Below are 47,696 nucleotides of genomic sequence, written 5' to 3' on the forward strand. Positions count from 1 at the left end.
ATGGTAGCGACCGCATTCCATACGAATGCGAAGAAGTATTACCCTGCTGTCGTAATTGCCCTTCTTCCTTACGTTGCCAACTACATTATGACGCGTTTTCAAGGAGACGCAGCACATGTTATTGATGGTATTTCAACAGGTTTAACACCTCTCGGTGAAGGGGCCATGTTCACAGGAATCGTACTAGGTGCAATTACGGTGTTTATTATTGATCACCGATTTGATCAAGCTGCACTGTACGCGTTCTTCGGTGCTCTCCTTTCGTATTTCGGCTTTACTCATGCTTCAGAACTCGCCTTTAACGCTGCACCACCTTACACATTAGCGTATCTCGTGCTCGTCGTATTGTTCGCATTTTATAGCATTCAAGCAAGACGTAACAAAATTAAACATCTCTAACTCCAAAACCCTCGAAGAATCGAAGCGTATGTTGCGATTCTTCGAGGGTTTTGTGTTAATCTGAAGCTCTACCAACCTAAAAAGGTGTGAATTGTTTGAACTCGAAAATTGATCTGGTTACTTTTCGTCTGTTTGTCTTTTGGTATACCGTCGGCATCTTTTTACTCACGTTTGATCTTGTACCCCCACCATTAGAATGGGCAAACGCCGTTTTTTTAATTTTGTGTGGGATTCTTGGTGGTTTTTACTTTATTCGTACATACGGCCTATTCATTGGTGGCGTTACGGTTGTCGTTATTATGGTGTTTTCGATCACTGCAGAAGTATTTGGTGTTAGTACAGGTCTTCTTTTTGGAGATTATGATTATAATCCAGATTTCGGGCTCGTGTTTTTTAATGTACCGTTTACAATTGGCACTGCTTGGCTTATGGTAATCGCTACAACACACGCCCTCGTTTCACCGTGGTTTAGCCACGTAAAGTCCAGCGTTGTTAAAGGATTCGGATACGTATTAACGGCAAGCCTTTTTGCTGTTGCTATTGACCTCGTGATCGACCCCGTCGCTTTTGAAGTCAAGACGTATTGGGAATGGGGCGGTACCGATGGCTTTTATTACGGTATTCCATTTTCGAATTTTGTTGGTTGGTTTATCGTTGCTTTTGTTCTACACAGCTTTATTTATGTATTCTTTCATCTCGCACGAGTATGGGACAAACAAGTTCACGCGTACTGGTGGCCTCGTACCGTTGCGCTGTTTTATATGATCGTTTTTATGTTTACCTTTTTATGTGCGGTCAACGGTTTATGGTTAGCCGCTATTTCAGGTGTTGTAACGATGGTTGTTGCTCGCTTGATAACAAATCGTTTTAACCGGAGTCATTTATGATCAAAGCGAATAAAAGTCGTCTGTTTCATGCAATTTTTCGCCCGTTTATGTTATGGCAATTCCGTAAAAACTTTTACGGCATACACGTTTTAGATGAGCGTATCAACAAACAACCTACGTCGCTTTTCGTGATGAATCATAGCAGTTGGTGGGATGGGTTGCTCTGTTTATTATTAAACGAAAAGCTGTTTAACAGTGATGCGTACATGATGATGGATGAAGAAGGCTTGCAGAAGTTTCCGTTTTTCCGACGTCTTGGTGCTTTTTCAATCAATTCCAAAGATCGAGGGAAATTGCGAACGAGTTATCGTTACACGCAATCATTGCTACAATCCAAAAAGTCAGTATGGTTGTTTCCACAAGGAGAAGAACGTCATCAAGAACTTCGACCGTTAGCAGTCCAGCGTGGGGTCGTTCATTTTCATAACAAAGCACCACATGGTGATGTTACGTTTATTAGTGCATACTATACGTTTTTAAGGGAACAAAAGCCTGAAGTTTTTATCCACGTACAAACGTGCACCCTGACCCACACAACCATCGAAACATTTGAAGAACAGATGACTAGACAGCTAGATCGTCTACGCAATTCGGTGATTACAGGTAATCTTCAACAATTTGAAACGTTCGTTGCAGGAAGAAGGACGATAAGTGAATGGTTTCAGACGCTATCACGTAGATCGGAGAGAAAGCAATGATTGTCTCACTATGCTTGTTGTTAGTGTTGCTGTTCATATGGACGGTTGTAAATGGCGTATTTATGCCTCGTCTGACGTATTCAGCGAATGAGAAGAATGCGTCGTGCGTGAGTATTCTCGTGCCAATGCGTAATGAAGAGCGTAACGTAAAAACATTATTGTCTAGTTTATACGAAGCAATGCCTGCCAATAGTGAACTAATCATTCTTGACGACCAATCCACCGACAACACACGTTCACTACTAGAATCAGGTTTGCAACGCTTTTCAAATGCATCGGTCATCGATGGCGCTCCCCTTCCATCTGGCTGGATCGGAAAAGTCCACGCTTGTCATCAGCTTTCAAAGAGAGCGAACGGTGACTATTTGTTGTTTTTAGATGCCGATGTAACCATCCGCCCGAAAACGATTGAAGCAAGCATTCAACTGCTACTCAAAAAACGTGCTGGATTTCTATCAGGCTTTCCTAAGTTCATTAAGAAAGGGATTCTCGGATACTTGCTTATTCCGTTGCAACACTTTCTCGTTGGTTTTCACTTGCCACTTTACCTTGCCAATCATTCTTCCATGATAAAAGCAAGTGCTGCTCATGGGAGCTTTATGATGTTTACGAAAACCGCATACGAAAAAGCAGGTGGGCATGAAGGAGTTAGAGGTGAAATTGTAGACGACGTTGCACTCATGCGTGCTGTAAAACGAAGTGGTAACCGAGCGATATTAGCTAACATTACAGATTATGTTGACTGCTATATGTACGACACGAACCGTGAAGTATGGGATGGATTTACGAAAAACGTCTTTACAGGTATTGGTCGCTCTTATGTTCTTGCACTTGTACTTACTCTTTTTTACACGATAACGTTCATTGCTCCATTTGTTATTGCCATATATGGTGTCGTTACGTTGAACAGTTGGTTACTCATCCCTTACGGAGTTGTAGTACTCATTCGACTCGCGATCGACCTACGAGTAAAAGAATCACCACTACTCTCTTTATTTCACCCGATTGCCATCCTATGTTTACTTGCGCTATTACTACGTTCCATGTACGTAAATACACGTTCAAAAGGATACACATGGAAAGGACGGACGTATCAATGAAACGAGTTGTTATTATTGGTGCCGGACTTGGCGGATTGTCTGCAGCCATCTATTTAAGTCGAGACGGTTATGATGTTACGGTTTTAGAAAAACGCAACCAACCTGGTGGCAAGCTCCATAAGCAAACTGTCGGTGATGCGTCCTTTGACTTTGGCCCAAATACGATTACAATGCCTGACGTTTTCCAGGACGTTCTCACCTATGGCGGAGACGATGAGCCACTTCCATTCATTAAACTTCAAGACCATACGATGAATTACTTTAAAAATGATGCACCACTACTCTTTTCAAGTGATGAACGTACGATGGAAGAACAGCTTTCTCAATCCGATTACTCAGCATTTCAGCAGTACAAAAAAACAGTTGCTCGAATCTTTCACATGTCAAAAACACATTTTTTCACCCGTAGTTTTACAAGTTGGCGTGACTATTTGAACCCACGCTTAGCGACCGCTTTAACAGCTGTAAAGCCGTTTACAACGATGCACGCGTTCCATCGCTCATTATTTAAAGATGAGCGACTCATTCAAGCACTTGATCGTTATGGGACGTATGTTGGTTCCTCTCCTTATCAAGTACCGGCTACATTTACGATGATTGCTCATTTAGAATTTAATGATGGCGTCTATTACGTACAAGGAGGAAACACAAAGATTGCAAAACGATTAGAGTCATGTGCGAAAAATAATGGTGTGTCGTTTCACTACGGCGAAGAAGCAACCTCTCTTCGCACGCATGAGAAAAAAATCACCGAAGTTATTACACAAGCCGATCAATCTTATACTTGTGATCATGTCATTTTAAATGGAGACCTGTTAACACAAACGAGTACGTTGTTAAAAACACCCCCTCCAGCTGAACGATCATTCACACCGTCATCATCAGCATTTGTGATGATGTTACGGAATAACCAACCTCAAAAGAACTTGCAACATCATCACCAAGTGTACTTCGCAGATAATTATAAACGTGAGTTTCATGAGCTTTTCAAAGCAAAACGATACGTAGATGAACCGACAATCTACATTAGCAACAGCAGTAGTACCGACCGTACTCAACGACGTCACGGAGATAACTTATACGTTCTAGTTAACGCACCTGCTTTATCAGATAGTCTCATTTACGACAGTGAAACGTATCGCTCACTGATCTTTAAACGCTTACAAACGTTTGGTGTGAATATAGAATATGATCAACAAATGAACACTTTCACTCCTATGGATATTGCCAGAGAGTTTGGCGCATACAAAGGCGCGATTTACGGACTCAGTTCAAATACATTACGTCAGGCATTTCTACGTCCTTTTAACGCATCAACTACGTTTAACAACCTTACCTTTACCGGTGGCTCTACTCACCCAGGTGGTGGCTCACCGCTCGTCGTTTTAAGTGGTAAACTCGCCGCTAGCCATACGAAGAAAATGACAGTGCACTAACTTGTGCACTGTCATTTTTAGCTTATTGCATTTTCAGTTCCTTCAATTTGGATTTGTTCAAGAATTAGTTTCTTTTCAGTTTGGTCGACGTACGAACGCTCATGAAATACATTGTACCCGTTGCTACGAACTTTATCGAGAATCTTCCAATACAAGTGCGCTGCAGCTTTCACCGAAAACCGGGAGTAAATTGGATAATAATGAATCGTTCGTAATGCTTCTTCATATAACTCATCCGCTCTAGAAGCCATTTGCTCCCAGACCATTACAAAATCATCATTGACTGTTTTCGTTGTGATTGCTTCCATTGCCTTTGGATGCATGTTGAGTAAGGACTGTGGCACATACAAGCGATCAATCTCGTAATCTTCACCGATGTCTCGTAAAATGTTCGTTATTTGCATAGCAACGCCAAGCGCCACCGCACCGTCTTTCATCTCTTCGTACGATCGCTTAGGCGCTAAAATTGGTTGCAACATCAACCCAACACTACCGGCTACATAATATCCATACGTTTCTGTATGAGCAAGCGTAGCAAACCGTTGTTCTTCTAAGTCAAATTGTTGACCTTGTATCATATCTAAAAACGGTTCGTGTCTCATCGTAAACGTTTGAAAAACATCTTCCAATGCGATCCAGATATATGACGTTTCCTCTTTGTGTTCAACATGTCGTTGATTGTTTTCTAAGAACAACTGAAATTCCCGTTCAAATTCGAGTAGTTGCTCTTTAGGGTTTGCCCCTTCATCAACAATGTCATCGGCGTATCTACAAAACGCATAAACCGCCCACACCGCTTGTCGATTTGCCGTCGGTAAAGATTGAAAAGCTTTCGAAAACGTCTTACTATGTTTATCGATTTGAGTTTTACAGCGCTGATACGCTTCTCGTTTACTAAGCATGTGATCGCCGCTCCTTCATTTCCTTTGTTAGCAGATGATCTACGAGTAGTTGAGCGCCTTGCATGACAATTGGTATGCCGCCTCCTGGATGAATGGACGCACCAACGGCATAGACATTTTTGTAGGCGTACGGTTGGAACTGAGGACGAAATACACCCGATTGTTTATATGATGGAGCAATTCCAAAGCTCCCTCCTGCAAACAGCCCTTCTAAAGCAGCGTCTTGTGGTGTTTTCACTTCAAACCATTCAATTCGCTCCCGTAAGCCTTCGTACTGTTGCTCAGCACGTTGCAATACTCGTTCGACATACTCTGCTTCATTGTCTAACGTCTCATTAACTGGTGCAGGTACAAGAAAATAAAGAACACTTTTCCCAGCTGGTGCCAACGTGTCGTCAATCATCGATGGATTAAACAGATAAAATGAAGGATTGTTATGCCATTTTTTCTCCTTAAAAACATCATTCATATGTTGCTCATGTTCATTACTCATAAAGAATTGGTGAATATTCTGTTCGTCATACGCACCGTCAACCCCTGCATAAATGAGCAAACAACCAGATGATGGTTCATAGGTTCTCTTCGTCTTATGCGTTGTAAATAAACGGTCCATCATCGGCAAGTCACCATTGACGATCACTTCGTCAAAGTGTTGTAAACCTCCATGCTCCTCAACAATGCCTGTCGCAACATTTCCTTCTGTAATCACTTCTTTGACCGCTGTTTTAAGCTTAATCGTAACGCCTCGACGTTCTAATTCTTGCTGTAAGATCTGTGCTAACTTGGCGTATCCACCTCTCACATACCAAATCCCGTCAGCATGTTCACTGTATGGAATTAATGAATAAAGAGCCGGCGTTGCTTTAGGATTGCCACCGATATAAAGGGATTGAAAACTGAACGCTTCTTGTAATCGTTTAGATTTAAAATATCGAGACGTCGTTTTATTCATTGACTCATACACGTGCATTTTTAAAAGTTTTCTCGTATTTTCTAACGTGAAAAATTGTTTGCGATCGACAAAAGCCTGGTCTAAAAACGCTTCTTTTCCGGAATTAAAGTTCTCTTTCATGACAGTCATGTATTTTTTGTAGCCTTCTTCTTCACCTGGATAATGACGCTTGATTTCTTCCATTTGTAACTGCTCGTCACTCCATTTATAAAACGTTTGACCGTCTTCATAATGCAAGGCATACAATGGATCGCAACGGAGCATGTCAAGTTGCTCACAATCAATACCTGCACTTTCTAACAATGAAATTAATAAGTTCGGTAAAAGAACGATGGTCGGACCTTCATCAACTTTATATCCATCGCGCTCTTTATAACGTAACCTGCCGCCTAGTCTTTCGTCTTTTTCATAAATCGTAATCGTACGCGTTGTGAGGTCTTCTTTCGTGAGGTTTAAAGCGGTCATCATACCACCGATTCCACCACCGATAATGGCTGTTTTCAAATTGAATCCCTCAACCTTCCATATGTTTTTTCAATGGCTTTCGCCGTGATGCGAGCAGATTCATAAATAGTCGGAAGTCCACTACCAGGGTGAGTTCCTCCTCCTACTAGCCAACAATTGTCAACGTCTTGGAATCGATTGTGCGGTCTAAAATACATCATTTGACTCAGCTGATGCCCGAGATTAAACGTTGCACCTTCATACACATTCATCTCCTGCTCCCAATCCTTTGGCGTATAGATCGATAACACGTCTATGTCCGATTCTGAAAACGTGAAGTTTGTTTTTTGTTGCATTTTCTCGATCAGGTGATTGCTGTATGCGTTTTTTTCTTTGCTCCAATCAATTTGACTACGATTGTTCGGAACAGGAGCAAGCACGTATAGGCTCGATTGCCCATTTTTATCGACACTACTGTCGGAAACAGACGGATGGTGAACATAAAACGATGGATCTTTAGAGAGTACGAGCTTCTCACTAATCTCTTCCACGTTCTTTTTGTAGTCATTTGCAAAGTAAATGTTATGGTGGTTCGCATTAAATGTTTTCTTTACGCCAAGATAGAGCATAAATGATGAACAAGATAACTGCTTATTCTTAAGCTTACGTGGTGTCCAACGGTTTAAGTCTTCTTCTTCAAACAATTCAGTAATGGCATGTCCGAAATCTGCATTTACAATGACTTGGTCGTAGTGGAAAGCTTCTCCTGACGATAGGGAAATGCCAATCGCTTTCTTATTCTTCGTCATCACTTTACTTACTTCTGTATGTGTAAATACGTTGCCACCATTTTCTTCAATAATCGTTTTCATTGCATTCGCAATCGACTGAAATCCCCCGATTGGATAGTAAACACCATATCGATGTTCCATATAGGATAAGATGCTAAAAGCGCCAGGGCATTTCCAAGGAGACATGCCGAGGTACTTCGATTGAAATGTAAACGATAATTTTAATCGCTCGTCTTTGAAAAATCGTGATAGTTCATCGTAAAGTGATCGACCGATCGATAAGTTAGGCAACGCTTTAATGGCTCTTTTGCTTACGTAATCACGCAACTGACGATGTTCCGTTTGAAGTACTGGTAACAACCGTTCCCACTTCTTCCCTGTCTCTTTCATGAAACGATCATAGCCGATTTCTTCTCCAGGAAACGCTTCTGCAATACGCTTTCTCGTAAGAGTCGGATCACTTGAAGGTTGAAACGTCAAATTAGGGAAAATCAAATCGTACATAGGATCGACGCGTTCTAGTTGGACGTAATCACTGAACACTCGTCCTGATGATGCAAACAACTCTTCTAAAATGAATGGCATCGATAGGAATGTTGGTCCTCGTTCAAATCGATAATCATCTATTGAAAAGTTCGAGGCTCTTCCCCCCACGACTCCATGCTTTTCAAAAACGTCTACGTGATATCCCCAACTTGATAACATCATCGCTGCTGCTAATCCTCCAGGTCCAGCACCAACGACTGCAATACGCTTGTTATTCAATCTTTCCTCCCTCTGTCGTACCTTTTGAACTACAACGATGTACTTGTATTACATTTACAAGTTATTACCCGAACAACGAGCATAACAAACCTTTATACGAGAAAACCGTTCTACAAAACAGAATTTTTGTCTAAAAATTAAAACGAAGCCATTAAACAATCGGGTTTAATGGCTTCGTTTTTCGTTCGTTACTACTTTATTTGCACGTTGTATGATTCTAACCAATAGTTAAACTGCCATAAATAGGCTAACAATTGAGGACCGCTCATTAATTGACCGAAAAACGGTGTATCGATACTTTTCGCTTTAGAATCAACGAGTGTTTTGTATTGCTCATAATCAATGATTTCATGAATTGGGGCATTTCGATCCGCTAACACATTTTCTGACAGATGAACCATTTGCTCTGTATAGTCTGGATGATGCGTTTTCGGATACGGGCTTTTCTTACGGTATAACACGTCGTGAGGCAAGACACCTTCTAACGCTTTGCGTAATAAACCTTTCTCACGATCTTTATACCGCTTCATTTCCCAAGGAACGTTCCAGACATACTCTACAAGACGATGATCAGCAAATGGTACTCGAACTTCAAGACTTGCTGCCATACTCATGCGATCTTTACGATCAAGTAATGTTGTCATAAACCAAATCATATTCAAATAGAACATTTGTCTACGATTTTGTTCTTCTGCATTTTCGCCAGTCAATTCGGGTGTTTCTTTAATTGTCTCATCGTAACGAAGCTTTGCGTAATCTTTTAAGGACAATTGCTTCTTCCAATTCGCATGCAGTAAATTTTGGCGTAAATCAAGAGAAGACATCCAAGGAAAGAACGGGCGCTCGAGCAATTCCTTTTTATAGAACCACGGATAGCCTCCGAAAATTTCATCTGCACACTCTCCAGATAAAGCGACTGTTGCTTGTTTTTTGATTTCTTTAGAAAACCAAAGTAATGAGCTATCGATATCAGCCATACCAGGTAAGTCTCTTGCTTTTACAGCATTCTTTAACATGTCTTTTAATGTTGTGATCTTAATTACTTTCTCGTGATGAACGGTTCCAAATTGTTGTGTCATCAATTTAATAAAGGCTTGATCATCATCGGGTTGAAAGTCGTTTTTCTTGAAGTGCGTTTGATTATCTTCGTAATCAATTGAAAACGTGTGCAGCTGTTCATTTTCGCCAAATTGTTTAGCCGCAAATGCTGTTAACGCACTTGAATCAAGACCACCAGACAAAAACGTTGCCACAGGTACATCAGAAACGAGTTGCCGATTCACAGTGTCTTCTAGTAAGTCATGAACCTTAAGCGCCGTATCTTCAACGTTGTCTGTATGCTCTTTACTTTCAACTTGCCAATAGCGCCATACACGTAGTCCGTTTTTATCAAAACGTAAGGCGTGTGCAGGGCGCAAGTCTTTCATTCCTTTAAAAACACCAAAGCCTGGTGTCCTAGAAGGAGAAAGTGTCATGACTTCTGTTAGACCTTCCTCATCAATCACTGCACTTGTATCACGATGGCTTAAAATTGCCTTTAGTTCTGAACCGAAAATAAGACCGTGCTCAGTCGTTGTATAAAAAAACGGTTTAACGCCTAGACGATCTCGCGCTGCAAATAACACTTCACCGTCCCAAATCACAAACGCAAAGATTCCGTTGAATCGTTCAATACACGTTTCTCCTTCAACTAAATACGCATAAAGGAGTACTTCAGTATCTGAATGGGTTGTAAACGTAACCCCTTTGGAAAGAAGAGACTGTCGAATCTCCTCTGTATTATACAATTCACCATTGTAAACAATGGTCGCTGTTTTGTCTTTGTATGTCCTAGTCATCGGTTGCCCGCCTCGACTTGGATCAATTACAGCTAATCGAGTGTGTCCGAATGCGACCCGTTCATCGACAAACGTCGTTTGTGCATCTGGACCACGATGATCAAGTGAATGGGTCATCGCTTCTATTTGTTGCTGCTCGCCACGTAAATCACGCTTCCAATCTAACCAGCCTGTTATGCCGCACATGTTCATCCTCCCTTTCAAGGAATGTGCATACTCCACTCTCTTACACTATGCATAAACAGGCGAATACGTCATTATTGATCTTGCTTTACGAGGTGGAAAAAATGCCAGCCTCCTTCTCTAATGAGCGGTGTTGACGTTTTGATTTTGAACTGATGCATTTTAGCGAGCTTTTTTATTTCTTTTTCTGTTGGTAGTGGTTGCATATCTTCATGGGCACACATGAACGAATTAAAAGCTGCAGGAAACTCTCTACCTTTACCATGATTCGCAAGGGGCGTAATCATCGTAAAATGCCCGTTTTCACGTAAACTTTGATACACATAGTCAAAGATTTTTGACCGTTCACCATTTGAAAAATAATACAACGCATTGTTTAACATAACTAAATCTAGCTTCTCAAAAAGATGACCTTGGCTTAAAATATCGTCTTGTCTAAACGTGATTTGATTCGATTGGTTACGATTCTGCGCTTCGTTCACGAGCTTTTCTTCTTTGTCAATACCAATTAAATTAGCATCAGGATGATCTTTAGCAATTCGTTTTAAATAACCACCGTATCCCGAACCTAAGTCGAGAATATGCTTCGCTTTCGTTTTTTTGATCACGCGATTCACTTTCGGGTATGAAATTCCCTCAATGAGTGACGACGTTTCAGCGACCATATGACTCATGTTGTCCTCTTGTTCCCGTGGTTCAAGAGCAAGCTTTTGATCATAATGAAGCAACGTCGGGATGTGTAATGTCATCATTTCTTCAAGCAACACACCGACTGACTTTGGATCTTGATTCGACATTTGCTTTTGAATTGCTTTAACACTTTGTATACGCTTGCCACGCTTTTGCTTTAAATGACCAACAGCAAGTCCTGTATCAATCCAGGCGTTTAATAGTTCTTCGTTTAAACCCTCTTGCTCGGCAAGGTCACTTGCTTTCATCGGTTTTTTTAACGTATCAAAAAGTCCATAACGATAGCCAATAAACGCGTGCCACGTTGGTAAGAACGCTTCATTTGATTTCATCCACTTTCTAGCGTAGTTCATGCGAGATAATTCCGATAATAGCATAGTCGTTTTCCTCCTACTTGAATCTCCACGGGTAGTCGTCTTGCTCAGTGTAGAAATGTCGCTTTTGTTTTGGATATATCGATGATCGGTTATTTGTAGGTAGTACATCTAAATGATTGAACCAATCAAACAAATTTGCTTTGTAATACCCCAAACCAGATACGTTTAACATTTGCTTGAAATGAAGCAACGGCCGTTCTTCCATAGCAATAAGTGCACGCGTGCGAAGCTTTCTAAAAATCGGATTATGGAATGAGTACGCAAGTTGCGATCGATGACTTAGAGCAATCATTTGATCAACGCGTGGTTTCCGAACACGTTCGTACCATTTTAATAATTTCTGATCACGCCATTTTCCCTTCTCATCCATCCAACAGAATAAATCACTAAGAACGTCTGCGTCTTGAATGGCAAGATTCATTCCTTCTCCTGCCATTGGATGCACTGAATGTGCTGCATCTCCAAGAATCACTTTGTTATCAACTACGTAATGGGGAGATTGAAATTGATACGGGATCATTAACTGCACATCTCGCCACGATGTAATTGTCGTCATCGTGTCTTTCAATCCAGGTACATAAGTCGTATGAAGGTCATAATACGAAGTAATCGGTTGCTCTTTATACTCCCGATAACTTCCTGGAGGAATTCGATACACAGAACGAACGTAATCATTTGGCAGTGGAAACAATCCTAAAAACGTATGTGGAGCGCCGACAACTAGTCCATCGGTAAACGTCTTTGGTCTAGGAAATGAGGCGGTTAAAAAGTGATGATCGTACTTCTTCTCATCACACGTAATTCCCATTTCCTTACGCATTTTTGAAGAGCGCCCTTCAGCGCCTACGTAATAGTAAGCTTGAATTCGTTTTTTTTCTCCTTTTTGGTCAATGATGGCAACATCGTCTTCAAAGCCTTTAAACTTTGCTGGTCTGATCAGTTCAACGGACGGCAACTGCTCAATTTTTTTGACGAGCAATTCTCGTAGTGTTTCATGAGGCAACATTCTTGCCAAGTTAAATTCATGATCTAGTGTTCGATAACTAAGAACGCTTTTGGTACGAAGATAACCATCATTTCCTTCCCACTTCCACTCTTCAGAATGCAATTTCTTAATCGGGAATGAGGCGTCATACAACTCATCGCCAAGCCCAAGTTTAGATAGCAATTCAATGCTCTTTGGCTGCAACAATTCGCCTTTGTACAGAGGGCTTTTGCTTTTATTTCGTTCAATGACGACAACCGATATTCCACACATTCCAAGCTTCAGAGCAAGTGTAAGACCACCTACCCCTCCACCTGACACAAAGACTTGGGTCGTTTTCATCTTTTATCACCTGTTAAAAATTACCCTCAATCTCATAACGATAAACAAAAACTCGACTGCACGTTGCAGTCGAGCCAAAATCTTTACGTAATATTGTATATAAAGCGTCAGGTTAACCTGCAACAAACCATTAACTTAAGAAATGCACCAGCGAATTCTAACCAAATTCGTCGGTGCACTTCATTTATTGTTGCAAAAAGCGATTTCTAACGTCTGCTAAAAGTGCGTCACAACACTCATCGATTAATTCATACACTTCTTCGAAATTGTCCGTGAAGTAAGGATCCGGGACGTTTTTATCACTACGGTCTACTTTGTAATCAAGCAACTTACTTATCTCTACTTCATGTTCAACTTTACGGAGTTTCTTGACGTCTGCTTCGTTTTTTTCATCCATTGCAATGACAAGATCATAATCGTAAAGATCTTGCTCTTTTAATTGCCTTGCGATCAAGTTCGTAGAATCAACATCATTCTCTTTCAATATTTTCATTGTGCCTTCGTGAGCTCCGTCTCCAATATGCCAATGACCCGTTCCAGCAGAGTCAATCGTTACTTTATCACGTAAACCTGCATGTTCAACTTTCTGACGAAACACGGCTTCTGCCATTGGTGAGCGGCAGATGTTTCCTAAACAAAGGAATAAAACCGATACCATAAAATGAAACCCCTCTCTACCCGTGTAAATCTAGCAATAGACCGCGAATGTAATCGACTTGTTCTAGTATATGCAGTCTACGATCTTCTTGGTGCAATACTTCCTCTCCGAGTAATGTTACGGCATCATTAATCTGTGAGACGATCGTATACTGCTTAGAATGTCCATTGTGGCTAAGTCCAAATCGTTGCTGGAGCTCATACCCATCTTGCACGACTACGCTTATGTATGATTGTACTAGTTTTTGGTAACGTTTCAATTGTTGTAACGTTTGTTGCTCATGCAGCCTGTATCCTTGCCGTTCAATTTCTCGTAATTGTTCTTTTAACTGTTCTCTTGAATGATTGTTATGTTTTACTTCAAGCATCTGTTTGAAGTTCGTCGCTCGCCCATCTGACGCTACTTTTGCTTTTTTATTTCTCGGATAATCAATTTGTGTTTTCCGGTTTAGTTGATCGATCTCCACAGTTACCGCTCCCTTTACATCTCATAGTCTAACTATATCTGTTCTTTTTAAAAAATCAACTTGTTGGAATACGCTGTTCGAGATACAATAGAGTTAGCGAAACTTTTTTGGTGGAGGGATCAAGTAATGCCTCGCAAACGTATTTTCCAAAAGATCATTATTTATACGATGATTTTCGTTCTTGTAGTTGGAACATTCCTTGCAGGAGCAGCCTCTTTCATCTAATGAATACGAAGTAACAAAAGCGGACAGTGACCAAACGTCACTGTCCGCTTTTTGCTGCACTGCTACGCACAATGCCAACTTCAGCACCTAGCTCTAGAATCGTTTTATCAACCTTAGATGTAATCCAAATCTTCGTTCCGAGCGGCACATCATCATATAATTGCTCCACTTGCTCATTCTGCATACGAATACAGCCATTAGAAACATACTGTTTAATGCTCTCTGGTTCATTGGTGCCATGCATTCCATAGATCCGTCCATCGGTCTCTAGTGCATCAAAACCGATCCACCTCGTCCCGAGTGGGTTCGTAGGAGCGCCACCGATAATGTCTGATTTTCGGTAATAAGGGTTTTCTGCTTTCACGACGACTGTAAACGTTCCCTCTGGCGTTAATTCGGGTTCTTTACCACTTGCAACATCATACAACTCAATTAAATCTCCGTATTGAAAAAACGCCAATTCGTTTGTCGCCTTGTTCATAATAATAAAAGGATCTCCACGTTCAGGCTCAATATCCATCGGCCAAAGTGGCGATTGAATGCTTAAAATCAGGAGAATGAAAGAAGTTAACATGGGATCACAACCTTATTTGTCTTCTTCTTTACTTTTCTCTGATTACTTTCGTCTATACGCTTTTTTCTTAGACTTTATCATCTTCGTTCTTTGATCGTCGGGAAGAAAGTTCTGTTTAATCTCTAAATATTGCTCTAACTCATGAATAATATAGAAAAGACCCGCCCGCGTCACAAACTCATCGTGAGTTTTCGGCAATTCATGTGAACGAAACTGCGCATTTAAATCGTCGAGTTCATTCATAAACTGCTGCGCCGTATTCCCAGGATTCACGGCGGCACTTAAGCGATCAAGAAAGCTTGCAAGTTTCTTACTCTCACCCGTCGGAGTAACACCTGATATGAACGGAAGTATACGCTCTAGTATGATAAATTGTTTCTCTCGCATTGCAAAATAATTATAAAAGTAATCATCATGCCGTAAAAAATGATTATCAATCGTTCGCATCGCTTTTGCTTTTCCTTCTTCAATAAGTGCACTTGCTTTTGTAATTTCCTTACCATCCCAATCGTCCAAATGATCACGCAAGTACCTAGAATACTCTTGTAATATTCGTTGAAATTGGTATTCAAGTTCAATTTGATCATCATAGATTTGATGGTCAATGCTCGGCATATACAAGTTCATGACAAGACCAACGGTAATACCGATCAGGATGAGCGATAATTCGTTTAGAAACAGTTCCCACGTTACCGTACCAATCGTATAAATATGTAGTAAAATAACAATGCTCGTTACAATACCGTCAATCGCCTTGATCTTTAATAGCGTAGGAATAAATAAGAGTAACAATACTGTTAAAGACAGCGGATGATAACCAAACAGTTCAAAGATCACCATCGCGAAGAGTAACCCGGTAACAGAAGCTAGTAACAACTTCCATGCCTTTTCTAAAGAGCCCTTTTTCGTCGCTCGTATACAAAGGACAGTAATAATCCCAGCCGCTGTAAAGAACTCTAGCTCTAACCATTGCGCGATAAAGATTGCAAGCCCTGCCCCAACTGCCGTCTTAAACGTACGATATCCAAAAAACACGAACACACCTCCTCACCGTTAGCATTCCACAATTACGATGAACTCATAAATAAAAAAAACCTTTCCAACCAGGAAAGGTGAACGGTTATGTTTGGCGCGCCTACCAGGATTCGAACCTGGAATACGAGAACCGGAATCTCGCGTGATATCCCTTTCACCATAGGCGCATGTTGAACAGACAACTTATATTATATGGCAATATAAGAAAGTCTGTCAACGACATTATGAATCTTTATTTGCTTCTTCACGCTCTTCAAGCATTTTGTGAAAGCGCTCGTTAATGTCTTCGTCTGTGTATCCAAGTTCAGCAAGACGCTTCGTGAAGTTTTGAGCCCAAAGCTTCATACGTTCGTTCATACGCTTGTACTTTTTCACTTCAGGACCTTTGCGAATCTCTTTCGCACGGTTCGATGCGTTTGAGGCAATGCTTTCAACGATTAATAAGCCTTTCCAAAGCTTGTCTTCATCGAAGTTCTGCCCTTCAGCTTGAAGATAATCCGTAACCTTTTTATAGTAAGCTTGGAACTCTTTAAAATCAATTTCTTCTTCCATGTTTAAGTAATCTTGAACCTTTTCATACAATTCATCAATCATGATCTCTACTCCTCATTAAACAATGTTCATACATAGCGGAAGCCGCTTGTTTAGGAAGCGGCTTCCAGAAGATTATTTACAATACTCGTCAAAGGCTTTTTCTAGCTTTTGAACGACTTCAATCGGCTCGTGGCCTTCAATCTCATGACGCTCTACCATCATTTTCACTTCGCCATCTTTAACGAGTGCAAAAGATGGTGAAGACGGACCGTACCCTTTGAAGTAAGAACGTGCGTGTTCTGTTGCTTCACGATCTTGACCTGCAAATACTGTAGCGAAACGAGTTGGTCTCGTTTCGTAATTTCTCATGTATGCGGCTGCCGGACGAGCAATGCCTCCTGCACATCCACAAACAGAGTTTACCATTACGAGCGTTGTACCCTCTTCTTGTAACGTCTGGTCTACATCTTCTACAGAACGTAAATGTTCATAGCCTGCTTCAGACATTTCTTCACGTGCTGCGTTGACAACATCATTCATAAAATATTGGAATTCCATTAAGTTGTGCCCCCTTCTCCATGGTTTCAAAGCTTAAGTCCATTCAACTCAACGGGAATTGTCACCCTAGCTTTAAATTCAACTATAATTGTAACGATTTCGAGGGAAAAACTCAAACGCCTAGCTCAAATCTTTTTTTGAGAATCCTTCTAAACGTGATTTTACGTCTTGAAGGAAGCGACCTGCAATGAGTCCATCAAGAACGCGGTGGTCAATTGACAAACATAAATTAACCATCGAACGTATGGCAATGCTATCGTCGTCTTTCACAACAGGACGCTTCACAATCGACTCTACCGATAGAATAGCTGCTTGAGGGCGATTGATAATTGGCACCGACTGAACCGAACCGAATGATCCCGTATTGTTGATTGTGAACGTACCGTTTTGCATGTCACGACTTTCTAAGCGTTTTGATTTTGTTTTTTGTGAGAGTTGCTGTAAGTTTTTCGCCAAGCCTTTTAGACTTAATTCATCCGCTCCGTGAATAACCGGAACATAAAGTGCTTCATCATGAGCAATCGCAACCGATAGATTAATATCTTTTTTATAGACGATATGATCATTCTCCCATGAAGAATTAAGCTGCGGGAACGATTGAAGCGATTGTGTGACTGCTTCCATAAAGAACGGCATGTACGTTAGTGTGTACCCTTCTTTTTCTTTCCAAGCGTCTTTCACTTCATTGCGATAGCGAACGAGGTTTGTGACATCCACTTCAACCATCGTCCAAGCATGCGGAATTTCTTGCACACTTTTCACCATGTTTTGCGCAATCGCTTTACGAACACCTGTCACAGGTACTTTCTCCCCTGCAGTAACCGATGTTTCTGGTGGAGACGATTGTACAGACGGCTTTGTTTCGTTTTCAATCGCCTGTTCTGGTTCAGCGTTTGACACCGGTTTGTTTGCAACAAATTGTTCAACGTCTTTTTTCGTGATCCGATTTGCTCGTCCTGTACCTTTGACCTGTTTCAAGTCAATGTTATGTTCATTCGCGAGCATAAGGACAGCAGGCGAATAACGAGTCTTCATAGAAGATTCAGCGTCTGAAAGTTCTTCTTTTTGACCTTGCTGTTCTTCTGTTTGTGACGACTCAGCCCCTTTATCAGAACGATCGTCATCGTTACTGTCGATGTACGCAATTAAATCGCCAACTGCAACCGTTACATTCTCTTCAACAACGAGCTCTTTAACCGTTCCGCTATAAGACGATGGAACTTCTGCGTTTACTTTATCCGTAGTCACTTCTGCAAGAGGGTCATATTTTTTGACCGTGTCTCCTGGCTTAACTAGCCAGCGATCAATTGTACCCTCAGTCACACTTTCACCAAGTTGCGGCATTAAGATTTCTTTTGCCATAATGACCTCCTAAAATTGTGCCAGATCACGAATTGCAGACTCAACTTTGTCTTTTGTAACCATGTAATATTTCTCAAGTGGTGATGCATAAGGCATTGCAGGCACATCAGGCGCAGCTAAACGTTGAATGGGTGAATCCAAATCAAACAAACATTCTTCCGCGATAATCGCTGCCACTTCACTCAATACGCTGCCTTCTTTATTATCATCGGTCACGAGTAGCACTTTGCCTGTTTTCTTGGCTGCCTCTACAATTGCTTCCCGGTCCATCGGATAGACTGTGCGCAAGTCAAGCACGTGCGTTGAAATATCTTCTTTTTCTAAGGCGGCTGCTGCTTGCTGTGCGTAATGTGTACACAACCCGTACGTAATAACCGTTACGTCATCGCCTTCTCGTACAACGTTCGCTTTTCCAATTGGAATGACGTAGTCTTCTTCTGGAACGTCTCCTTTTAAAAGACGATACGCTCGTTTATGTTCAAAAAACAACACAGGGTCTTCATCTCGGATGGCAGCCTTTAAAAGTCCCTTCGCATCGTACGGAGATGAGGGAATGACGACTTTTAACCCAGGAATGCTGTTAAACATCGCTTCGAGCGATTGTGAATGATACAACGCCCCATGTACTCCACCACCGTATGGTGCTCGAATCGTCATCGGCACGTGAAAGTCATTGTTTGAGCGGTAGCGAATTTTCGCCGCTTCTGAAACGATTTGATTCACCGCCGGCAACATAAAATCAGCAAATTGCATTTCAGCGACAGGCCTCATCCCATACATCGCTGCACCAATTCCGACACCAGCAATCGCTGACTCTGTTAACGGCGTATCGAGCACACGATCTCCGAACTCTTCATATAATCCTTCTGTTGCAAGAAATACACCGCCACGTCTGCCGACATCTTCTCCAAGAATAAATACTTTTTCGTCTCGATGCATTTCTTCTTTAAGCGCAAGGTTAATTGCTTGTAAAAAATTCATCGTACCCATCATTGTCCCCTCCTTTACTGATCGTAGACGTGAAGCAATGCAGACTCTGGACTCGCATATTTAGCTGCTTCAGCAGCATCTGTCGCTTCATCAATAGCTGCTTGGATTTCATCATGCATCGCTTGTTCGTCTTCATCTGTGAAGAAACCGAGTTCTTTTAAATACTGGGCAAATGTTGTGATCGAGTCTCTTCCTTTTGCTTCAGTGACTTCATCGGCTTCCCGATACGTCGATTCATTGTCATCACTTGAGTGTGGGGTCAATCGATACGACACAGCTTCAATCAATGAAGGTCCTTCGCCATTTCTTCCTCGTTCAACTGCGGCTTTTACTGCTGTATAAACGGCAATTGGATCATTTCCATCAATCGTCTCCCCGTGCATGCCATACCCTTTAGCACGATCTGACACGTTTGCACACGAAAGTTGACGATCTAGTGGAGTAGAGATGGCGTAATGGTTGTTTTCACAAAAGAAAATAACAGGTAGACGGTGAACGCCCGCAAAGTTAGCTGCTTCATGGAAATCACCTTGGTTTGATGATCCTTCGCCAAATGACGTCAAACAGACAAAATCTTTGCCCTCCATCTTGCCTGCAAGTGCGTAACCTGCAGCGTGAACGACTTGCGTTGTTACAGGAGAAGACCCTGTTACGATCCCTAGTTTTTTACTGCCATAATGACCTGGCATTTGTCGACCACCAGAGTTAATGTCTTGTTCTTTTGCAAAATTACTCATCATAATATCTTCAATCGTCATCCCGAAATGAACAACCAACGCAAGATCCCGGTAATACGGCAGTAAATAGTCTTTCCCACGTTCAAGTGCCATACCAGCCCCTACTTGCATCGCTTCATGTCCTTGACAAGAGATGACGAAGGGGATTTTCCCTGCTCGGTTTAATAGCCATAACCGTTCATCAATTTTTCGGGCGGTAAGCATCGTGCGATACATGTAAAGTAAATCATCTTTTTGTAGTCCTGCTCGTTCATGTTTGTGCATTTCCTTCACCCTTTCATTAAACGTGAATTGCACCATCGATCGCTTGAAGAGCGGCTTCTTTTAACACTTCTGATGAAGTCGGGTGGGGGTGAATGGTCTCCCCAATTTCAATGTCAGCTGCTTGAACAACCATAGCTAGAGCCGCTTCACTAATCAATTCTGTCGCTTGTGAACCGATGATGTGTACTCCTAATACGTCTCGGCTTGTTCGGTCTACAATGACCTTACAAAACCCTTCATGGTTTCCGTTTATTAGTGCTTTACCGATCGCTTGGAACGGAACTTTTCCAACAGCAACGGTATAGCCTTTCGCATCCGTTTCTCTTTCGGTTAAGCCGATAGAAGCGACTTCTGGAGCACTGTAAATGCAACGTGGAATATGATTCTCACTGATCGGTTGGACGTTTTCTTGTTCATCCATATGCCGTACCGCTGTGATTCCTTCATGTGACGCTGCATGGGCTAGCTCTGGACTTTTGATCAAGTCACCGATGGCGTATATATGTTCTTCTTTTGTTTGTAAATACTCGTTAACAACAATCTTTCCTTTGTCAACTTCAATGTCTGTGTTTTGTAACCCAATGTCGTCGATATTTGCCGTTCGCCCAATGCTTACAAACAATTTATTCGCTTGAAGCGTGAACGTTTCTCCTTCTTTCGTCACGTCGATCCGAACGTTAGACGGATCACTTTCAAAAGAGTCAACATCAAGTGATGCATTCGTATGAATGACAATCCCCTTTTTTTGAAGTTGCTTTGTCATCTCTTTTGAGATGTCTTCATCTTCATTGATGAGAATTTGTTTTGCATTTTCAACAATCGTTACTTCTACACCAAAGTCAGCAAGCATCGACGCCCACTCTACACCAATCACTCCGCCACCGATAATGACTACAGAAGCTGGCAACTCTTCTAATTGCAATGCTTCATCACTCGTCAAAACATTTTCGTCTTGCTTAGGTAACCCATCCAACATTCTTGGCTTTGAACCTGTCGCAAGAAGTACTTGTTTCGGGATTAAGATGATATTATCTGAGCCATCGTTCATTTCAACTGATACGGTTCCAGCACTCGGTGAAAAGATCGACGGACCTAACATTCTTCCGTACCCTTCATAAATTGAAATCTTATGCTTCTTAAGTAATGACTGTATACCTTTGTGTAGTTGTTGAACGACCGCTTCTTTACGTGACTGGACTTTAGCGAAATCAACCGTAGCACGTTCACTTATCACACCAAATGTCTCAGCGTGTTTCACAGTACGATAGATTTCAGCACTTTTTAGGAGGGACTTGCTCGGAATACAGCCACGATGTAAACACGTACCACCAAGCTCTTTCGCTTCAACGATCGCTACTTTTTTTCCGAGTTGAGCTGCTTTAATTGCAGCTACGTACCCCCCTGTACCAGCACCTATAATGACCAGGTCATAATTTAAAGACATAAAAATCCTCCTCCCTTACTTTAGATAGGATTTTTGAACTGCTCCGATACTCGCAATACGCTCTTCTGCCATACGATCCGCAGCTTTATAAGATGGGATCTTGTCTCGTTTTGACACATCAAACACTTTCGTCATGGAATCAAATAGACCTTCTACCTTTTTCATGACGCGATCGCGATCATAACCGAGTAATTCATCGTATACGTTAATGACTCCACCAGCATTAATGACGTAATCTGGTGCGTAAACGAAACCTTTTTCATGAAGCAAGTCACCGTGTCGTTGTTCTTTTAATTGATTGTTTGCAGCACCTGCAATTACTTTACTACGCAAACGACTAATCGTGTCATCATTAATGACAGCTCCAAGTGCACATGGTGCAAATATATCACATTCCACATCATAAATGTCATTAACATTTACAACTTCAGCTCCAAAGGCATCGACTGCACGCTTAACAGAAGGCTCATAAATATCGCTTACGATTAATTGTGCACCTTCTTTATGTAAGTATCTGCACAACTCAAACGATACGTTCCCTACGCCTTGAACAGCCACTCGTTTGTTCTCTAATGAATCTGTACCGAACGCTTCTTTGGCAGCCGCCTTCATCCCGACATACACGCCATAAGCCGTCACAGGCGAAGGATTACCACCTGAACCAAATGCTTTTGATTTCCCAGTGACATATGAAGTTTCTTGATAAATTGTATCCATGTCTGCTTCTGTTGTTCCTACATCTTCAGCTGTAATGTAACGACCGCTAAGCCCTTCAATGTAACGACCAAATGCACGAAACATGCCTTCGTTTTTATCGGTTCTTGCATCACCAATAATGACTGCTTTTCCACCACCAAGATTCAATCCTGCAGCAGCGTTTTTATACGTCATTCCTTTGGAAAGGCGCAAGACGTCACGAAGTGCATCTTCTTCGTTATCATAATTCCACATTCTCGTACCGCCAAGTGCCGGCCCAAGTGTTGTATCGTGGATCGCGATAATCGCTTTAAGCCCAGATGTTTTCTCTTGGCAAAAAATAACCTGCTCGTAATTATCTTGAAACATCTCGTGAAACAATTCCATCATTCATCCTCCTCTTCACCTCTACTACACGTGTACTTTCAAACGTTTTAAACGTTAACACGGAGATGAGATTCCATTGGGAAATTATTGCATATTCTTGCTCAGATTGCACGATCTTTCCAACGCATCTTTGTTCTCCTTCATCATATAAGTTATTATGCATCATGCCAAGCGCTTGTAATAATGCGTTGACGCGCTACAATCTTTGTAGAACTCATTCCACTTATAAGTACCTCACAAACATTCGTTAGAAAATCTAACAATAAAGTATTTCGTTCTTTTAGTGAGCTTCTTCAAGCTTGCCAGCTATTCCTTCTAAAATCGATAAATTCTCTCACGTTTGGTAGGGTTAAGTAGTAGATCCCAAAAAATATTTAAGTTCTTTAAAATGTCAGAAGTCATGCAGCCTCGTCAACATAAACGGGTAGATGTATGCTAAACTAGTAACGGAATAAACGTGAAAGTAGGTGCCTTTCTTGCGTTTTGTCGCTTTAATCGTTCTTCTCATCCCTGTGTTTTTAGCTGGTGTTGGAATTAAGTGGATGAGAGATGTTATCTTTAATGTTCAACTATTCCCGTTTCCAAATTTAACGTTGCAATTTATAAGCGGGTTACTTTTATTTATACTAGGTCTAGGCTTTATTGGAGGCTTCATTTTTCACCGTGACAAGAAAAACGGAAAAGTTGCCGAACGTTTCCTAAAAAACAAAGAAGCGACGAATGATTAAATCCATCCGTCTGCTCCTAGCATCGAATGCCTCGTCATCATCCAATGCAACGGATCTTCTTCCAAGCGGCTTCGAAACATCGCAGCCGCTGCTTGGAGATGAAACACCCTGTTTTTATTCCACGCTTCAACGAGCACATACTGAGCACGCTCTTCTTCTTCCACTTCCCCTAAATAGAACACTGCTCCTTTTGTACGTTTCAAGCCGTAAGCAATTGCTGAAATAAGGTCAGAACCGAGATTTATCATTTGGTCACACTCTTTATTTCGGGAGACCCCTTTTGTAAAACATAACTTCCGCTGTTTCTCTAAAACGTCTTGAATCATCTTTTGATCCATTTGTGACTCTGTGCCGAATAAGACGTCCGGTTTTAATCCTCGTTTGATTAAATCCTCATAACTATCATTAATCGCGACAATGTAAGGATTTTGTCTTTTCATAAACCGCTTAAGTATGGCAAGGTCTTCATTAAGCTTGCTATAACGTTCGACGATCCAAATCGGGCGATATCCCTGGTCATGACGAACATTTTCATCCGCAAAAAATGCTGCTACTCGCTCAACTTGAGATTTCATCTTATCAATTTCATTAACCATTCGCTTATGGTAGGACTCATTCGCCTTTTTCTCGGCAAGTTCATTTAATTGATCAACCATTTCAATGTCGTACGCTTTTACACTTGCGACGTTTTCCCACTTCCCAATTTGTCGTACGTAAAGCTGTTTACTGACAATGCGTATTTTATGGTTGCTTTTAAGTTGTTCAATGTTCGTTGGTTGTGACACGTCGAAAACAGGAATGCCGTTGTTTACTAGTCGCTCGACACCACTCGTTACTTTTTCACCAGTGTGAGACGTTTTCATATTAATAACTGCTTTCACTTGTCGCGACAAAAAGTCCCCGGCTCTTTTTTCAGTGAAATTACGCTCATTAATTATAATAATTGCCCGTTCACGAATGTCGTCTCTTCGATTCGTCGTTACACAACAAGCAATTCCTTCTAACGTTCCAACTCTCATCACCAAGTCCCCCTTATCTCACTTCTTACAGTTACTATTCCCGGAATCAAATTGTCGATTCATAGTAGGAGCAATTAGAGAGAAGAGGCAAATGACGTTTATCATCCAAAAAAAATTACATACCAAGAATCTAGTATGCAACTTTCAAAACGTTATACGTATTCAGCTCGTTCGCAAAATGGACAAACAATTTACGTTTATATCGTGCAAAAAAGCGATAATCACGCGGTTTGATCTCGAAGTAAAAACGGAGGAATTTCTAGAAGCTAAACGCAAAGCAGGGCGCAGTAGTCTGACGATTAAAACGTATAAACAAACTCGTCGATCAATTTACTAAGTGGTACAATTCCTTTGACCGTCCGCAGCTTTCTCAAAAGGTTATCGTTGGCTTCCTTGAATACTTGCGTAACTAAGACCGATGGGACGATCACGCTTACTGCTAACGACGAATGCAAAATAAAGTTGGACACTTTTTCGCAAACTTTTTTTCGCTCTCATTTAATAAGTCGCGATAAATTACGGAAACGGGGAGGTATTTGCGAAAAAAATAACCCGTCGCTAATTGGAGGGCACTGAAAAAGTCTCTACTAAAGAACGGACACTCGAATTTAATCGAGCGTCCGTTTTTTTTGATAAACTTAGACTAGAGCCATGATTTTCACTGCAGGCGGATGCTTGCCGCGGAGGAGCGGCCGAGCCTCCTCAGGCTTCGCCATTCGGGTCTCGACTCGCCCCTTTTTCCGCAGGCGTCACCGCCTTCCGTTCCAATCAAAGAAGTCCGTTAAAAGAAAAACTCGGTGAGGCCCAGAGGTCCTAAAAATAAATGCAATTCGTTAAAATAACTAACCCAAGAAAGCGGTGTTCGTCATGATTCAGCGTCATCATTCCCCTCACCTTAGTGCATATGCGGACCTTTACGATGTCGTCGTTCCTTCCGACCATAAATTAAGAAAAATGAATGATCTCATTGATTTTTCGTTCATATATGAGGAACTAGAATCGACGTATAGCTTGAATTATGGGCGTTCCGCCATTGACCCCATTCGAATGTTTCAATACTTACTGTTAAAAAGTATCTATCCGTTGTCTGACGTTGACCTTGTCGAGCGATCGAAATACGACATGTCGTTTAAGTACTTTCTAGGGATGGTACCGGAGGAAACGGTCATTAATCCAAGCTCCTTGACGAAGTTTCGAAAAATGCGGCTGATAGATGCGAACCTGCTGGATGTGTTAATCGCAAAAACGGTAGAAATTGCGTTAGACAAGGGAATCATTCAAAGTAAAACGATGATTGTCGACGCCACACATACGAAATCACGCTACAACCAACAACGACCCTAAGACATTCTTCGTGAGCGCTCAAAGCAGCTTCGGAAAGTCGTCTATTCGATTGATGAAACCCTGAAAACAAGTTTTCCAACCAAGCCTGAAAAGAGCGACCTTCAAGAAGAAATCCAGTATAACAAAGCGCTTATGGGTCATCGAAGCAAACGAAACGCTTCAAGCTTATCCAAAAATCACCGAACCGTTGAACCTATTACGTGAAACCGTCGAAGATGACCTTGACCGCCTCCAATCCATGAACGATCGGGATGCACGGGTTGGACACAAAACTGCGGATTCGTCATTCTTTGGGTATAAGACTCATCTTGCGATGAGTGAGGAACGTATCATTACGGCTGCGGTCGTAAGCACCGGTGAGAAAAGTGATGGGAACTACCTTCAAACGTTAATCGAGAAAAGCAAAGAGGCAGGTATGGCGGTCGAAACCGTGATTGGGGATGCGACGTATTCCGGAAAAGACAACATTGCTTATACAACCAAAGAAGAAATCGAATTGATCGCTAAGCTAAACCCAGCCGTATCCCAAGGCACTCGAGCTAAAGAAGATGAATTTAGCTTTAATAAAGATGCAGGACTGTATGTGTCCAAGGCCGGGCACTTAGCCATTCGAAAAGCCAAGCAAGGGAAGAAACATCAAAGCCAAAATCAAGCCATGACCTATGATTTTGATATCGAGAAATGCCAAAGATACCCGTTCCAAGAAGGTTGCTATAAAGCAGGGGCGAAAAGCAAAACCTATTCGGAAACCATTAAATCCGCTGAGCATACCGCGCAGATGGCGTTTCAAGAAACGGAATCGTTCAAAACACGAGCTCGTGAGCGTTACAAAATTGAAGCTAAGAACAGCGAACTCAAGCACCGACATGGGTATGAAACCGCCTCATCCTCGGGTCTTTTAAGTATGGAGCTGCAGGGTGCGATGGCGATATTCACGGTGAACATCAAACGAATTATCAAGTTAATGGAGGAATAGACTCCCCCATAGACACTGAAATCATATAAAACGGATGCCTAATTTCCTTATTAATGGAAATTAGGCATCCGTTTTTTAGTTACTTGGGTCTTTTTGAAGCAAACCGCTGTTTTTCAGTGCCCTCCGCTAATTGCGACGAGTCTTTTCGTTATTGAAGGTTTTCAAATGCTTCCGGGAATGTAACGGTATTTAAAGTTTCTCCCGATTCAACATCTTCTACATTTATCACTACCTCGTAACCATCGTGATCCTCTCCGGCAAATACTTGCGCAAGTCCTCCGCCAAATGCTGCTAGGTAAATCGAGAATCCGTCGAAGCTATTTTCGAATTGTTCTCCGTTTACCACGAAGGTAAAGTCCGAAAAGTCATCCGAGTGCTTTACTTCGTGAATTGATTCGTAATCGTCGCTAATACTCGCCATACTTTCGCTAAGGTCACTATGGATTTCCGATAACATTTCTTCATAATCTGCGTTACTCATCGTGATAGTTAGCGAGCCATCATCGTTTTGTTCGACTTCTTCGCCTTCACTTTCAGCATTCGCTATAATTTCGTCTACACCTCCGCCAGTTTCTTCGTCGATAAACTCAGGTGGTAATGTGATTTCTACACTTCCAAATGATTCGTCAACATTTAGCGCAGATTCCTCTTCTTCTACATTAACTTCTTCCGCATCTGCTTCATCTATTACTGGCTCTTCCGTTCCGCCATTTCCACACGCGGTCATTAGTGATAACGCTCCTATACCGATAATCAATTTAACTTTATTCATTGAAAGGTCCCCCAAATTTCTTTTACTGTAATGCTGGATGTAGTGTGTAGCCAGTTGCTAGCCTCGGCACATCGTCAGGATATAAATTGTCAAAATTCATTTTAGCCAATTCTTCGGATTCCCAAGTTACATGCGAGGCTTGTCGTTCAACGTCATTACCGTACTGATCAATAAATTCTCCATGAAAATGGATATTAACCCGATCAAAATCGTCCATTTCATTAATTAGTATTTCTCCAATATCTAAATAATCTTTGTTCATACCATAAACAAGTGTATTGGCTGTAAAACTCACTCCCGAATCTAAATCAATCCATAAATAATCACCAGCTTCTTCTTTCATAATACTTACTTCCCTGACCTTATTTTCTCCAACGATTTCAATAACGAGTGAGTTTAGAAGTTCTTCTCCTGTAAGTTTACTCGCTTTTTCCTCTTCTTTAGCTTTTCGCGCCGCCTTTTCCTCTTCGGCTTTTATGCGCTCTGCTTCGCGTTTTACTTCTTCTTTTTCTTTCGCCTCGGCCGCCGCTGTTTCTTCTGCTAATCGCTCGACTTCCGCTTCCTCTTCGGCGACTCGTTCAGCTTCGCGCTTGGCTTCCGCCTCTTGCTCTGCTCTTTCTGCATCTTCCTGCGCAATACGTTTTGCTTCCGCTTTAGCCTCTGCTTCCTCGGCTGCCGCCTCTGCTTCGTCCACTAAACGTTGCTCCTCGGCTTCTTCACGTTCCGCGTTGCGTTCCTCCGCGTCTGCTAGCTCTGACGACCAGTCTATGTTAAATAAGCCGACGACCATCATAATTAGCGCTAACCCTGCGACTGCCCCTGCTGCAATACCGAAATGTTTGCGTAGCCTGTTCTTGCGCACGAATAATATGATAAAAGTTACGAGTAGTCCGAAAGCTAATGGTGCGAAAAGTAACACACTAAGCCCGATAAAAAGAATATCCATTTAAACGCCCCCCTCTCATACGAAATACTCATGCTGATTGTACTATAAATTGGAAATAATATGTATGAAAATAAACGAAAAAAGTTGCAGCCTCCGTAAGAAGACCACAACTTTATCGTTGCTCTACAATAGCAAGTCGTATATACTATCTTGCACTAGTTTGTCAGAATCTCACCGTGAAGTTTATGAGAATGGCTACGTTCCCAAGACACTGTAACTACCGCCAAACCAACGTTAGCTTACCTTATGTTCAATCCGAAGCTTGTCTGCCACCATCGCGATAAATTCACTGTTAGTAGGTTTTGCTTTAGACATGCTAACCGTATACCCGAAGTAGTGAGAGATGGAATCAATATTCCCTCGACTCCATGCCACTTCAATGGCATGTCGAATCGCCCGTTCAACACGACTAGCCGTCGTATTGAATTTTTTAGCAATATCAGGATACAGTTCCTTCGTAATTGACCCTAATAATTCGATATCGTTATACACCATCGTAATCGCTTCACGCATATACATATACCCTTTTATATGAGCAGGCACGCCAATTTCATGTATGATGTTCGTAATGCGTTGATCTAAATTAACCGTCGGTTGCTTAATTGCCGTATGTGTACGACCACCGTGTGACATACCCATTTGTGGTGTTGCTTGTCCACTAAGGTCGCGGATTTTATCAATTAAGACTTCCATATCAAATGGCTTAAGAATATAATAGGACGCGCCTAAATTGACTGCTTTTTTCGTTACTTCTTCTTGCCCAAAAGCGGTAAGCATCATAATTTTCGGTCTTTTACTTAAAGACTTCTGTTGCAACCTTTCTAGCACAGCAAGCCCATCAAGATAAGGCATAATAATATCTAATATTAAAACATCAGGTTGATGTTCAACAACGGATTCAATGCATTCTTGTCCGTTATAACTGACCCCCACAATTTCCATATCTGCTTGGTTGTTCACATATTCCTCAAGCATCTGTACGAGTTCACGATTGTCGTCGGCAATACACACTTTAATTGTTTCCAACATTATGCCTCCTCTATGACATCTAATATTCGTTTGGTAGTTGTAAATTTCTCCCTTAAGTGCGATTATCCTTCAAAAATACAGAAAATCAATGATATTTAGTAAATTCCTTTTATATTTTGCAAATAGCTACACGTTTCATGGTAATGCGCATGAAATGACGCTTATTGTCGAATAATCTTATGTAGAATGGAAAGGCTGCTTTTTAGCTAGCCTTTTCTTCAATCTCTTCAAGCGTAACGCCTGCTTCTTGAAGCATCCATTCAATATGGGAACCATACCCAGAAGTCGAATCATTTACGAATACGTGGGTAACTGCCCCTATTAATTTTCCGTTTTGAATTATTGGGCTACCACTCATGCCTTGAACGATTCCACCCGTACGTTCTAGTAACTCTTCATCGGTAATTCGGATGATCATCCCTTTTGTTGCTGCGTGCTTTTGTGGTGATGATCGAATGATTTCTATATCAAACTCTTCTACTTGCTCATTTTCTACGACCGTTAATATCTTTGCTGGTCCTTCTTCAACTTCTTCAGCATAACCAACGGGAACAGCATTCTGACCTTCATTCGTTAAATCATGATAGTCGTGCAACAATCCGTAAATACCGAAAGCATTGTTTTTCGTAATCGTACCGAGGACATCTTTTGTCGTCGTTAACGAAGCTTGCTTTTCGCCAGGAACACCATTTTTTCCTTTTGAAATTGAGCGGACAGAAGATCGAACGATCTCACCTTCATGTATGGCCACAGGCTCTTTCGTATCAATGTCTGAAATTACATGTCCAAGGGCGCCGTATCGTCCTGTAACAGGTTCATAGAACGTCATCGTTCCGACTCCTGCTGCTGAATCACGAATGTACATGCCTAATTGCTTATGCCCTTCAGATGCTTCCATCGCTCGATCGATCGTTTTGGTTATAACTTTACCATTTCGAATGAGTTCTACTTGAATCGACGTCGCTGGGTCTGGGTTACGCAAAATGGACGTCACTTCTCTCATATCTTCAACTGGTTGCTCATTTAATTTTACGATGATATCTCCTTTTTTGATGCCTGCAGCTTCCGCAGGTGAAGATTCACCTTCCCCAGTTTCAATAAGGTGAAAACCAACGACGAGAACACCTTTTGCGCTTAATCGTACTCCAATTGACTGTCCCCCTGGTACGACGTCAATATGAGGTCGATCAAGCTTTGTGATTTTCTTTATTGGTACGGTCCCAGCAGAGACCGTAACTGCTTCTTCATCTTCCCCTTGTACAGCGAAGCTTGCAGGAATCGTTTCCTCGATCTCAAGCTCTGTCTCACCTGTGGATACAGAAACGACTTCATCCGGCAGTTCTGTCCATTGTTGAACAGGTTCTATAAATAAAACAGCAACAAGTGCTATCAAAAGTAGGATACCTACTGTTTTTCTTACCCAATCATTCAACACATCGTCTCACACTCCTTACTCCCGCGTACGTTTTGTACGTACTTATAATGTTGCCGTGACGAGACGTTTATATAACTGCCAAACAACAAAAAAAACCGACCTTTATTGGTCGGTTTTACAAAAAGAAAAGTTCTTCACGTTGTGAATAAACTTATGATACCGAATGTGTACGAGCAAACTGTAACAATTCTTCTGCACTTTCCTTCGTTTTCTTCGTCACTTCTGCTCCTGATAACATTCTGGCAATTTCATTGACACGTGAACGATTGTTAAGCTCCGTCACAGATGTTGAAACACGCCCTTCATCTTCTTGCTTTTGAATATAGAGATGCGTTGTTGCTAAGGCAGCAACTTGAGGCAAGTGTGTAATACAGAGCACTTGTGATTGTGAAGAGATCGCATAAATCTTTTCGCCAATCGCTTGAGCAACTCGACCACTCACGCCCGTATCAACTTCATCAAATATGAGGGACGTTCGCTCGCTTTGATTCGTAAGAATACGCTTTAACGCAAGCATAATTCTTGAAATCTCACCACCAGAAGCAACTTTGGCTAATGACTTTTCTGGTTCCCCTGGATTCGGTGATAGATAAAACTCTAAACGCTCAGCTCCATCTTCTGAGAGAACCACTTCTTGATCATCTGTTTGAACCGTCAAGCCTCGTGAATGATTTTTGCATTGAACTGAAAATGTCGTTTTTTCCATATACAAATCTTGAAGTTCTTTCTCGATCGCAGACGATAATTGTGTCGCCGCGTTTTTGCGCTTCGTTGATAATTCTTTCACTAAATGTACCGCTTGAATACCAACTTCCTTTAAACGCGTTTCATACTGAGAAATACGTTCGTCAAGATGCATGAGCTCTTGTGATTCATCCTCAATGTTTTTTGCGTATTCTATGACGTCTTGCAATGTTGAACCGTATTTACGCTTTAGTTGGTTTAATTCATCAAGACGAATTGTGATTTCATTGAGTCGTTCAGGATCAAAGTCGAGCTGCTCCAAATGATCTCGAAGAGCAAACGTCACTTCTTCTAATAAGTAAAAATTCGAAGAGAGTGACTCATCAAGTTCACTTAATTCTTTGTCGATTGCAGCGGCTTCATTAAGAGAAATCATCGCCTCTCGGATACTCTCAAGCCCACTACTCTCGCCGTATAAAGATTCAAATGCCTGTTGTAATTGAGAAAAAAGCTTCTCCATATTTGCCAATTTAAAACGCTCTCGTTCAAGTTCTTCATCTTCAGATCCATTGACGTTCGCGTTTTGAATTTCTTCTAACTGGTACTGAATTAAATCGAGTCGCTGGACATTTTCCCGATCATTGTCTCGTAGTCGCTTTAAATCCGCTTGAATCTCTTGCAACTCGCGAAATGATTGTTGATAAAGATCCTTAGTCGCTTGTAAATCGCCTCCGGCATACGTATCAATCATGTGACTATGCTTGTCCATTTGTAACAGCTCTTGATGTTCATGTTGACCGTGAATGTCAATTAGCGTCTGACCAACGGCTCTTTGCATTGTTAGTGTCACAAGTTGACCATTCACTCGACACGTACTTTTGCCCTTATCATTAATCTCTCGCTTGATGATGACCATTTCATCTTCGATTGATATGCCGGCTTCATCTAATATGTCAATAACTGGATGGTACTTTGTCACTCGAAACAGCCCTTCAATTTCGGCTTTTTGACTGCCATATCGGACGAAGTCTACAGATGAACGTCCACCTGCTAACAGACCTAGTGCATCGATAATAATCGATTTACCAGCACCCGTTTCCCCTGTTAATACAGTCAATCCAGTCGAAAAAGACAAAGAAAGTTCATCGATAATCGCAAAATTACGGATCGTCAACTCCTCAATCATGACTACACCTACTTCCTTTTACAACATCTCTAAAAACTTGGATGAGACGACAGGTGCTTGTTCGGGATCTTTGCAGATCATTAAGATCGTATCGTCCCCGCAAACGGTCCCCATAATCTCGTCCCAATCTAAATGATCAATAAGGGAACCAATTGCTTGCGCATTCCCAGGTAACGTCTTCATAATAATGAAATGACTCGCTTGGTCGATGCTGACAAAACTATCGAACAAATTCCGACGTAGCTTCTGCTCTGGGTTAAATCGTTGGTCTGCTGGTAAGCTATACTTGTAATGCCCCTCAAGCGTTGGCACTTTTACAAGATGTAATTCTTTAATGTCTCTTGAAACGGTCGCTTGTGTAACGTTAAAGCCCGCTGCTTTTAATTCATCCACAAGTTCCTCTTGCGTATCAATTGGTTTTGTATTTATTAACTCTCTAATTTTAACGTGTCGTTGTCCTTTAGTCACGATTGCCTTCCTCCTTGACACAAGAAAGTACAAGTTGCACCTTCATGTTTGACTTTCATTGATGATTATACCGATTTTTGTATAATTAAACAACAATCGTCAACAATGAACATCATTTATGCGCATCTTGTACTACTTGAATGATCACTTGATCCGTTATTTGGTTAGAAGTTGGCATTTTAGACAGGTAAAGCAAGAATTCTACATTCCCGCCTGCACCTGTAATCGGAGAGACGTCTAGACCTTTCGCATACAGTTGATTCGAAAAAGCAAAATCAATCACTTCTTGAATAACACGTTTATGGATTTTCGCATCACGAACAATCCCCTTCTTACCAACCTCTTCACGACCAGCTTCAAATTGTGGCTTAATGAGAACGACTGCTTGACCGGTCTCTTTTAGAATGCGCGCCATCGGCTGAAAAATATGTTTTAGCGAGATAAAAGAAACATCACAAACCGCAAAATCCGGTTGGCCACTCGTAAAATCTTCCGCATCCGCATACCGAAAGTTCATTCTTTCCATCACATGCACCCGCTCATCAGAACGGAGCTTCCAATGAAGCTGGTTATACCCTACATCAACAGCATAGACTTCTTTTGCACCATTTTGTAGGGCGCAATCGGTAAATCCACCCGTTGATGCCCCAACATCTAATATTAACTGATCCGTTAGATTAAGATTAAATGATTGGATGGCTTTTTCTAGTTTTAGTCCACCGCGACTTACGTATACACATTCTTCGCCTTTTACATAAAGCGTCGTTGACGTGTCCATTTTCGTGCCGGGCTTATCAATTCGTTCAAAATCAGAATAAACGAGACCAGCCATAATTGACCGTCTCGCTTTTTCTCGTGTATCGACGAGTCCTCGTTCGACGAGTAGCACGTCTACACGTTCTTTTTTATTCGCCATGGTTACGCTCTTTTCATTTTGCTAGGGATTAACTGTTTCAATTCATTAATCACTTCAGAAGTCGTTAACCCAAGTTCTTCATAGATTAAGCCGACACTGCCGTGCTCAATGTAACGATCTGGAATTCCCATTCGCTTCACTGGCATCGATGCAAGTTGCTCGTCATGTAAAAATTCAAGCACAGCACTTCCAAAGCCTCCAAGTAAAGCTGCTTCTTCAATCGTTAAAATTGGTAAGCCTTCTTCCCCAATTTCACGGAGTTGCTTTTCATCAAGCGGCTTTGCAGAGTTTGCATTCACAACACGTACTGAAACACCGTTTTGTTCCATGTACTCTGCTGCTTCTTCTGCTAATGGAAGCATCGTTCCGAAAGCTAAAATGACAGCATCGCTACCTTCTTTAACGACTGGCCATTGCCCAACCGGTACAGCTTGTAACTCTTCGTCCATATGAACACCATATCCATTACCACGAGGGTAACGAACAGCCATTGGACCATCATCGTTCTTATACGCCGTGTAGATCATATGCTGCAATTCATTTTCGTCTTTAGGCATTAGAATCTTCATGTTCGGGAGATGGCGCATATAATTGATATCAAATACACCTTGATGTGTCTCTCCGTCACCACCAACAAGACCTGAGCGATCGATTCCAAAAATGACATTTAAATTCTGTCTACATACATCGTGTACGAGCTGATCATAGCCCCGTTGTAAAAACGTAGAGTACACACCAAACACCGGTTTTAACCCTTGCGTTGCAATACCTGCAGCCATCGTTGTTGCATGCTGTTCCGCAATTCCTACGTCAAACATACGGTCAGGGAATTTGCTCGCAAATCGGTCTAATTTTGTACCACCTGGCATTGCTGCTGTAATTGCAACAACACGCTCGTCTGTTTCTGCAATCTTTGCGACCGTATCGCTAAATACTGCACTATAAGCTGGAGGTCCTGACTTCTTTTGCATATCTCCAGATTCAATTGCGTACGGACCAGGTCCATGCCACGCACCACTAGCGTCGAGTTCCGCTGGTTCGTAGCCTTTTCCTTTTTTCGTGAGCACATGCAAAATGACTGGACCTTTCGTCTTCTTTGCGTATTGAATATGGCGATGAAGGTCATCAAAGTCATGGCCATCAATTGGTCCGTAATACGTAAAGCCCATTTCTTCAAAGAACATTCCCTTTGATAGCAAGTACTTTAAACTATCTTTAAGACGCTCTGCAGTAGACGAGATTGGACCACCAAGTGCTGGAATCTTCTTGATTAAGTACTCCAAGTCTTCTTTCGTACGCTTGTATCCACCATTTGAACGGAGTCGTCCTAGAATGTTGTGAAGCGCACCGACATTTGGAGCAATGGACATTTCATTGTCGTTAAGAACGACTGTCAAATCGACTTGCTCATGACCGATATGGTTAAGCGCCTCAAGCGCCATTCCACCAGTTAACGCCCCATCACCAATGACAGGAACGACATGGAACTGTTCTTTTTTAAGATCACGTGCAAGTGCCATTCCCATTGCAGCGGAAAGTGATGTCGAGCTATGACCAGCTTCCCAAACGTCATGCTCACTTTCAGTCATTTTTGGGTACCCGCATAAGCCTTGGTATTGTTTTAGCGTGTCAAAACGATCGGCTCTACCCGTTAAAATCTTATGAACGTATGCTTGATGACCGACATCAAACAGAAATTTATCCTTTGGACTTTCGTACATTTTATGGAGCATTAACGTCAGTTCGACAACTCCAAGGTTCGGACCTAAATGCCCACCAGTAACGGATAATTTGTTCACAAGAAATGAACGAATCTCAGTTGCAAGTTCTTTTAATTGTTTCGTCGAATAACTTCTTAAAAACTCGGGATCTTGAATGGCTTCTAAATTCATGCCTTATCCCCACTTTCTTTATAAAATCAGCGATGATTTGTTAGTATTCTTCAATCCTTAACAATCCATGTGTTGTCCTTTATTGTACTTTTTCTTAATCGAAAAAGCCAACGAAAAGAGTTTACACGTTTATCGGTCACGTTTTGCAACGTAATGAAGAATTTGTAATAGATCATCTGCCTCAATCGACAACCGCTCTAGCGCATCTTCTGCAGTGGTGATATGTTGATTGAGTTTCTCTTTTGCACCTTCTAGTGTTAACAAGCTCGGATACGTACTCTTTTTATTGGACGTGTCACTACCCGTTGGCTTACCGATCAGTGCTTCGTCACCTTCAATGTCCAAAATATCATCTTTAATTTGGAAAGCAAGACCTAAATGTTTCGCAAATGTTCGAAGGTATTCAAGGTCCCTTTCTGGTGCTTGACCGATCACTCCTCCAGCTTCCACTGCAAATTCTAGGAGTGCACCGGTTTTGTGGCGATGAATCCATTCAAGTTCTAGAAGAGTTAATGAGCGGTCTTCACCCTCAATGTCTTCAACCTGACCACCAACCATTCCACGAGCTCCACTCGCTTCAGATAAGCGCTTCGTGAGCCATAATAAGTCACGAGGAGTCATTTCATCTTCAGCGATTGAACTAATGAGTGCAAAGCTTTCCGTTAGAAGAGCGTCACCTGCTAGAATCGCAAACGCCTCACCATACACACGATGGTTCGTTGGTTTGCCTCTACGATAATCATCATCATCCATACTCGGCAAGTCGTCATGGATAAGTGAATAGGTGTGAATCATTTCCAGTGCTGCTCCAACGTTGTATGCCGCTTGTGATACATTGCCATAACTTTTTGCAGTAGCAACGAGCAGTATTGGGCGAATTCTCTTTCCGCCTGCGTTTAACGAATAAAGCATCGCTTCTTTAATTTGCTTTGGACAATCAACACTTTCGATGTGATCAATCATCGTTTTCGTTATAACAGGCACATGCTCCTGTAGTAAGCGCTCAACCGCAGTATTGGTCACGTGCGATCCTCCTCACTCATTTGAAAAGCCTCTACTTCCCCATCCTCATTGACGATTTGGTCCATTTTCTTTTCAACATGTTGGAGTTGTTCATGGCATTGTTTTGACAGTGTCATGCCTTGTTGGTACATATCAATCGCTTTTTCAAGCGGGACATCGCCTGCTTCTAATTGATTAATTATCTCTTCAAGAGACGTCATTGCTTGTTCAAATGTCAGCTTCTCATCATTGGTTGTTTGATTCGTCACGGTGTTCTACTCCTTTCAACATCCCGTCTGGGTTGTTTTGTATTTCTTTGACAACACCTTCAATCTGTCCGTCTTGCACATGAACGGTGATTGAGTCGCCAACACTCACATCGGCTGCTTTTGTAACGAGTTCTTCGTTAGAATACGTCGCTGAATACCCACGCTTGAGCGTACCTAACGGATTAAGAATCGTTAACTTTGCAATAAGCTGATCATATCGATTTGCTTTGTCAGAGTACTGATGTTTTAAAGCACGGTGCAGTTTGTCATCTAAGCGTTGTAACGCTTCTGATTTCTGTTGATACAACTCATATGGGTTTACCCGTTTAAGGCGATTAAGTAACTGTTCTTCGTACTGTTTACGTTCTGTTACAAGTCGCTTTGTTGCCCGATTTAACTGTTCTAACGAACGATCAAGCTCTTGTTCTTTCTGGCGTAACAGTTGCGCAGGGTATTTAAAGGCATATGAAGATTGAAAACGACGTAACCGATCTCTTTTACTAACGAGTTGTTGGTTCGTGGCTTTTTGTAACCGTCGATGGTTAACGAGTAATTTATCGTTCCATTCTTGTAAAGAAGGAACGGCTAGCTCAGCAGCTGCTGTCGGCGTAGCGGCACGAACGTCCGCCACAAAATCGTGCAATGTCACATCGGTTTCATGGCCAACGGCTGAGATAATTGGCGTGTTTAATGAATGCGTTGTCTTCACAAGCTCTTCATCATTAAATGCCCAAAGCTCCTCGATGGAACCTCCTCCACGACCAGCGATAATAACATCTGCTTGACTTTGGTCTGCTTGTCTTAACGCACGAATAATGGATGGAACCGCATTAGGTCCTTGTACAGCTACAGGATAAAGTGTAATTAAAGCAATTGGATAACGACGTTTGATCGTCGTATAAATGTCTCGAATAACCGCGCCTGTTTTCGAAGTCACAACGGCAACTTCTTTAGGAAAACGAGGCAATGGCTTTTTTAACATGGGATCAAAATAGCCCTCTCGCTCCAACTTGCCTTTTAATTGTTCATAAGCAAGATAAAGTTGACCAATTCCATCTGGCTCCATCTGCTTCACATACAATTGATACTGACCGTACGGTTCATACACCGATATATTGCCTGTAATGAACACTTTCATGCCATTTTCTGGTTGAAAACGTAAAGCGCGATTATTTCCTGCAAACATAACAGCAGAAATTCGCGCTCGATCGTCTTTTAACGTGAAGTACATATGCCCACGACTATGATGTTTAAAGTTTGAAATCTCACCGTAAATGAATACACGCTCCAATGAAGGACTCGTTTCAAGTAACGTCTTGATTTGTCTAGTAACTTGTGAGACGGATTGATGCTTATGATCTGTCATTACAGCGACCCAACCTTTTAGCTGCAAGTACAGTGTTGTGTAGAAGCATCGTGATTGTCATTGGGCCGACACCACCTGGGACGGGTGTAATCCAGCCAGCAATTTCTTTCGTTTCATCAAATTGCACATCACCGATTAACTTTCCGTCAACGCGATTAACACCAACATCAATGACACATGCTCCTGGTTTAATTCCTTCAACACCGATCATTTGTGGTCTACCTACAGCTGCAATAAGAATATCTGCATCTAGTGTATGTTTATACAAGTCTTTCGTTTTTGAATGGCAATACGTTACTGTTGCGTTTTCATTGAGCAAAAGCTGCCCTACAGGCTTTCCTACAAGGTTACTTCGTCCAACAATGACCGCATGTTTGCCTTCAATCTCAATACCTGTTAACTTGAGCATTTCAATAATACCAAGGGGTGTGCACGGCACGAATCCTTCGCCGCCAGAAAGAAGTTGTCCGACATTTTCAGGATGAAAACCGTCAACATCTTTATGAGGGGAAATCTCATCGAGTACGACAGTCTCATCGATGTGTTTAGGTAACGGTAACTGCACGAGAATACCATGTACAGAAGAGTCTTCGTTTAGCGTACGAATTTCTTCCACGAGCTCGGCTTCTGTAAATGACTCCGGGTGTCTTTTAACGACAGACGTAATGCCGGCTTGTTCACATGCCCGCTCTTTGCCTTTAACATAACTATGAGACGCGGGATCGTCTCCAATAAGAATTACTGTCAAAGAAGGTATTGTTCCTTGCTCAATCAATTGCTCAACGTCTTCTTTAATACGAGATCTTGTTGTTTTAGCTATCTCTTTACCGTCGATCAGGTTCGCTGTCATTTTGAGTTCCCGCCTCTTTTGGATAGTTCTTTAAGATCGTCGCAAGCACTCCGTTTACGAATCGGCCTGCTTCTTCCTCACCGAATGCTTTCGCAGTGTTAATTGCTTCGTTTAGCGTTACGTGAGGTGGAATATCATCTCGATGCATCAATTCGTACACTGCTAAGCGAAGCACGGCGAAGTCGACATTGTTTAAACGTTCAACTGTCCAATGCTGCAGCTGTTCTTTGATTTGTGCATCAATGACGTCAAGGTTATCTAACGTGCCTGGAATCACGTCGTCTAAATACTCATCACTGATTTCATCTTCATCAAGCGCAAACCGGAGAGCTTCCTTCCAGTTTACGCCTGTCATTTCAACTTGAAAAAGAGCTTGTACAGCTCGAACTCTTGCCCATCTACGATTCATGCTTTACTCCTTTATTTGCGAGCGTATTATTCTGATAGACGCTCGGGTACAAATGCTTCATTCGCTTCTTCTTCTTTCTCAAAGTGAATGCCAACGACATGCACATTGATGCTCTCAAGCGCAATGGCTGTCATCGTCTCAAGCGCTTGCTGAATGTTCTTTTGAACTTTAATTGCAACATCTGGAACAGAAATTCCATAATATGCTACAACGGTAACATCAATCGTTACACCTTCTTCTCCAAGCTCTACTTTTACACCCTTACCGTGCATCTTCTTACCAAAACGCTCGGCAACGTCTGATGCAAAGTTGCCTCTTAACGTTGATACACCTTCAATCTCTGATGCAGCTAATCCGGCAATGACTTCAATAACTTCTGGTGAAATTTCTACCTTGCCTAAATCGTTCTCTTGTTCTTCAAGGTCAAGTAGTTGATATTCATTCATCGTGTCGCCCTCCTAATCATTACTCTTGATCACTAGACTGTTCTTCAAGCTGTTTCTCTTGCTCTTCACGCAAACGATCCATTCGATAATGTCTGAACACTGGGTATTCCGAGAGATTGTCTGGAATCTTCTTCGTTTCAAGTAAAATGATCTTCACGATGTTTTTGTTTCTTGCCATATGATAACTCTCATCATATTCGTTTTCTTTTGTATATCGCTTTAAGCTATCATAATCTTCTTCTTGAATCGAAACAGGGTGAGGGTTTTCCTCTGTTGCCTCTTCCACATAACCAACTTCAAATTCTACGATTTGAATGTTGTCGTTTTTTAAATTTCGTGTTTGTTCTAGTATTGACTTTGCACCTTCTGTTAAGTCGTTCCATTCCATGAAGTGCCATCTCCTAACTTCTAACCATTACAAGGGTTTGTCATCAGTTGATTATATCACGATAGATGAGTGATTTCACCTGTTAGGGAAAAACGATCACAAGAAAAGGGAATCACCGATCATTGATCGAATGATTCCCCTTTTCTATTATTGATTCATATGGTAAGAAACTGCTACAGAACGATTACCGATTTGCTCTTGTGCAATGCGATTAATTTCTACAACTTCAGCTTTAGAAAGTTCTTCTGTTTGAACAAAAACTTTCACTTCATCCGTGTCACTCATTACGAGTACATCTTCATAACCTTGTGCTGCAATGCGTTGTTCAAGGTTTGATTCTTGCTCGCTAATTTTTTGAAGCGCTTCGTTTTGTTCATGCGCACTATTTTTTTGCTCAGTAGTCGTGTCACTTGAAGCAATGGTATTCGTATTCGCTTCACGTGCTTCACTACGCGCTTCTTCACGTTCGATTCGTAAAGCACTAAACGTTTCACTTCCATCTAATCCTGCCGCAACATCGACACTGTCCGTCTCTTCGTTTCCTTCTTCATTTCCTTCATCGTCAGCTGGCTCATCTTCATTTACACCTTCGATTTCACCATTCCACTCTTCAACGACGACAGCTTGATCTGGGTTTTCTTCTAAATATTGCTCCCAAAGTTCACCTTCGAAATCCTCTAACGATTGATTATCGTTAATCAGGGACGCTTCTTGCGTCGTAGGGCTTTGTGGCCCAAAGAAGTAAACTCCTAAAACTGCAACTAAACTTAACATTGTTAACAACCAAACTGTTTGTTTTTTCAAGACCAAATCACTCATCCTTTCCAAGTTGTTTAGGCATTACAGATACGCGGTGAGCAGGAACATCAAGTGTTCTCGTGACCGCCTCTATTACCCATTCTTTTCTTTGCATACTCTCGACTCCATTAGCGACGACTAGAACCCCAGTAACATCTGGTTTATCAACACGGATAAGAAGTGGTTCTTCAGTTCCCCCTTGTTGAACGAGAACGAGTGTCTCTTCCTCTGTTCCTTCATCAAGCGTACGGTTTCCACCTTCTGTATCTGCTTCATCCGTTGTTTGTTGACGAATGCTGCGATCCTTCTCATACACTTTGCTCTCGGTTTCTTTTACATTAACGACGACGTCCACGTTTGAGATTCCGTCAATGGTTTCTAGTGCTTGTTGCAACCGTTCCCCATAAGCTTGTTCAATGAGTTGAAATTCGGTTGCAGCATTCGCTGACGGTTTGGATTGTTCAGTATTTCTTGCCACCGGTTCATTTTGCACTTCACCATTTTGCAACATCCCATCATCTTCATCGTCACCACTTGTCCCGATCATCATGAGCAATAGCCCAAGAACGATAAGTCCTACGATGTAATACCAACGGATTTTTTTCGGGCCATTTGACGATTGGCTGATTAATTCTTTGAATTTTGAAGTGTCCTTATTAGCCATTCAGCCCCTCCTCCTCAAGGCTGACTTGTATCATTTGCTCATCAACCTCCCAAATTTCTGCAAGGCGAGCACGCACTTCGCTTAGTATTGAATCCTCATCTACTGTCTCTTCTACAGTTTCATGCGCATTGACTGTTACTTCTTTTACCGGTTCGATTGCTGCAACGGACGTATTTCTTTGGTCATCCGCATCACTTACTAAGACGTTGATCCCTCCTTCATGTACAGAAATTGCGCGAAAGGACAGGTCGAACTCTCCTTCAAGCTCTGCTTGTGCTTCACTGCTAAGACGAGCAGCTACTTGTTCTGAGATATATGCATCATGTGCGGCTTGTATTTCTATTTTCTCTTGATTTATTTTATTTTCCATTTCAGTTGCTCCTTCGTAAAATGAAAATCCATTTAAATCAAACCACTCTGAAGGGTCTGTATGAACAAGATCAAATACCGGTTGCAAAAGAAGTACGATCATCATAAGACCAAGAACAAGGTCCGCATAACGCTTCATCGTTGACGTTGGTAATAACAACTCCAAAATAATCGCTAACAATAAAAATACGATGAGTGTCGTTACCCAATCATGAAAATATTCCATTTTCGTATCACCTCACCATCAACGCTAAATTGCCTGATGATATTATGATCGTTACAGCTAAGAAAAACATTAAACAGACGACCGAAACAGCGGCAAACATGAACATAACTGTTTTAGCAAACAAGCTCATTACCGAACCAAGCGCACCTCCGCCAAGTGGTTGCATGATTGCGCTCGTAATTTGAAACGTGATCGCAAGTGCTAGAATTTTCAGCGCTGGAAAAACAGTAATAACAAACAAGATCGCAAGGCCTGCTAGTCCAATTGTATTTTTCAGTAAGAGCGATGCTCCAATGACGGTGTCTGTTGCATCAGTAAACATTCGCCCTACAACGGGCACGAAATTACCGGCAATGTACTTTGCAGTACGAAGCGTGACCCCATCATGAACCGCTGATGTTGCACCTTGAACAGAGATTGTTGCTAAAAAGATCGTCAAGAACGCACCGAGTGTTCCCATTGCAACATTTCGAATGAGTGTAGCAAGTCTCGTTAATTGAAACTTCTCACTCATACTACTGACGACGCTAACGATTGCTGAAACAAACAACAATGGCAATACAAACCGTTCAATTAACAGACCACTCGTATTAACAAGAACGATAATTAGTGGATGAAAAAGCGCTGCTGATGTAGCCGCTCCAGTCATCGCTAAAAGAGCGAGTACCATCGGCAACAGTGAGATCATAAAGTGAACCATGTTTGCAACCGCTTCTTGTGCGTAACTCATTGCAATATAAAAACTGTTCATGCTAATGACGATCAGCACAGTAAACGTTACGCCATAAGCAACTTTACTAACCGCGTCATGCTCAAAGGCATTTTGCAACGCTCGTAGCACCATGCTAAATACAGCTAGTAAAATGAGCGTACCGAGTAGTGCAATGTTTGCGGTGAGTTCATGGAACAAGTAGCTGAGCAACGCTTTTAACCATTCCATCGGATTAAATGTATGCTCGCCTTGAAGAAATTCTGTAAATGGTGCTTTTTGGCTTTCTGGAAGAAATGACTCGTAATCACGTCGAATGTCTTCCCAAAACGTTTCTATTTCCGAAAATCCGAGACGATCGAGTTGCTCGTCCATTTGTTCAGTAATCTCATCTTGCGCTTCTACTTGATGCTCCTCTTCCGTATAGGTTGACGAGTCATTTGGAAACGTCAGTGAATCGTCTTCTGCAAAGCTCGTGGTTGGAAAAAGAAAAAAGACGGTTGTGGCAACGAGTAGTGTGATGAACCGTTTCACTTGCATCACTCTTTCTTACCCTGGAATTAAGGAAATCACCGTTTCAATGAGCACATTAAAAATCGGGATGGCCATGACGACGATTAGCACCTTTCCGGCAAGTTCAATTTTTTGGGCAATCGCTCCTTGATCAGCGTCTCTTGCAATCTGTGCACCGAACTCGGCAATGTAAGCAATCCCGATAATTTTTAACATCGTTTGCAAATAAACCATATTGATGTTTGCATGCGTTGCTAACGTTTCGACGAGTTGGAAGGCCATGACAATGTGGTCCAACAGAAACAAGAAAATCATTGCGCCAACAAAGAGCGTCAATAAAAAAGCGAACGCTGGCTTTTGCTCTTTTAAAATCATTGCTAAAAACGCAGAGATTAGGCCAAAGCCAACGATTTGAATCATGTCTATAGACATAAAATTACGATCCTATAAATAAAAAGACACTTCTGATTTTTGTAAATAAATCATCGACGATTGTCGCGACCATATACAAAACGACAATAAACCCGATTAACGTCACCCAATGTGCCCAATCTTCTTTGCCCATCTGCTTTAAAACGGTGTGAATCATCGCAACGACGATCCCAATTCCAGCAATCTGGAATATTGTATCCACATCGTATCCCACCGCGATCCCTCCTTTTGCCTAGATCATGACGATAATTGCAAGCAAGCCTCCTAAAAACCCGAGAGACTTCGCCATGCGCTCATATCTTAGTTGTTCTTCTCGTGCATTTATTTCTTCAGCCCGTAAATGTGTAAGTGTTAATTGAATGTATTTTTGTTGCTCATAACGGCCATGCTGGCCGAGCGTTTGACCAAATTGCAGGAGCGCTTCTTTTTCTTTTATTTTCATGGCTGTTTTATCCCAATTGATCGCTATGCTTTCTTGCCAAGCACTTTGAACGTCATGATTTCCTTCTTTTAATCGGGTTCCAAAGTCTTTGAAAAACTGCGAAAGCGGACTTGAAACGGTTGAGGATATTCGATTAGCAACATGAATGAGCGGTGTGTGACCGTACATGACTTCTGCCTCAAAATGTTGCAATGCAGTCGTTAATTCACGAATTTGCTTCGATCGTTGTGACAAGCGTCTTGCCCATTCAAACCCGATCGCAGTCATGCCTACTAACAAAATGATGGCACCGATCCACCTCACAACTTGCCTCTTTTCTTATGCACAAAGTGACCTTCCTTTTTATCGTTGAGCAAAAGGATTCCTTCAAACGTATCAGAACTGATTATCCCTCTCGCTTCTAAGTCATTCATTGACTTTGCATGTGCACTACAAAGAACAGCAACACCTGCGCTCGCAGCTTCCTCAATTGCCCTTATATCAGCTTCACTTCCGACCTCATCAACGATGATGACGTTCGGACTCATCGAGCGTATAAGCATCATCATCCCTTCTGCTTTCGGACAACGATCCAGTACATCCGTGCGTTTCCCAACATCATGTTGCGGTGTACCTTCAAATGAAGCGGCAATTTCACTTCGTTCATCAACGATCGCAACCTTCTGCGGCGGAATGTTAAGACGCTCATAACCATTGCTCATTATTTTTGCAAGGTCACGAAGAATCGTCGTTTTCCCAGATTGAGGAGGACCTGCAATAATTGATGTTTTCCACCTGCCTTCATATAGGCCTTGAAGGTATGGAACACTAACCTTCTCCAGCGCTCGACTAATTCGAATGTTAAACGTGCGAATATGTTTAATTGTCTTTACGACGCCTTTCTCCACAACCGCTTCTCCAGCAATCCCAACTCTGTGCCCGCCTCGTAACGTTAAAAAGCCATGACGCAATTCTTCTTCGAAAGCGTAAATGGAATGTTGACTTAATTGATTTAAAACAAATGTCGCATCCGCTTCATTAAACAACGTATTCCTCAAGAAAAAGCTTTCTCCAGCCAACACGACCTCAATTGATTGATTTGGACGGAGGCGAATCTCTTGAACGAAATGGTTCATGAGTACAGATGTTAATTCTTGGTGATACTGGTATGGAAGCAAGGCGACGATGTTTTTAATGGACTGCAATTCTAAGCTTTGCTTAAGCATGAGTGACACCAATCTTCAACTCCGTTTCAAAAGGAACATTCATTTTTGTGTGCTGAAACATCACAACAGTGAATAAACCCTTTAATAAGCTCGTTGACATGATTTCAAAAATGGATCTTGCTTGTACACTTTATTCGTACAACTCGTAAATAGAACTAAGACGACGAGTATTCAAACACCATTTTTAAGTAACCTTGTCGAAGTCCGTCGTGAAATCCATGCAAATCGAATGAAAGCGGATAAGAAGCGTTGACGCGCGTATATAGCGGTGTTAGCTTAAAAGCAAGTTAGTATTCCAGTCGTTGTCGCGCTTAGTTATTTTGAAAGGAGCGCTAATTCATGGCGTATCAGAACATTTTAGTTTGCCTAGATAGTGAAAATGAACCGACCTTTCATGCTTACAATGAAGCGATTTCATTTGCGAGAAATGAATCTGCGACACTTTATTTATGTAGCATCATTAATACGAAAGCTTATGGTGCAATGTCTCGGTACGATAAAAACCTCGTACCACAAGTTAAGCAAATGGCAACAGATTATTTATCACACCTTCACCAAAAAGCAACAACAGCCGGTGTTAACGCTAAACTAATTGTTGATACAGGACTTCCTGTACAGAAAATTGTTAAATCTGTCGTGCCCCGTTACAACATTGATTTAATTATTCACGGAGCCACCGGGGGCAATAAAATTGAAAAAGCGTTAGAAGGCAGCATTTCAAAAGGGCTGATCAAAAAAAGCCAAGTCGACTGTTTAGTTGTAAAGCCTAGGGACATTAAAGCAGGTGTGAAATATGCCTAATCTACCGCTCATCATTTACGTTGATTATGGTAATCATTCGTTTGCTGCTATCAAAAAGGGTGCAACAATCGCAAAGCAACGGAACAAAGATGTGATCCTTGCCCACTCGATTGACCGACGTAAAGATTCAGTCACAGATCGAAATGACATTCAATCAAAACAACAATTAATACAACAGCGAACCGCTTGGTTAAATGATTACAAAGCTTATCTTCTCGATGAAGGGATTGAAGTCATTAACATTGACCTTTCCTTTGACAAACCGTCAAAACGCATTAACGAATTGAATGCCGATTTGATCGTCGCTGTCAAAACCGATCGCTGGGGAATCGTGAAACATTATTCACACGATCTATTTCAAAACCCTCCCTACACGTTGCTCGGTGTTCACGTAAATCAAACGTCAAAAAATAAACTGGCGTAACGAAAGACCATTTATAAAAAAACGGATGTTCCAGATTCCATGTAAAAAGAATCTAGACATCCGCTTTTTATGAAAGGTAGAAAACGTTACAACTTGGTCTGCGCCTGTATATAACAACGCTTGTGGTTTGTTGCAACAAAAAAAGCACTTTAAACAGAAACGTTTAAAGTGCTTTCAGATTGTCGAGAAAGCCTTGGTTCTGTGAACCAAGGCTTTCTCTTATGGTCTTTGAATTGGTTCCAATGACGATTTTTTTGGTGAAAAGTATA

At 41.7% G+C, this 47,696-nt stretch carries 50 protein-coding genes, 1 tRNA gene and 1 pseudogene (1 of these 52 cut by a window edge); 10 read left to right on the forward strand and 42 right to left on the reverse strand.

The window, feature by feature from the left end:
* The 5 genes from JOD17_RS13125 to JOD17_RS13145 form a co-directional block, all read left to right on the forward strand.
* Nucleotides 1–399: the final stretch of an NCS2 family permease gene (locus JOD17_RS13125; RefSeq protein ID WP_204698303.1), read on the forward strand. 1,098 nt of this gene lie to the left of the window's left edge; the window shows 399 of its 1,497 coding nt (coding positions 1,099–1,497); its start codon lies beyond the left edge, outside the window; its stop codon occupies nucleotides 397–399.
* Between the two features lie 95 nt (nucleotides 400–494).
* Complete coding sequence (locus JOD17_RS13130; RefSeq protein ID WP_204698304.1) at nucleotides 495–1,286, forward strand: carotenoid biosynthesis protein; 792 nt, start codon at nucleotides 495–497, stop codon at nucleotides 1,284–1,286.
* The gene (locus tag JOD17_RS13135; protein WP_204698305.1) at nucleotides 1,283–1,984 is read left to right on the forward strand and encodes a lysophospholipid acyltransferase family protein; all 702 of its coding nucleotides are present in this window, start codon (nucleotides 1,283–1,285) and stop codon (nucleotides 1,982–1,984) included. Before JOD17_RS13130 ends, JOD17_RS13135 begins: the two co-directional genes overlap by 4 nt.
* Nucleotides 1,981–3,084 carry a glycosyltransferase family 2 protein gene (locus JOD17_RS13140; protein ID WP_204698306.1) on the forward strand — a complete coding sequence of 368 codons (1,104 nt, stop codon included), beginning with the start codon at nucleotides 1,981–1,983 and terminating at the stop codon, nucleotides 3,082–3,084. The genes JOD17_RS13135 and JOD17_RS13140 overlap by 4 nt, the downstream gene beginning before the upstream one ends.
* Nucleotides 3,081–4,520, forward strand: coding sequence for a phytoene desaturase family protein (locus JOD17_RS13145; protein ID WP_204698307.1), 1,440 nt, complete (start codon nucleotides 3,081–3,083; stop codon nucleotides 4,518–4,520). Before JOD17_RS13140 ends, JOD17_RS13145 begins: the two co-directional genes overlap by 4 nt.
* Nucleotides 4,521–4,537: 17 nt before the next feature.
* Here JOD17_RS13145 and JOD17_RS13150 read toward each other — a convergent pair whose 3' ends face one another.
* The 8 genes from JOD17_RS13150 to JOD17_RS13185 form a co-directional block, all read right to left on the reverse strand.
* Nucleotides 4,538–5,422, reverse strand: a complete 885-nt coding sequence (locus JOD17_RS13150) for a phytoene/squalene synthase family protein (protein WP_204698308.1) — start codon at nucleotides 5,420–5,422, stop codon at nucleotides 4,538–4,540.
* A complete protein-coding gene (locus tag JOD17_RS13155) occupies nucleotides 5,415–6,878 on the reverse strand; it encodes a phytoene desaturase family protein (RefSeq protein ID WP_204698309.1) in 1,464 nt (487 codons plus the stop codon). Before JOD17_RS13155 ends, JOD17_RS13150 begins: the two co-directional genes overlap by 8 nt.
* Nucleotides 6,875–8,374: a phytoene desaturase family protein gene (locus JOD17_RS13160; RefSeq protein WP_204698310.1), complete on the reverse strand. Its 1,500-nt coding sequence runs from the start codon at nucleotides 8,372–8,374 to the stop codon at nucleotides 6,875–6,877. Before JOD17_RS13160 ends, JOD17_RS13155 begins: the two co-directional genes overlap by 4 nt.
* 191 nt (nucleotides 8,375–8,565) lie before the next feature.
* The gene (gene asnB / locus JOD17_RS13165; protein WP_204698311.1) at nucleotides 8,566–10,398 is read right to left on the reverse strand and encodes an asparagine synthase (glutamine-hydrolyzing); all 1,833 of its coding nucleotides are present in this window, start codon (nucleotides 10,396–10,398) and stop codon (nucleotides 8,566–8,568) included.
* Between the two features lie 71 nt (nucleotides 10,399–10,469).
* Nucleotides 10,470–11,462 carry a class I SAM-dependent methyltransferase gene (locus JOD17_RS13170; RefSeq protein ID WP_204698312.1) on the reverse strand — a complete coding sequence of 331 codons (993 nt, stop codon included), beginning with the start codon at nucleotides 11,460–11,462 and terminating at the stop codon, nucleotides 10,470–10,472.
* A gap of 13 nt (nucleotides 11,463–11,475) precedes the next feature.
* Nucleotides 11,476–12,789 (reverse strand): FAD-dependent oxidoreductase, encoded by a 1,314-nt coding sequence (locus tag JOD17_RS13175; protein WP_204698313.1) that lies wholly within the window; start codon nucleotides 12,787–12,789, stop codon nucleotides 11,476–11,478.
* Between the two features lie 184 nt (nucleotides 12,790–12,973).
* Complete coding sequence (locus tag JOD17_RS13180; RefSeq protein ID WP_204698314.1) at nucleotides 12,974–13,447, reverse strand: low molecular weight protein-tyrosine-phosphatase; 474 nt, start codon at nucleotides 13,445–13,447, stop codon at nucleotides 12,974–12,976.
* A 16-nt stretch (nucleotides 13,448–13,463) separates the two neighbouring features.
* The gene (locus JOD17_RS13185) at nucleotides 13,464–13,913 is read right to left on the reverse strand and encodes a YaaR family protein (RefSeq protein ID WP_042413681.1); all 450 of its coding nucleotides are present in this window, start codon (nucleotides 13,911–13,913) and stop codon (nucleotides 13,464–13,466) included.
* A 126-nt stretch (nucleotides 13,914–14,039) separates the two neighbouring features.
* Between JOD17_RS13185 and prli42 the strand changes: the two genes are divergently transcribed.
* A complete protein-coding gene (gene prli42 / locus JOD17_RS13190; protein ID WP_152549301.1) occupies nucleotides 14,040–14,138 on the forward strand; it encodes a stressosome-associated protein Prli42 in 99 nt (32 codons plus the stop codon).
* A gap of 37 nt (nucleotides 14,139–14,175) precedes the next feature.
* Here the strand turns inward: prli42 and JOD17_RS13195 are convergent, their stop codons facing one another.
* The 10 genes from JOD17_RS13195 to JOD17_RS13240 form a co-directional block, all read right to left on the reverse strand.
* On the reverse strand, nucleotides 14,176–14,712 hold the full coding sequence (locus tag JOD17_RS13195; protein ID WP_204698316.1) for a L,D-transpeptidase: 537 nt from the start codon (nucleotides 14,710–14,712) through the stop codon (nucleotides 14,176–14,178).
* A gap of 42 nt (nucleotides 14,713–14,754) precedes the next feature.
* Nucleotides 14,755–15,747: an aromatic acid exporter family protein gene (locus tag JOD17_RS21730; protein WP_338028795.1), complete on the reverse strand. Its 993-nt coding sequence runs from the start codon at nucleotides 15,745–15,747 to the stop codon at nucleotides 14,755–14,757.
* Nucleotides 15,748–15,839: 92 nt separating this feature from the next.
* Nucleotides 15,840–15,914 (reverse strand) — tRNA-Arg (locus tag JOD17_RS13205).
* 55 nt (nucleotides 15,915–15,969) lie between these two features.
* A complete protein-coding gene (locus JOD17_RS13210; RefSeq protein ID WP_052360907.1) occupies nucleotides 15,970–16,341 on the reverse strand; it encodes a hypothetical protein in 372 nt (123 codons plus the stop codon).
* Nucleotides 16,342–16,413: 72 nt separating this feature from the next.
* Complete coding sequence (locus JOD17_RS13215; RefSeq protein ID WP_204698320.1) at nucleotides 16,414–16,839, reverse strand: BrxA/BrxB family bacilliredoxin; 426 nt, start codon at nucleotides 16,837–16,839, stop codon at nucleotides 16,414–16,416.
* A gap of 120 nt (nucleotides 16,840–16,959) precedes the next feature.
* A complete protein-coding gene (locus tag JOD17_RS13220) occupies nucleotides 16,960–18,204 on the reverse strand; it encodes a 2-oxo acid dehydrogenase subunit E2 (RefSeq protein WP_204698361.1) in 1,245 nt (414 codons plus the stop codon).
* 6 nt (nucleotides 18,205–18,210) lie between these two features.
* Nucleotides 18,211–19,191: an alpha-ketoacid dehydrogenase subunit beta gene (locus tag JOD17_RS13225; protein WP_042413669.1), complete on the reverse strand. Its 981-nt coding sequence runs from the start codon at nucleotides 19,189–19,191 to the stop codon at nucleotides 18,211–18,213.
* 14 nt (nucleotides 19,192–19,205) lie between these two features.
* A complete protein-coding gene (locus JOD17_RS13230; protein WP_204698322.1) occupies nucleotides 19,206–20,228 on the reverse strand; it encodes a thiamine pyrophosphate-dependent dehydrogenase E1 component subunit alpha in 1,023 nt (340 codons plus the stop codon).
* Entirely contained in the window at nucleotides 20,209–21,636 is a 1,428-nt protein-coding gene (gene lpdA, locus JOD17_RS13235; protein ID WP_204698324.1) for a dihydrolipoyl dehydrogenase, read from the reverse strand. The genes JOD17_RS13230 and lpdA overlap by 20 nt, the downstream gene beginning before the upstream one ends.
* A gap of 15 nt (nucleotides 21,637–21,651) precedes the next feature.
* Nucleotides 21,652–22,719: a Glu/Leu/Phe/Val family dehydrogenase gene (locus JOD17_RS13240; protein ID WP_204698326.1), complete on the reverse strand. Its 1,068-nt coding sequence runs from the start codon at nucleotides 22,717–22,719 to the stop codon at nucleotides 21,652–21,654.
* A 476-nt stretch (nucleotides 22,720–23,195) separates the two neighbouring features.
* Between JOD17_RS13240 and JOD17_RS13245 the strand changes: the two genes are divergently transcribed.
* Nucleotides 23,196–23,447 (forward strand): DUF2627 family protein, encoded by a 252-nt coding sequence (locus tag JOD17_RS13245; RefSeq protein ID WP_042359103.1) that lies wholly within the window; start codon nucleotides 23,196–23,198, stop codon nucleotides 23,445–23,447.
* Here JOD17_RS13245 and JOD17_RS13250 read toward each other — a convergent pair.
* Nucleotides 23,444–24,466 (reverse strand): hypothetical protein, encoded by a 1,023-nt coding sequence (locus JOD17_RS13250; protein ID WP_204698328.1) that lies wholly within the window; start codon nucleotides 24,464–24,466, stop codon nucleotides 23,444–23,446. The two genes, JOD17_RS13245 and JOD17_RS13250, sit on opposite strands and share 4 nt — an antisense overlap.
* Nucleotides 24,467–25,333: 867 nt before the next feature.
* On the opposite strand from JOD17_RS13250, the pseudogene JOD17_RS13255 reads away from it, so the two are divergent.
* Nucleotides 25,334–26,786 (forward strand): annotated as a pseudogene (locus JOD17_RS13255) (IS1182 family transposase).
* A 148-nt stretch (nucleotides 26,787–26,934) separates the two neighbouring features.
* Here the strand turns inward: JOD17_RS13255 and JOD17_RS13260 are convergent.
* The 23 genes from JOD17_RS13260 to spoIIIAA all read right to left on the reverse strand — a co-directional run bounded on the left by JOD17_RS13260 (nucleotide 26,935) and on the right by spoIIIAA (nucleotide 46,202).
* Nucleotides 26,935–27,558 (reverse strand): hypothetical protein, encoded by a 624-nt coding sequence (locus JOD17_RS13260; protein ID WP_204698329.1) that lies wholly within the window; start codon nucleotides 27,556–27,558, stop codon nucleotides 26,935–26,937.
* A gap of 22 nt (nucleotides 27,559–27,580) precedes the next feature.
* Entirely contained in the window at nucleotides 27,581–28,504 is a 924-nt protein-coding gene (locus tag JOD17_RS13265; RefSeq protein ID WP_204698330.1) for a hypothetical protein, read from the reverse strand.
* 234 nt (nucleotides 28,505–28,738) lie between these two features.
* Nucleotides 28,739–29,530: a sporulation transcription factor Spo0A gene (gene spo0A, locus JOD17_RS13270; RefSeq protein WP_204698331.1), complete on the reverse strand. Its 792-nt coding sequence runs from the start codon at nucleotides 29,528–29,530 to the stop codon at nucleotides 28,739–28,741.
* A gap of 205 nt (nucleotides 29,531–29,735) precedes the next feature.
* Entirely contained in the window at nucleotides 29,736–30,968 is a 1,233-nt protein-coding gene (gene spoIVB, locus JOD17_RS13275) for a SpoIVB peptidase (RefSeq protein ID WP_204698332.1), read from the reverse strand.
* A gap of 151 nt (nucleotides 30,969–31,119) precedes the next feature.
* Entirely contained in the window at nucleotides 31,120–32,838 is a 1,719-nt protein-coding gene (gene recN, locus JOD17_RS13280; RefSeq protein ID WP_204698333.1) for a DNA repair protein RecN, read from the reverse strand.
* Between the two features lie 18 nt (nucleotides 32,839–32,856).
* On the reverse strand, nucleotides 32,857–33,306 hold the full coding sequence (gene ahrC, locus JOD17_RS13285; RefSeq protein ID WP_042413650.1) for a transcriptional regulator AhrC/ArgR: 450 nt from the start codon (nucleotides 33,304–33,306) through the stop codon (nucleotides 32,857–32,859).
* 112 nt (nucleotides 33,307–33,418) lie between these two features.
* Nucleotides 33,419–34,222, reverse strand: coding sequence for a TlyA family RNA methyltransferase (locus tag JOD17_RS13290; protein WP_204698334.1), 804 nt, complete (start codon nucleotides 34,220–34,222; stop codon nucleotides 33,419–33,421).
* Between the two features lie 2 nt (nucleotides 34,223–34,224).
* Entirely contained in the window at nucleotides 34,225–36,114 is a 1,890-nt protein-coding gene (gene dxs / locus JOD17_RS13295; protein WP_042413647.1) for a 1-deoxy-D-xylulose-5-phosphate synthase, read from the reverse strand.
* Between the two features lie 129 nt (nucleotides 36,115–36,243).
* Nucleotides 36,244–37,137 (reverse strand): polyprenyl synthetase family protein, encoded by an 894-nt coding sequence (locus JOD17_RS13300; RefSeq protein WP_338028796.1) that lies wholly within the window; start codon nucleotides 37,135–37,137, stop codon nucleotides 36,244–36,246.
* On the reverse strand, nucleotides 37,134–37,385 hold the full coding sequence (xseB, locus tag JOD17_RS13305; protein WP_255343319.1) for an exodeoxyribonuclease VII small subunit: 252 nt from the start codon (nucleotides 37,383–37,385) through the stop codon (nucleotides 37,134–37,136). Before xseB ends, JOD17_RS13300 begins: the two co-directional genes overlap by 4 nt.
* Nucleotides 37,363–38,751, reverse strand: coding sequence for an exodeoxyribonuclease VII large subunit (gene xseA, locus JOD17_RS13310; protein WP_204698335.1), 1,389 nt, complete (start codon nucleotides 38,749–38,751; stop codon nucleotides 37,363–37,365). The genes xseB and xseA overlap by 23 nt, the downstream gene beginning before the upstream one ends.
* Entirely contained in the window at nucleotides 38,738–39,601 is an 864-nt protein-coding gene (gene folD / locus JOD17_RS13315) for a bifunctional methylenetetrahydrofolate dehydrogenase/methenyltetrahydrofolate cyclohydrolase FolD (RefSeq protein ID WP_204698336.1), read from the reverse strand. The genes xseA and folD overlap by 14 nt, the downstream gene beginning before the upstream one ends.
* Nucleotides 39,576–40,010, reverse strand: a complete 435-nt coding sequence (gene nusB / locus JOD17_RS13320) for a transcription antitermination factor NusB (protein WP_204698337.1) — start codon at nucleotides 40,008–40,010, stop codon at nucleotides 39,576–39,578. The genes folD and nusB overlap by 26 nt, the downstream gene beginning before the upstream one ends.
* Before the next feature lie 26 nt (nucleotides 40,011–40,036).
* Nucleotides 40,037–40,456 carry an Asp23/Gls24 family envelope stress response protein gene (locus tag JOD17_RS13325; RefSeq protein ID WP_042413639.1) on the reverse strand — a complete coding sequence of 140 codons (420 nt, stop codon included), beginning with the start codon at nucleotides 40,454–40,456 and terminating at the stop codon, nucleotides 40,037–40,039.
* A gap of 19 nt (nucleotides 40,457–40,475) precedes the next feature.
* On the reverse strand, nucleotides 40,476–40,844 hold the full coding sequence (locus JOD17_RS13330; RefSeq protein ID WP_169963032.1) for a hypothetical protein: 369 nt from the start codon (nucleotides 40,842–40,844) through the stop codon (nucleotides 40,476–40,478).
* Between the two features lie 147 nt (nucleotides 40,845–40,991).
* The gene (locus JOD17_RS13335; protein ID WP_193745337.1) at nucleotides 40,992–41,648 is read right to left on the reverse strand and encodes a SpoIIIAH-like family protein; all 657 of its coding nucleotides are present in this window, start codon (nucleotides 41,646–41,648) and stop codon (nucleotides 40,992–40,994) included.
* A 7-nt stretch (nucleotides 41,649–41,655) separates the two neighbouring features.
* Nucleotides 41,656–42,306 carry a stage III sporulation protein AG gene (gene spoIIIAG, locus JOD17_RS13340; RefSeq protein WP_204698338.1) on the reverse strand — a complete coding sequence of 217 codons (651 nt, stop codon included), beginning with the start codon at nucleotides 42,304–42,306 and terminating at the stop codon, nucleotides 41,656–41,658.
* A complete protein-coding gene (gene spoIIIAF / locus JOD17_RS13345; RefSeq protein WP_169963040.1) occupies nucleotides 42,299–42,901 on the reverse strand; it encodes a stage III sporulation protein AF in 603 nt (200 codons plus the stop codon). Before spoIIIAF ends, spoIIIAG begins: the two co-directional genes overlap by 8 nt.
* Before the next feature lie 7 nt (nucleotides 42,902–42,908).
* Entirely contained in the window at nucleotides 42,909–44,150 is a 1,242-nt protein-coding gene (gene spoIIIAE, locus JOD17_RS13350; protein ID WP_204698365.1) for a stage III sporulation protein AE, read from the reverse strand.
* A gap of 9 nt (nucleotides 44,151–44,159) precedes the next feature.
* Nucleotides 44,160–44,555, reverse strand: a complete 396-nt coding sequence (spoIIIAD, locus tag JOD17_RS13355; RefSeq protein WP_042359090.1) for a stage III sporulation protein AD — start codon at nucleotides 44,553–44,555, stop codon at nucleotides 44,160–44,162.
* Nucleotides 44,556–44,559: 4 nt separating this feature from the next.
* On the reverse strand, nucleotides 44,560–44,769 hold the full coding sequence (spoIIIAC, locus tag JOD17_RS13360; protein WP_081831515.1) for a stage III sporulation protein AC: 210 nt from the start codon (nucleotides 44,767–44,769) through the stop codon (nucleotides 44,560–44,562).
* 18 nt (nucleotides 44,770–44,787) lie between these two features.
* A complete protein-coding gene (spoIIIAB, locus tag JOD17_RS13365; protein WP_338028798.1) occupies nucleotides 44,788–45,300 on the reverse strand; it encodes a stage III sporulation protein SpoIIIAB in 513 nt (170 codons plus the stop codon).
* On the reverse strand, nucleotides 45,297–46,202 hold the full coding sequence (gene spoIIIAA / locus JOD17_RS13370; RefSeq protein ID WP_204698339.1) for a stage III sporulation protein AA: 906 nt from the start codon (nucleotides 46,200–46,202) through the stop codon (nucleotides 45,297–45,299). The genes spoIIIAB and spoIIIAA overlap by 4 nt, the downstream gene beginning before the upstream one ends.
* A 339-nt stretch (nucleotides 46,203–46,541) precedes the next feature.
* Between spoIIIAA and JOD17_RS13375 the strand changes: the two genes are divergently transcribed.
* Entirely contained in the window at nucleotides 46,542–47,003 is a 462-nt protein-coding gene (locus tag JOD17_RS13375) for a universal stress protein (protein ID WP_204698340.1), read from the forward strand.
* Complete coding sequence (locus JOD17_RS13380; protein ID WP_204698342.1) at nucleotides 46,996–47,427, forward strand: universal stress protein; 432 nt, start codon at nucleotides 46,996–46,998, stop codon at nucleotides 47,425–47,427. The genes JOD17_RS13375 and JOD17_RS13380 overlap by 8 nt, the downstream gene beginning before the upstream one ends.
* The last annotated feature ends 269 nt before the right edge of the window (nucleotides 47,428–47,696 follow it).

It is taken from the genome of Geomicrobium sediminis (genome assembly GCF_016908595.1).
Classification (GTDB): Bacteria; Bacillota; Bacilli; order Bacillales; family Marinococcaceae; genus Geomicrobium_A; species Geomicrobium_A sediminis.

Bases quoted from the DNA above. Each gene is read 5' to 3' on its own strand.
- JOD17_RS13135 (WP_204698305.1), top strand. From the start codon at position 1,283: ATGATCAAAGCGAATAAAAGTCGTCTGTTTCATGCAATTTTTCGCCCG.
- JOD17_RS13140 (WP_204698306.1), top strand. From the start codon at position 1,981: ATGATTGTCTCACTATGCTTGTTGTTAGTGTTGCTGTTCATATGGACG.
- JOD17_RS13145 (WP_204698307.1), top strand. From the start codon at position 3,081: ATGAAACGAGTTGTTATTATTGGTGCCGGACTTGGCGGATTGTCTGCA.
- JOD17_RS13150 (WP_204698308.1), bottom strand. From the start codon at position 5,422: ATGCTTAGTAAACGAGAAGCGTATCAGCGCTGTAAAACTCAAATCGAT.
- asnB (WP_204698311.1), bottom strand. From the start codon at position 10,398: ATGTGCGGCATAACAGGCTGGTTAGATTGGAAGCGTGATTTACGTGGC.
- JOD17_RS13170 (WP_204698312.1), bottom strand. From the start codon at position 11,462: ATGCTATTATCGGAATTATCTCGCATGAACTACGCTAGAAAGTGGATG.
- JOD17_RS13175 (WP_204698313.1), bottom strand. From the start codon at position 12,789: ATGAAAACGACCCAAGTCTTTGTGTCAGGTGGAGGGGTAGGTGGTCTT.
- JOD17_RS13180 (WP_204698314.1), bottom strand. From the start codon at position 13,447: ATGGTATCGGTTTTATTCCTTTGTTTAGGAAACATCTGCCGCTCACCA.
- prli42 (WP_152549301.1), top strand. From the start codon at position 14,040: ATGCCTCGCAAACGTATTTTCCAAAAGATCATTATTTATACGATGATT.
- JOD17_RS13195 (WP_204698316.1), bottom strand. From the start codon at position 14,712: ATGTTAACTTCTTTCATTCTCCTGATTTTAAGCATTCAATCGCCACTT.
- JOD17_RS13210 (WP_052360907.1), bottom strand. From the start codon at position 16,341: ATGATTGATGAATTGTATGAAAAGGTTCAAGATTACTTAAACATGGAA.
- JOD17_RS13215 (WP_204698320.1), bottom strand. From the start codon at position 16,839: ATGGAATTCCAATATTTTATGAATGATGTTGTCAACGCAGCACGTGAA.
- JOD17_RS13225 (WP_042413669.1), bottom strand. From the start codon at position 19,191: ATGGGTACGATGAATTTTTTACAAGCAATTAACCTTGCGCTTAAAGAA.
- JOD17_RS13230 (WP_204698322.1), bottom strand. From the start codon at position 20,228: ATGGTGCAATTCACGTTTAATGAAAGGGTGAAGGAAATGCACAAACAT.
- lpdA (WP_204698324.1), bottom strand. From the start codon at position 21,636: ATGTCTTTAAATTATGACCTGGTCATTATAGGTGCTGGTACAGGGGGG.
- JOD17_RS13240 (WP_204698326.1), bottom strand. From the start codon at position 22,719: ATGGAATTGTTTCACGAGATGTTTCAAGATAATTACGAGCAGGTTATT.
- JOD17_RS13250 (WP_204698328.1), bottom strand. From the start codon at position 24,466: ATGAGAGTTGGAACGTTAGAAGGAATTGCTTGTTGTGTAACGACGAAT.
- JOD17_RS13260 (WP_204698329.1), bottom strand. From the start codon at position 27,558: ATGAATAAAGTTAAATTGATTATCGGTATAGGAGCGTTATCACTAATG.
- JOD17_RS13265 (WP_204698330.1), bottom strand. From the start codon at position 28,504: ATGGATATTCTTTTTATCGGGCTTAGTGTGTTACTTTTCGCACCATTA.
- recN (WP_204698333.1), bottom strand. From the start codon at position 32,838: ATGATTGAGGAGTTGACGATCCGTAATTTTGCGATTATCGATGAACTT.
- JOD17_RS13290 (WP_204698334.1), bottom strand. From the start codon at position 34,222: ATGGCGAATAAAAAAGAACGTGTAGACGTGCTACTCGTCGAACGAGGA.
- dxs (WP_042413647.1), bottom strand. From the start codon at position 36,114: ATGAATTTAGAAGCCATTCAAGATCCCGAGTTTTTAAGAAGTTATTCG.
- xseA (WP_204698335.1), bottom strand. From the start codon at position 38,751: ATGACAGATCATAAGCATCAATCCGTCTCACAAGTTACTAGACAAATC.
- folD (WP_204698336.1), bottom strand. From the start codon at position 39,601: ATGACAGCGAACCTGATCGACGGTAAAGAGATAGCTAAAACAACAAGA.
- nusB (WP_204698337.1), bottom strand. From the start codon at position 40,010: ATGAATCGTAGATGGGCAAGAGTTCGAGCTGTACAAGCTCTTTTTCAA.
- JOD17_RS13325 (WP_042413639.1), bottom strand. From the start codon at position 40,456: ATGAATGAATATCAACTACTTGACCTTGAAGAACAAGAGAACGATTTA.
- JOD17_RS13330 (WP_169963032.1), bottom strand. From the start codon at position 40,844: ATGGAATGGAACGACTTAACAGAAGGTGCAAAGTCAATACTAGAACAA.
- spoIIIAG (WP_204698338.1), bottom strand. From the start codon at position 42,306: ATGGCTAATAAGGACACTTCAAAATTCAAAGAATTAATCAGCCAATCG.
- spoIIIAF (WP_169963040.1), bottom strand. From the start codon at position 42,901: ATGGAATATTTTCATGATTGGGTAACGACACTCATCGTATTTTTATTG.
- spoIIIAE (WP_204698365.1), bottom strand. From the start codon at position 44,150: ATGCAAGTGAAACGGTTCATCACACTACTCGTTGCCACAACCGTCTTT.
- spoIIIAD (WP_042359090.1), bottom strand. From the start codon at position 44,555: ATGTCTATAGACATGATTCAAATCGTTGGCTTTGGCCTAATCTCTGCG.
- spoIIIAA (WP_204698339.1), bottom strand. From the start codon at position 46,202: ATGCTTAAGCAAAGCTTAGAATTGCAGTCCATTAAAAACATCGTCGCC.
- JOD17_RS13375 (WP_204698340.1), top strand. From the start codon at position 46,542: ATGGCGTATCAGAACATTTTAGTTTGCCTAGATAGTGAAAATGAACCG.
- JOD17_RS13380 (WP_204698342.1), top strand. From the start codon at position 46,996: ATGCCTAATCTACCGCTCATCATTTACGTTGATTATGGTAATCATTCG.